The organism is uncultured Oscillibacter sp., from assembly GCF_910584465.1.
In the GTDB taxonomy this organism is placed as follows: Bacteria; Bacillota; Clostridia; order Oscillospirales; family Oscillospiraceae; genus Oscillibacter.
Window position 1 is genome coordinate 1 of record NZ_CAJUBK010000002.1, and the last position, 54653, is coordinate 54653.

Here is a 54653-nt window from a genome sequence, read left to right on the forward strand (position 1 = left end):
GCGGCGGCAAGGCTATGCCTTGCCGCCGCTGTGTTTCAGGACCGGATCACAAGAGCCCCTGGATCAGGATGATCAAGATCAGCACCGGCAGCACGAACTGGAAATAGGGCTTCAGCCAGCGGGGCATCTTCAGGCCCTCTCCGGCGTTGGCCTCCTCCAGATAGCGCTCATAGCCCCAGCCCTTCCGGCTGACGCAGAACAGCAGGTACACCAGAGAGCCCAGGGGCAGGAGGAGGTTGCTGACGATGAAGTCTTCGCTGTCCAGCACGTCCCGCCCGCCGATGAGGCTGACGTCCTTCCACAGGTTATAGCCCAGCACGCAGGGCAGGCTGGCGACGAAGATGAAGAGGCAGTTCAGCAGCGCGGCCTTCTTCCGGGACCAGCCGAAGTTGTCGATGCAGCTGGCCTGGAGGTTCTCGAAGACGGCGATCACCGTGGAGAAGCTGGCGAAGGTCATGAACAGGAAGAACAGCGCGCCCCAGAGACGGCCGCCGGACATGTTCAGGAAGACCCTGGGCAGGACGCAGAAGATCAGGGTGGGGCCCTGGTCCGGCTCCACGCCGAAGGCGAAGCAGGCGGGGAAGATGATCAGGCCCGCCATCAGGGCCACGAAGGTGTCCAGGATGCAGATGCGCACCGCCTCGCTGGTGAGGGTGTGCTCCCGGGTCATGTAGCTGCCGAAGACCTCCATGGCGGCGATGCCCAGGCTCAGGGTGAAGAACGCCTGGTTCATGGCGGCGGTGACCACGTGGCCCAGGCCCGCCTCCGACGCCCGCCGGAGATCGGGCTGGAGATAGAACTTGACGCCCTCCATCCCGCCGGGCAGGGTCAGGCTGTGGACCGCCAGCACGGCGATCAGGATCAGCAGGCCCAGCATCATCACCTTGGTGATGCGCTCCAGGCCCTTCTGGAGGCCGAAGCTGCAGATCAGGAACCCGCCGAACACGGTGATGCCCATGAAGACCGTCATCTCCAGCGGGTCGGCCAGCATGGCGAAGAAGACGCCGTCCACAGCGTCGGCGGCAAGGCCGCTGAAGGCCCCGCCGGCGAACTTGAAGAAGTACCCCAGCATCCAGCCGGAGACCGTGGTGTAGTACATCATCAAAAGGCAGCAGCCCGCCACGCAGAACCAGCCGTGGATATACCACTTGGTGCCCGGCCGCTCCAGGGCCTGATAGGCCTGGACCGCGCTCTTGCGGCTGGCCCGGCCCACCGCCAGCTCCATGGTCAGCACCGGCACGCCCATGATGGCCAGGAAGATCAGGTAGAACAGCACGAACACGCCGCCGCCGTTCTCTCCGGTGATATAGGGGAATTTCCACACGTTGCCGATGCCCACGGCACAGCCCGCGCTTACCAGCAGGAAGCCCAGGCGGGATCCAAAGCGCTCCCGTTTCATCGATCCTCTCCCTCTCTCGATCTGATATCGTCTAAAGTCCCGGGGGCGGGGAGGCCCGCCGCCGGACATTTCATCCATGATAAAGGGCACCGGCGGAAATGTCAATACTTTCGCCGGCGGAAGCGGGCGGAGGGGGCTTTTTTCTCCCGCCCTGCCGTGGTATACTGGTCTTGTGGAAGGGTCATCCCCGCCGGAAAGGAGCGCGCCATGACGGACTGCCGGACCCGATACCCCATCCTGCTGATCCACGGCCTGAACTGCCGGGACGACTGGATCTTCCCCTACTGGGGCCGCGTGGCGGACGTCCTGCGCCGGCACGGCGCCCGGGTCTATCTCAGCGGGCAGGACGCCTGGGGGAGCATCCCCGGCAACGCCGGGGCCCTCCGCCGCCGGGGGGAGGAGATCCTGGCGCAGACCGGGAGCGGGAAGCTGGACCTGATCGCCCACTCCAAGGGCGGGCTGGAGGCCCGGTACCTGATCTCCACCTTGGGCTTCGCGCCGAAGGCCGCCTCCCTCACCACCATCTGCACGCCCCACCGGGGCTCCAGGGCGGCGGCGGAGTGGCTGGAGCGGGAGCGGATCTGCCGGGCGGCGGGCCGCGCGATGGAGGGCTTCTGGCGGGCCAGGGGGGACCGGGACCCGGACTTCCGCGCCGCCGTGTCCGCCCTGACGCCGGAGGCCATGGAGCGGTTCAACCGGGAGAACCCGGACAGCCCCCTGGTCTATTATCAAAGCTGGGGAGCGCGGCTGGACGGAGGGGGCTGGGACCCCCTGGACCGGTTCCAGCTCTGGCTGACGAAGGCCGACGCGCCGACCGACGGCCTGGTCTCCCCGGAGTCCGCCGTCTGGGGGCACTGGCGGGGGACGCTGGAGGGCGTGTCCCACCAGGACGGCGCAGGCGGGCGGCGGCGCAGGCGTCCCGGCTTCGACGCCGGAGAGTTCTACGTCCGCCTGGTGCGGGGATTGGCGGAGATGGGTTTTTGAAGGAGGACGCGATGGAACGGTATATGCAGGCCGCCCCGGCGAAGATCAACCTGGCCCTGGACATCCTGGGCCTCCGCCCGGACGGCTATCACGAGATGCGCATGGTGATGCAGACGGTGGGCCTCTGCGACGAGGTGGCCCTGGAGGAGGCGGGGGAGGGCTTCTCCCTCTCCGCCCGGGGCATCGAGCTGCCGGAGGGGGAGCCGACCCTGGAGCAGCGGGCGGCGGAGGCGTTCTTCCGGGCGGCGGGGCGGCCCATGCCGGGCCTCCGCGTGACGCTGGAGAAGCGGACCCCGGCCTATGCCGGGCTGGGCGGCGGGAGCGCCGACGTGGCGGCGTTGCTGCGGCTGCTGCGGGAGCGGTACGCCCCGGGGATGCCCCGGGAGGCGCTGGAGGCCGTCGGGGCTTCGGTGGGCAGCGACATGCCCTTCTGCATCCGGGGCGGGACGGCCCTGGCGGAGGGGCGGGGGGAGGTGCTGACGGACCTGCCGCCCCTGCCGGAGTGCCGCTTCCTCATCTGCAAGCCGGAGTTCGACCTGCCCACGCCCCGGATGTTCGCCCGCCTCCGCTCCGGCGGGGGACGCCCCCGCCCCGACGTGGACGGCATGGTCCGGGCGCTGGCCCGGGGGGACCTGGAGGCCATAGCGGGACGGGTGGGCAACGTGTTCGAGGACGCGCTGGAGGCGGAGGAACGGCGGGAGATCGACGCCATCGAGGGGACGCTCCTCCGCCATGGGGCGCTGGCCTCCGCCATGTCCGGCTCCGGCCCGGCGGTGTTCGGGCTGTTCGGCCCGGGGGCGGAGACCGGCGGGGCGGAGGAGGAGCTGCGCCGCCGCTATGCCCAGGTCTTCCGGGCGGGGCCCGTGAGGCGGCTGCTCTGAGCCCGGCCCCGTCCCTGCGGGGGAGGGGGACGCGGGAGGGGGAGGGAGCGGATCTAGAGCCGGACGGGCACCTCCCGCCGGATCTCCAGGCTGTCCGGCGTGACGGCGCAGTCCCAGGCGCACACCCGCACGCCCGCGGCCGCCGCCTCCCGCAGGGCCGCGCCGAAGGCGGGGTGGGTCTCGTCGTTCGGGGCCACGCTCGCCATCCCCTCCATCTGCACCACGAAGAACAGCGCCGCGCCCAGGCCGGCCTCCGCCGCCTTCTGGAGCTCTCGGATGTGCTTCACGCCCCGCTCCGTGGGGGCGTCCGGGAACCGGGCCGCGCCGCCCTCCTCCAGGGTGACGCCCTTGACTTCGATCAGGTACGGCGGCTCCTGGGGCCGCTCCACGCAGAAATCCAGCCGGGACCCTCCGTAGACATACTCCCGGCGAAGGACCGCCCCCGGCGGCAGGAGGCCGGAGGCCCACTCGGCGAAGACCCGGTTCGGGGCCTGCGCGTCCATGTTGATCAGCAGCTCCCCCTTCCGGACCGCGATCAGGTCGAAGGCGGTCTTCCGGCGGGGAGCCGCGCACCGCTCCAGATAGACGGCCGCGCCGGGGACGAGCAGCTCCCGGCAGCGGCCGGTGTTTTTCACATGGACGGTCTGGACGGCCCCTTCCGCCTCCACCTGGGCGATGAAGCGGTTGGGGCGGGCCAGGAACCGGCCCGGGACGACGGCTTGGTAGCGCATGTCGGGCTCCTTTCCGGCGGGCGGACAAAATCTTTTCGCATCCTTAACGGGGGAGGATCGTGCGGATCTGCCCGCTTTTTTTTCGCAGTCAGCGGGATTATACCACGATCCCCGCCTTTCGTCGAGACCTCTAAAAAAAGCCGGAAAAAGCCTCGATGAAATTTCTGGAAAGTCATTGTTTTTTTGCGTGGAAGTTGGTACAATAACCCTGCATCTAATTTTTAGGAGGGAGCATATGCCAGCAGAGTATTCCAGCCTGTTCGTCTGCCTGATGGGCATGGGGACCGTGTTCTTCGGGCTCATCTGCCTCATCGTCCTGACGATGATCATGGGCAAGATCGTGGGAGGCCACGCGGCCCCCGCCGTCCCCGCCCCGGCCCCGGCCATGACGGCCCCCGCCGCCGCATCGGAGGGCGACCGCCAGGAGATCGCCGCCGCCGTCTCCGCCGCCATCGCGGAGGAGCTGGGCACCGGCATCACGGGCATCCGCATCGTATCCATGAAGAAACTGTGACCCAAGAACGTAAAGCGAAATAAGAAGGAGAGCGTATCATGAAAAAGTACAGAGTCACCGTCAACGGCACGGCCTATGAGATCGAACTGGAGGAGCTGACCGGCGCGGCCCCCGCCGCCGCTGCCGCCCCCGCCGCTCCCGCCCCGGCTCCCGCCGCCGCGGCCCCCGCCGGAGGCGAGCAGGTCACCAGCCCCATGCCCGGCACCATCCTGGACATCAAGGTCAGCCAGGGCTCCGCCGTGAAGAAGGGCGACGTGCTGATGATCCTGGAGGCCATGAAGATGGAGAACGAGATCATGTGCCCCTGCGACGGCAAGATCGCTTCCATCAACACCTCCAAGGGCGCGGCGGTGGAGTCCGGCGCTCTGCTGTGCGTGATCCAGTAAGCGGCTGGAGGGACACAAATGGAAGCTATTCTGGATTTTGTCAACAACTCAGGCTTTGCCCTGTTCGCCCAAGGGGACAACTGGAAATGCCTGATCATGCTGCTCATCGCCTGCGTGCTTTTGTACCTGGGCATCGTGAAGAAGTTCGAGCCCCTGCTGCTGGTGCCGATCGCCTTCGGCATGCTCATCACCAACCTCCCCGGCGCGGACATGTATCATGAGATCTTCTTCGCCGGCGGCCACATCCACTGGGACCTGATCGGCGGCGCGGAAGTCACCCAGGAGTTCATCACCGGGCTCCGGGAGGTGGGCGTGGCCGAGGCCGTGCTGGCCACCGCCCCCGTGGGTTCGTCCATCACGGCGGGCCTGATCGACATCCTGTATCTGGGCGTGAAGCTGGGCATCTATCCCTGCCTGATCTTCATGGGCGTGGGCGCCATGACCGACTTCGGCCCCCTGATCGCCAACCCCAAGAGCCTGCTCCTGGGCGCGGCCGCCCAGCTGGGCATCTTCATGACCTTCGTGGGCTGCCGCCTCTCCGGCATCTTCACCTCCGCCCAGGCCGGATCCATCGGCATCATCGGCGGCGCGGACGGCCCCACCGCCATCTACGGCGCGACGAAGCTGGCCCCTGAGCTGCTGGGCCCCATCGCCGTGGCGGCGTACAGCTACATGGCTCTGGTCCCCGTCATCCAGCCCCCCATCATGCGGGCCCTGACCACCGAGGCCGAGCGCAAGATCGTCATGAAGCCCCTGCGCCAGGTCTCCAAGACCGAGAAGATCGTCTTCCCCATCCTGGTGGCCGTGTTCGTCGCTTTGCTGGTGCCCTCCGCCGCCCCCCTGATCGCCTGCCTCATGCTGGGCAACCTCTTCCGTGAGTGCGGCGCGGTGGAGCGCCTGAGCAAGACCGCGCAGAACGAGCTCATCAACATCGTCACCATCTTCCTGGGCATCTCCGTGGGCGCCACCGCCACGGGCCGGACCTTCCTCAGCCTCCAGACCATCGCCATCATGGCCATGGGCATCGTGGCCTTCGGCTTCGGCACCGCCGGCGGCGTGGTCTTGGCCAAGATCATGAACCTGTTCCTCAAGGAGAAGATCAATCCCCTCATCGGCTCCGCCGGCGTGTCCGCCGTGCCCATGGCCGCCCGGGTCTCCCAGGTGGAGGGCCAGAAGGCCAACCCCGGCAACTTCCTCTTGATGCACGCCATGGGCCCCAACGTGGCCGGGGTCATCGGCTCCGCCATCGCGGCCGGCGTGATGATCTCCCTGTTCGGCTGAGTATAGGAGGTAATGGAAATGGCTATGGAATTTTTGTCTAAGAAGCCCCTGTATATCACCGACACCATCCTCCGGGACGCCCACCAGTCCCAGGCGGCCACCCGGATGCGGGTGGAGGATATGCTCCCCGCCTGCGAGGTCCTGGACTCCATCGGCTACTGGTCCCTGGAGTGCTGGGGCGGCGCGACCTTCGACTCCTGCATGCGCTTCCTCAACGAGGACCCCTGGGAGCGCCTGCGCAAGCTCCGCAAGGCCCTGCCCAACACGAAGCTCCAGATGCTCTTCCGGGGGCAGAACATCCTGGGCTATAAGCACTACGCCGACGACGTGGTGGACGCCTTCTGCCGCAAGTCCATCGAGAACGGCATCGACATCATCCGCATCTTCGACGCGCTGAACGATGTGCGCAACCTGGAACAGGCCATCAAGTCCACCAAGAAATACGGCGGCATGGTGGAGGCCACGCTGTCCTACACCATCTCCCCCATCCACAACGAGGAGTACTTCGTCAAGCTGGCCAAGGAGCTGGAGCAGATGGGCGCGGACGTGATCTGCGTCAAGGACATGGCGAACCTCCTGCTGCCCATGGACGCCTATTCCCTGGTGAAGAAGCTGAAGGAGACCGTGAAGATCCCCATCCACCTGCACACCCACAACACCACCGGCACCGGCGACATGGTGTATCTCATGGCCGCTTACGCCGGGGTGGACATCGTGGACACGGCCCTGAGCCCCCTGGCCAACGGCACGGCCCAGCCCGCCACGGAGTCCCTGGTCGCGACCCTCCAGGGCACCGTCCGGGACACGAAGCTGGATCTGGGCAAGATGAGCGAGGCCGCCGCCCACTTCCGCAAGGTCGCCCAGAAGCTCAAGGAGCAGGGGTCCCTGGACCCGAAGGTCCTGAACGTGGACACCAACACCCTGCTCTATCAGGTGCCCGGCGGCATGCTGTCCAACCTGATCTCCCAGCTCAAGCAGGCCAACAAGGAAGAGAAGTATTACGACGTGCTGGCGGAGATCCCCCGCGTCCGCAAGGACTTCGGCTATCCCCCGCTGGTCACGCCCACCAGCCAGATCGTGGGCACCCAGGCCGTCATGAACGTGGTGGTCGGCAAGTACAAGACCTTCCCCAAGGAGTCCAAGGGCCTCCTGCGGGGCGAGTACGGCCAGCTCCCCGGCGAGGTGAGCGAGGAGGTCCGGGCCCTGGCGGGCATCAAGCCGGAGGACGTCATCACCTGCCGTCCGGCGGACCTGCTCCAGCCCGAGGTGGAGAAGTACCGGGAGGAGTTCAAGGGCATCGCCAAGAGCGACGAGGACGTGCTGTCCCTGGCCCTGTTCCCCCAGGTGGCCCCCAAGTTCCTGGCCTGGCGCGACGGTCCCCACGACGAGCCCGCCGCCGCTCCGGCCCCGGCCCCGCAGAAGGCCGCCCCGGCGGATCCAAACGCCGTGCGGGAGCTGTTCGTGGAGTTCAAAGGATAAGGGACCGGTCTATCTTGCGCAGTGATCCGGCTAAAAGGAGGACGGTATCGAAAGATACCGTCCTCTTTTCGTCACGACCAGCTGCGGATCCCCTCCGTCGTCACCGAGCCCTCGAAGGTCCCCAGCGTTCCCCCCGACTCGTCGTACAGCGTCACGGTACAGGGGAGCTCTCGGTCCAGGATGGCATAGACGCCGGGATCCGCGCTGTGGATGGGCCTCCGATACCACAGGTTGGCGATCTCCGGCAGGGTCAGCTCCATGGGATCGAGGTCGTCCACATCCGCGTCCCTGCCGAGATAGCGCTCGTGCGCATCATAGGGGAAGACGAAGACCTGGTCTGCCAGACGGGTCCCCTCCAGGGCGAACTCCCGGGACAGCACCCTGCCGTTGGGCTCCGGCTCCTTCTCCGCCCGGACCACGGCGACGGCGGAGGCGGCTCCCTCGAAGGGGCCGGCCGCGTAGATCTTCCCGGCCCGGGCGACGCAGGCGGATCCCTCCCCAAAGACCGTGCTGAAACCGGCCGACCAGTCCCGGCGGCTCCCCAGGAGGCTGTCCCTGTAGCTGAAGAACAGGTAGGTATCCCCGCTCCGGGCCGCGACGTTGGTGAGATGGAGCGTGCTGGAGGAGAACAGGTGTATCCGGTCCCGCTGGACATACAGGGGCTCCACCTCCCCCAGGAGGTAGTCGTTCCGGACCTGGCGGCACATGCCCTTCACGGTGTAGGGCGGGAAGCCCTGGGAGGCGTAGATCAGGAAGGCCAGCAGCAGGGCCAGGAGCAGGTTCCGGACGGTCCTGCGCCCGCGGTTCCAATGCCTCATGCCGCTCCCTCCCATCCCGCGGTCAGGACGTTCCCGGTCCGGGGGATCGTCACCTCCACCTGGTGGGGCGGGCCGTCCAGGATCAGGAGGATCTGGTCCCGGTATCGGGTCCAGCCGTGCAGCCGGTCGTCGAACGCGTAGAGGACCCAATAGCCGCATTCCAGTCTGGGGCCGTCCTCGACATAGGACCCAAAGGGGATGGGCCGGCCGTCGACGGCGATCTCCAGATCCCAATAGTTGAACAAGTTCAGCATGTGGTCGTGGAACACGTCCCGGGTCTCCGCCCAGATGGTGAGGGGGACCTGGACGCGGGTCTCGCCGGGGAGAGGGGCCGCGTCCGAATAATAGGGCACGCGGAGGGGCTCCGGCTCTCCGGGGGCCAGCCAGAGGTCCAGGTAGTCCGTGGCGGTGTGGCTCGTGCCGTGAGACGGGACGCTCCAGGTGAGCTGGTCCCAGGTGAGCTCCGGCAGGGACTGGGTGTAGATGTCGTCCTGCCAGATCTTCCACACCAGCAGCAGCGCCAGGGCCAGGGCCAGGAAGCGGCTGAACTCCCACAGCCAGCCCAGCCAGGGCTTGTGTACCTTGTCCAGGGCCCAGCCCACCTCCTGGGGGTTCCCCATGGCCTCCAGGGCCCGCTCCTCCGCCAGCTCCCGGTCCCGGCCCAGGCGGATGAGGTCCTTCACGTGGTCCTCGTAATGGTCCCGGAGCTCGAATTCGATGCGCCTGTGGTCCGGGCGGAAGCGGACCTCCTGGCAGACGGCGTTCACCCAGATCTGAAAGCTGTTCCGCATGGCCGCCTCCTCACGCCGGGGCGGCGCTGTTGACCACAGCGTCCACCTGCTCCCGGAAGACCGCCCACTCCTCTTTCCGGGCGTCCAGGGCCTTCCGGCCCTTGCGGGTGATGCGGTAGTATTTCCGGCTCCGGCCCTCCTCCGACTTCCGCTCCCGGACGCTGACCAGCCCGTCGGCCTCCAGGCCGTGGAGGATGGGGTACAGCGTCCCCTCCTTCAAGTCGAAGATGTGGTTGGACCTCCGGGCCAGCTCGGTGATCATCTGGTAGCCGTACATCTCCTCCCCCGCCAGCAGGGAGAGGATCAGCAGGGTCGTGCTGCCGCTCATCAGGCTCTTGTCGATCTTCATACAGCGCCTCCTTCTCCAAATGCCTCGGTCATCTAGGCCTAGTATACATAGATGGCCGAGGTTTGTCAAGAGGGCGCCCAGGAGAGGGCGCGCAGGCCGTCGAAAGTCGTGAGGGGCTGAGCGGGGGAGGGGCGGAGCTGCGGAGAGGGGCCCTTTTTGACGGCCTGCCGAAAGACGCGGGGGAGCGGGATGACGGGAGGGATGGCGCGGGGGATCCGGGGAAGGGCCCCTGCGCCCTCCGGATCGAAAGGTCCTGAAAACTTGGCCCGGCGGCCGAAACTACGTTTCGACCGCCGGGCCGCTCTTCATGTGTAGGACCGCTCCACCCGGACCACGGCCTGATAGCCGCTGTCCAGGACCTGGACGGCATCCTTGATCTTCTCCTCCACCTGCCGGTCGGTGAGGCGGAAGTCGAAGGGAACCGCCGCGTCGAAGACCAGCTCCGTCCGCCCCTGCTTCGGGACCATCCGGAAATCGTGGATGGTGATGTCGCTGTCGATGCACCGCACCAGCTCCGCCACCTTCCGGTGGGTCTCCTGGGTGAGGGCGTCCGTCATCACCGGATCCATGTGGATCACCGCCTCGCAGCCCAGACGCTCCCGGAGCTCCCGCTCCACGTGGTCGATCTGGCTGTGGAGCTCCAGGATGTCCCGCTTGGCGGGGACCTCGGCATGGAGGGAGATCATCCGCCGTCCGGGGCCGTAGTCGTGGACGATGAGGTCGTGGACCCCGATGATGTGCGGGTGGGAGAGGACCAGGTCCTGGATCTGCTTGACGAACTCCGCCGAGGGCGGCGTGCCCAGCAGGGGGTCCATGGTGGTCTTGACGGCCTGGATCCCGGACCAGAAGATGAACAGCGCCACCAGCAGGCCGCACCAGCCGTCCAGGGGCAGGTCCGTGTACCGCTCCGCCAGGGAGGCGGCCAGGACCACCGCCGTGGCGGCGCAGTCGCTGAGGGAGTCCAGGGCGGCGGCTTCCATGGCGGTGGAGCGGATGCGCCTGCCGATGCGGCGGTTGTAAAAGGCCATGTAGAGCTTGACCAGGATGGCGGCGCACAGCGTCGCCGTCACCGCCCAGCCGGAGGCCACCGGGGCGGGGCGGAGGATCTTCTCCACGGAGGACTGGCCCAGCTCGAAGCCCATCAGCAAGATCAGCATCGCCACCAGCAGCCCGGAGAGGTATTCCATGCGCCCGTGGCCGAAGGGATGGTCGTGGTCCGGCTTCTGCTCCGCCAGCTGGAAGCCCAAGAGGGTGACGATGGAGGACCCGGCGTCGGAGAGGTTGTTGACGGCGTCGGCCACGACGGCGATGGACCCGGAGGCCAGCCCCGCCAGCAGCTTGCCGAGGAACAAGAGCAGGTTCAAGAACACGCCGGTCCCGCCGCAGAGGATGCCCCAGCCCTTGCGCAGCTGGGCTTCCGTCTTCCCCTCGGGCTTGAGGAAGATCTTGGACAGCAGGGCGATCATGCCGCGTCATCTCCTTTCGCCGGGCCCTCCCGTGATATCGCGATGCCGCCGGGAACGCCTCATCCCTTCCCCGGCAGGACCAGTTTCATGTGGCAGCAAAGATCGTCCAGGTCCCGGTCCGTGGCGGCGGGCACCCGGAGCTTGGCCCCGCAGTCCCGGCAGATGAGGTCCACGGCGGACCGGCGGATCTCCATGCCGTAACGGCGGCTGCCGCAGGCGCAGACGATCCCGTCGGGCCGGGAGGCGATGTCCTTCAGCTCGGACAGGACCTCGTACATGATCACGTTGTCCAGGAACGCCTCGCCGCCGTCCTGCTTCTGCTCCTTCTCCGCCAGGATCGCCAGCTCCCGGAGCTGCCGTTCCACAGTGCCCTCCGGACCGATGAAGCAGCAGAACTGCTTCGTCCCGGCGCAGGCCAGGGCCGTGGCCCCCTCCAGCACCCGCTCCGCCGGGCAGACGGCGGTGTGCGTCCCGCCGCACAGGCCGCAGGGCACCGTCAGCCGGTAGCGTTCCCCGTCAAAGGACACCGTCAGGGCGGAGCCGCCGCAGCTGCACTCCACCTCCGCACCGGACGCCTCCAGGGCGAACACGGAGCGGGCCTTCATGACGGTCTTCCCGCATTTGGGGCAGAGATAGCCAAAGGTGCGCATCTCCTCGCGCATGGCAAAGCGCCTCCCTCGATCCGCCCGGCGGGGCCGGGCGTTTTTTACAGACAGATAGTTGGAGTAAAAATTATACCATGGGAACGAGCGGCAGTCCAGCATTTTTCATGCCTGTCCCATATTTTATCCCGGAGAAAAAATTTTCTGTTGCCATTTGGGGAAGGATATAGTAAAATAGCAGGGTAAGTCTTCCGCGGGGAGCTGCGGAGCCGGTCTCGCGCAATGGATGCCCGCGAACCATGTCAGGCGGGGAACCGAGCAGCATTAAGCGGGACGTTCCATGTGCCGCGAGGCAACCGGCTCCGCAGCTTCGCACGGAAGACTTATTTTTCTTTTGAGGGACCAGCGGCCGGAACGGCCCCCGGCGGCCAAGCGGCTCCGGCGGGCGGCCTCGACCGCGTCTTATGGGGAGGTGAGGCGGTGTATCAGGCGCTCTACCGCAAGTGGCGGCCAAAGACCTTTGCCGACGTCATCGGCCAGGAGCATATCACGCAGACCCTCCGCCGCCAGGTGGCCGAGGGCCGGACGTCCCATGCCTACCTGTTCACCGGCACCCGGGGCACCGGCAAGACCACCTGCGCCAAGATCCTCGCCAGGGCCGTCAACTGTGAGTCCCCCGTGGACGGGGATCCCTGCGGGGAGTGCCCGTCCTGCCGGGGGCTGGACAGCGGCAGCTTCTTAGACGTGCTGGAGCTGGACGCCGCCTCCAACAACGGCGTGGAGCAGGTCCGGGCCCTGCGGGACGAGGCCGTCTACTCCCCCGCCAACGTCAGGAAGCGGGTCTACATCGTGGATGAGGTCCACATGCTCTCCACCGCCGCCTTCAACGCGCTGCTGAAGATCCTGGAGGAGCCGCCGGAGCACCTGATGTTCATCCTGGCAACGACGGAGCTCCATAAGGTCCCGGCGACCATCCTCTCCCGGTGCCAGCGGTTCTCCTTCCGGCGCATCCAGCCCAAGGACGTGGCCGCCCGGCTCTCCTATGTCGCGGACCGGGAGGGCATCGACCTCCGGCCCGACGGGGCGGAGCTCCTCAGCCGCCTGGCGGACGGGGCCCTGCGGGACGGGCTGAGCCTCCTGGACCAGTGCGCCGCCGCCGGCGGGACCATCGATGCCGCCGCCGTGCTGGACGTGCTGGGCTTGGCGGGGAACCTGCAGACCGCCCGGCTGATGGAGCGGATCTTGGACCGGGACGCCCAGGGGGCCCTCCTCCTGCTGGACGAGCTGTACAAGGGCGGCAAGGACATGGGGGCCGTGCTCTCGGAGCTGTCCACCCTCACCCGGGACCTGCTGCTCCGGAAGACCGCCCCGGAGGGCGGCGCGGCCCTGCTTTCCGGCGGCTTCGATGACGCCGCCCTGGACCGCCTGGGCGGGCACGTGCCCGCCGCCCGTTTCCTGCACCTGGCCTCCACGCTGCAAAAAGCCTCGGCGGAGCTGTATGCCAGCGTGGACCGCCGTTTGGACACGGAGCTGTGCCTCCTCCGCCTGTGCGACGAGAGCCTCTCCGGGGACCTGACGGCCCTGGAGGCCCGGATCTGCCGCCTGGAGGACAGCCGGTCTGCCCGGGGAGAGCTGGCCCGGCGGCCCGGTCCCGCCCCGTCTCCGGGCCCCGCCGCTCCCGCGCCAAGGGCGGAGGCGGCCCCTCCCCCGCGGGAGGAGCCGCCGGGAGGAGCCGCGGACGATGCGCCGCCCTGGGACGAGCCCCCCCTGCCGGAGGAGCCGCCGTGCCCGGACGAGCCCGGCCGGCGGGTCTATGACGTCCCGGAGGCCCCGCCGCCGGAGCCCCCCAAGGCGGCGCGGCCCGGCGCCTCCGCCCGGCAGGGGGCCGCGCCCCCTGCCAAGCCCGCCGGCGGCTGGTGGCGGACCCTGGCGGAGAACTGCAAGGGCCGCCTGCCGCCCATGTACCGCCCCTTCCTGGGCATGTGCTCCGGCAGGATGGAGGGCGATCTGCTGACGGTCTTCGCGCCGGACGACCTGACCCTCAGCCGTCTGGACAACGACCGGGTCCGGGAGGCCCTGTCCCAGGAGGCGGAGGCCCTCACCGGCGGCGCGGTGCGGCTGCTGCTGCGGACCGGGGAGCCGCCCCAGGCCTCGCCGGAGGAAAACTTCAAAAACCTGCTGCGCTTCAGCAGTCAGTTCGACAACATCGAGATCAAGTGAAGGAGGAGATCGTCATGGGGTACAGCGCCCGCCGCGGTTTCAGCAGCGGCAGCATGAAGGCCACCGGCGCCCAGCGCCAGGCCGAGGTCCAGCAGAAGATCGCCCAGATGCAGGAGGCGATGAACACCGTCCAGGAGGAAGTGGAGGCCCGTTCCTTCACCGCCAGCGTGGGCGGAGGCGCGGTGGAGGCCGTCGCCAACGGCAGGAAGGAGCTCGTCTCCCTGACCATCAAGCCGGAGGCCGTGGATCCCGAGGATGTGGAGATGCTCCAGGACCTGGTGGTCTCCGCCGTCAACGAGGCCCTGCGCCAGGCCGGGGAGGCCATGGACAAGGCCATGGACGGCATCACCGGCGGGCTGGGCCTGGGCGGCCTCGGCATCTGAACGAGGGACCGGCCTTGCGCCCCCGCGGGGCCGGAGACGATGCGCGATGCCTGCACAGCAAAAGACCGCCGTCCGATGGACGGCGGTCTCTTCGTTCAGATCCGGGGAACGGGGGATGCCTTCACAGCTGCTGTACGGTGTAGTACACCGCCAGGGCGAAGAACACGACGCCCAGGGCCCACATGGCGTAATACGCCATGGAGGCGCTGAACAGCGCCAGGACGATGGCCGCGGCGGACAGGCCGCTGGCCGCGTAGATGGGCATCAGGTCGGCCTTGGGGGGGAGGAGCCGGCCCAGCTTCCCGCCCTTCGCCAGCCAGCAAAGGCCGGCCAGCAGCAGGATATAGACGACGGACAGCACCTTCACGGGCACGCCCAGAGTCAGGTGGCTGAACAGGCGGCGGCTCACCCATAAAACGATCATGGAGGCGCTGAGCACCGTCAGCGCGATGGAGCACTCCCGGTCATAGAAGGCCCAGAGGACGCTGAGGACCATCAGCACCGGCACCACGATGCTGAGGAGCATCAGGGCGGGCTCCTGGTACGCGCGGATCAGGAGGCTGCCGCCGGCGAAGAAGGCGCCGATCCCGGCCAGGCACCAGCCGATGAGGCGCCTGCGCCCGTCCGCCTTCCACAGCACGCTCAGCACGACGCCCAGGACCAGCACCGCCGCCCCCAGGCCCGCGAAGACCGGCAGGCGGTCGTGCCACACCAGGGTCTGCGTCACCATATCGCCATGGATGTAGTATTTCCGGAGGACCATCAGGTACGCCTCCGCCAGGCAGGCCGCAAAAAAGAACAAGGTCGCGCCAAACAGGGAATCATCCCGCTTCATAGACTTTCCGTTCGGATCCTTTGCCATTTATCAAGACCTCCAAGGTAGTTTTTCTTGGCAAAAATGCCGGGTGGGAAATACTTCCGCCGACACGTTTTAATAGTATAACAGACTTTATCCCCTTTTGCAAGGCCAACCCGCCACCTTTTTTATTTTTTCGCCGAAAATACAGTTTTCGTTGAGAAGCGTCGCAGGCCGTGCTATACTATCCTATCATCACGCAGAGGACATGAGGTTTATTATGAGACGTTTTCCCGCATATGTTTGTTTGCTGGCCCTGCTGCTCACCGGCTGCGCCGCCCCGGCGGACCCGGACACGGCCCAGGAGAGCATCCAGGTCATCGCCATGGACACCGCCATGCTCATCACCACCTACGGCGAGCGTTCCCCCGCCGCCGCCTACGCCGCCGAGGACGTCATCCGGGACCTGGAGGCCAAGCTCTCCCGGACGGACCCGGACAGCGCCGTCTCCCGGCTCAACGCCGCCGGGACGCTGGAGGACCCGGAGGCGGATCTGCTCTCGGTCTTGCGCCAGGCCGGGCGGTATCACCGGGAGACGCAGGGGGCCTTCGACATCACCGTGGCCCCGGTGGTGGCCGCCTGGGGCTTCGCCGGGGGAGAGGAGGAGCGCGTCCCCGGCAAGGCGGAGCTTAGGGAGCTTTTGAAACGGGTGGACGGCTCCGCCGTGAAGGCGGAGGACGGCGCCGTCACCCTGGGCCCCGGCCAGTCCGTCGACCTGGGGGCCATCACCAAGGGCTACGCCGCCGACCGGCTGACCCAGGTGTTCAACGAGTACGAGGTCCCCAGGGCCCTGGCCGAGCTGGGGGGCAACGTCCTGGCCTGGGGGGACCGGCCCGACGGGACCCCCTGGCGGGTGGGCATCCAGGACCCGGCCCGTCCCGACGACCGGGACGCCCTGGTGGGCGTGCTGGAGCTGGTGGACTCCTTCGCCGTCACCTCCGGCAGCTACCAGCGGTATTTCGAGGAGGGCGGGGAGCGCTACCACCACATCATCGATCCCGCCACGGGCCGCCCGGCGGACAGCGGACTGACCTCGGTCACGGTGGTGGCGGGCACGGGGGCCGGGAACGGCGCCATGTGCGACGCCTACTCCACCGCCCTTTTCATCATGGGGGCGGAAAAGGCCCTGGAGTTCTGGAGGAGCCAGCTGGACGGCACGCTGTTCAGCCTGGTGCTGGTGACGGAGGACGGCCGGGTCATCGTGGCCGACGAGATCGGCCGGTTCGACTTCATCCCGGAAGAGGACAGCGGGTACACGTATGAGACCATCACCAAAACGGTCTCCTGAGCTGCGGCCCACGGCCCGGGACGCGGCGGTGGTCCTCTGCGTGGCGGCGCTGGCCCTGGGGACCGCCCTGTTCCAGTGGCGGGCCGGGAGCGCCGGGGCCCTGACGGCCGTGGTGTCCGTGGACGGGGAGGAGATCGACCGGGTCCCCCTGGACCGGGCCGCCGGGGAGAAGACCTATCAGGCCAGGGGCCATGCCCTGACGGTGAGCTATGCCGACGGGAGCGCCCGGGTCCTCTCCTCCGACTGTCCCACCCAGGACTGCGTCCGCAGCGGGCCTGTCACCCGGAGCGGACAGAGCATCATCTGCCTCCCCGCCCGGATCGTCATCCGCCTGGAGGGCGGCGCGGCGGATCCGGACGGCGTGGACGCGGTGCTGGGTTAGGAGGTGCGGGATGGATCTGACTGCCAAACAGCTGGCCCGCTGCGCCCTGCTGGCGGCGATGGCGCTGGCGCTGAGTTATCTGGAGGGGCTCTTCCCCCTGGCCCTGGCCATCCCCATCCCCGGCGTGAAGCTGGGCCTGGCCAACATCGTGACGGTCTTCGCCCTCTATGCCCTGGGGAGCGGGGCGGCGCTGGAGATCCTGCTGGCCCGGTGCTTCCTGGGCTCCCTGTTCGCCGGGAACATGAATGCGCTGATCTTCTCCCTGCTGGGGGGGCTGAGCGCCCTGGGGGCCATGGCCCTGCTCTCCCGCCGGCCGGGACTGTCCGTCTACGGCGTCTCCATCGGCGGCGCGGCGGCCCACAACTGCGGGCAGATCCTCGCCGCCCTGCTGACCCTGGGCAGTACCGCTCCCCTCTATTATTTGCCTGTTTTGCTGGCGGTATCCCTGCTCACCGGCGGTTTGACCGGGCTGGCCTCCGCCTGCCTCTTCCAGGGGCTGCGGCACACCGATCTGATGAAAGGCTGACACATGGACAAGAAGGACAAAAAGGACGAGATCATCCTCCAGCAGCTGGAGGTCATCCAGACCCTGACGGAGCACAACCTCCGCCGGATGGGCACGGATTTCTGGGGGCCGGCGCCGCAGGCCCCGAAGGCGCCGCCCGCGCCGGCGCCGCAGGCGGGAGGGACGCCGGGCGCGCCGGGATCGCCGAAAGCGGCGGGAGCCGCCCCCGGCGGCGAGGACGGCGCGGCGGAGGAGGCCCTCCCCCCGCCGGAGGCGCTGGAGGACCTGAAAAAGGAGCTGGACGGCTACGTCGGCCTGGCCGCCGTGAAGAAGGAGGTCCGGGACCTGATCGACCTGGTGAAGATCCACCAGCTCCGGGAGCGGAACGGCCTGCCGGTGGCGGAGCTGTCCCTCCACATGGTCTTCTCGGGCAGCCCCGGCACCGGCAAGACCACCATCGCCCGCCTCATGGCCCGGATCTACCGCTCCCTGGGCATCCTCTCCAAGGGCCAGCTCGTCGAGGTGGACCGGAGCGGCCTCGTGGCGGGCTACGTGGGCCAGACGGCCCTCAAGACCGGCAAGGCCATCGAGAAGGCCCTGGGCGGCGTGCTGTTCATCGACGAGGCTTACGCACTCAACGGCTCCTCCGGCAACGACTTCGGCCAGGAGGCCATCGACACCATCCTCAAGGCCATGGAGGACCACCGCCGCGATCTCGTGGTCATCGCCGCCGGGTACGACGATCTGATGGACCGCTTCATCCACTCCAACCCCGGCCTGGAGTCCCGGTTCAACCGCTTCCTCCATTTCGAGGACTACAGCCCGGAGGAGCTGCTGGCGATCTTCAAGATGCGCTGTGAGAAGGGCTGCTACGAGCTGGAGGAGGACGCCGCCGGACTGATGCGGGACTTCCTCCGGGAGGAGGGGCAAGATCCGGAGTCCTTCGGCAACGCGCGGGGCGTGCGGAACGTCTTCGAGCGCGTGCTGGTCTGCCAGGCGAACCGGCTGGCGGGCCTGGAGACCGTCACGCGGGAGGACCTGATGAAGCTGACGGCGGAGGACGTGCTGGCCGCCCGGGGCCGGGGGGCCCCCCGGCCGGAGGGGGACGGCGGGAGATGAGGACAGCGAAGCTCTTCCTCGCCGGGATGTATGTCCACCTGGTCCTCAGCGTCGCCGTCCCCATCGGCATCCTCTATCTCGGCTGGGGGATCGGCTGGAACGGCACGAACGCCGGCCTGCTGCTGTTTTATATCGCCGTGCTTGGCCTGGTCCTGCTCCTGGGCTGGGTCAGCGCCGGGGCGGCGGTCTCCGCCTATCGCCGGGACGATCTGCGGCGGCTCCTCTCCGGCTGGCGGACGCTGAAGCTGGGGGCCATCCCCTTCTACATCCTCAATTCCCTCTGGAGCTCCTTCGTCTGGGGCTCCATCGTGGCGGCGTCCCGGGGGATCTTCATCATCCTGGTCCCGATCCCCATCTGCGTCACCTGGCTGACGATCGTCCAAAGCGGGATCACCGGCTGGCTGGCGATCCGGACCCTCCGGGAGAGGGGGGAGGACGTCGCCGTCCTCCACAGCGTCTGCCAGTTCCTCCCGGTGCTGGACGTCCTCAGCACCCTGCTCCTGCTCCGGCGGGAGGGCGCGGGACGCGCGAAGACGGACGAACGCTGATATCCCCGGAGGTGTCCTATGCTGAAACGATCCCTTTGCCTGTTGCTGGCCCTGGCCCTGCTGTCCGGCCCGGCGGCGCTGGCGGTGAGGTGGGAGCGCCCCATATCGAGCTGTCCCGATACGGCTTACGCCGACATGCTCCCCGTCACCCCCTTCGAAGAGGACGGCCTCCAGGCCGCCCTGAAAGAGCTGGAGGGCATCTGCTCCCGCCACAGCCGCGGCCGGGGCGGCGAGCCGTCCCGCCGGCGGGCCGGCGTCCTCTACCAACAGATCTTGTCGGAGCTGGACGTGCTCATCACCAAGGCCAACCTCGCCGGCGTCCAATACGACGCCAGCGGCGGGGCCGAGGCGGAGGCGGCGCTGTACCGGGAGCTCTCCGCCCAGCAGACCCGGCTCTACGACCGGTGCTATCAGGTCCTGGCCGTCCTGGCCGCCTCCCCTTATGGGGACATCCTGGACGACGACGCCGGAGCCGGCGCGGCGGAGAGCCTTTTGGGCTACCGGGGCCTGACGGAGGAGGAAGCCGCCCTCTATGAGGAGGAGGATCTGCTGGTCCAGACCTACGATCAGATCATGAGCAAGGGCGTCCCCGTGCTGGCGGCGGGCGGTATTTGGACGGAGGACACCTTGCAGAGCGCCGACGTGGACGCGGAGACCTATCAGACCGTCCGGGAGGCCCTGGACAAGGAGCGGGCCCGCGCCGCCGGGGAGATCTTCCGCCAGCTGGTCCGGCTGCGGACGCAGTCCGCCGCTCAGGCCGGGTATGACAGCTACGCCGATCACGCCTACGAGGCCCTCTATACCCGGGACTACAGCCTGGAGGAAGTGGAGCCCCTGCGGGAGGCGGCGAAGCGGTATCTGCTCCCCCTCCAGCTGCGGCTGCTGGAGGACATCTCCGACCAGGATCTCCGGGCCCTCAGCGTCCGGAGCCGGAAGAGCGGCGAGGAGATCCTGGACGCGATCGCACCCTTCCTCGAAAGCTTCGACCGGGAGATGGCGGATACCTTCGCCTACATGCGGAGGAACCACCTCTACGACATCGAGTACGGCGAGGCGAAGCTCCCCACCGGGTACACCGTGGCCCTCCCGGCCTACGGCAGCGCCTTCATCTTCAACAGCCCTTACGGGGACTATCAGGACCTCAGCGACATGGTCCACGAGTTCGGCCATTTCCACGAGACGATCCACAGCACCCGGCACGACCTCTGGACAGACTTCAACATCGACGTGGGGGAGATCGACTCCCAGGCGCTGGAGCTGATGTTCACCGGCAGCGCCGATGAGCTCTTCGGCGAGCGGTACGGGGCGGTGTATGAGGAGGTCATCCTCTATAACATCCTGGACGCCGTCCTGGACGGCTGTCTCTACGACGAGTTCCAGGCAGCGGCCTACGACGATCCGGGGCTGAGCGTAGAGGAGCTGGACCGCATCTTCAAGGAGCTGTCGGAGGAGTACGGCTATTCCTACGACAGCGGCGTAGAGGCGGATCCGTCCTGGGTGGAGAACGCCCATACCTTCCAAAACCCCATGTATTTCATCAGCTACGCCACCTCCGCCCTGTCTGCCCTGGATCTGTGGTTCCTCTACCTGGACGCCCCCCGGCAGGGCCGGGAGACCTATCTGGAGCTGTCCGCCCTGTCCCTCTCCCTGCCGTACCGGGCGGCGGTGGAGGAGGTGGGGCTTCGGGACATCTTCGATCCGGAGACGATCCCGGCGCTGGCGGAGCAGCTGGAGGCCCATCTGGATGGGGAGGCCCCTGCCTCCCGGCGGGGCGCGCCCTATCGGGCGGCGTCCGCCGTCATGATCTTCGCCGCCGTGGTCTTCATCCTCCTTTGCGTGGCGGCGGTGGTCCGCTGCACCCGCTTCCTGAACAGGAACGATGGCTGGAAGGAACTTGCCAAGCCCCGGAAGGACCGGAGGGGAGAGGATCCGCCGGGGGAGCCCTGGGATGCCAGACAGGAAAGACCGCCCTGGGAATTTTGAGGAGAGCCGCCCGAACGGGCGGCTTTCAGCCTGTCGAAAAAGTAGAGAGAACTACATCGACGGGAAGGAAGAGAGTTACGAGAGGGACCCAGGAAGGGTCCCTTTCGTTTTTGATGAATAAGTTTTCAGAACTTTTTGAACGTTCTGAAAACTTGCTCAGGCTGTCGAAAAGACTTTTTCGACAGCCTGAGAGCCGCCCGAACGGGCGGCTTTTTCCCTGTCCCCTGAAGAAGATCGCCCTCCTTCCTCGTATCCTATAGCGGGGCTTGACTTTTGAGGGAGTCAGGTGTATCATTGTATTATTGCATTAGTTTAATGGAGGGAAGCACTATGAAACGTCTGAAGACCTTGGTCCGCCGGACCGCCGGGCTCTGCCTGGCCGTGCTCCTGACCGTCCCGGCCCTGGCGGCGGAGCCGCTGGACCCGGCGAAACGGCAGGAGGATCTGGATATCCTCTATGAGGAGGTCCTGATGAAGGGCCATCCCAATGCGTTTGCCAACGCCTCGGAAGCGGAGTTCCTGACGCTGAAGGCGGAGATCGAGGGGCGGCTGGAGACCGTGAGCGACACGGAGTTCCTGCTGGACCTGATGCGTCTGACGGCGCTGGTGGGAGACTCCCATACCTCGATCTCCGTGGGGAGCGCGGCGGCGTTCCGGGCCTATCCCTTCGCCCTGGTCCGGACGGGGACGGGCTATGGGGAGCGCTGGTATCTCTCCGCCGTGCCTTCGGAGCATGAGGCCCTGCTGTGCCAGGAGGTCACGGCGCTGGCGGGGGAGCCGGTGGGGGACGTGATCGACGCCTTCGGGACGCTGTTCTCCGCCGACAACCCGGTGCACCTCAAGCGGCAGTTCCGCCAGGCCTGCAACGTGGCGGATATCTACGAATACCTGGGGCTGGTGGAGGCCGGGGAGCCCCTGACCATCGCCCTGAAAAACGGGGAGTCCCTCACGCTGGAGCCCATGGGCATGGAGGAGATGGGGGAGCTGGGGGCCGCAAGGCTCTCCGACCGGGTCGAGGGCACGCCGGAGACGGCGGCGCAGGACGTCTGTTACTTCTCCAAGCCTCTTTCGGAGGAGGTGTACTACATCCAGTACAACGTCTGCCGGGAGGACGAGGACCTGCCCATGGAGGAGTTCGCCGCCCAGGTGGCCAAGGACCTGGAGGAGGGGGGCTATTGGCGGGTGCTGCTGGACCTCCGATACAACGGCGGCGGGTCCGACGGCGTGATTTGGCCCCTGCTCGAGGTCCTGCGGAAGGAGATGGACGACGAAGACGGCCTGGAGCTGGTGGGCCTGATCGGTGAGCGGACCTTCTCCTCGGCCCTCATCAACGCCGTGGAGATCCAGGAGATGGGCGGCGTGCTGGCGGGGGAGCCCACCGGGGGCAGCGTCTGCCACTTCGGCGCGGTGCGGACCTTCTCCCTGCCGAACTCCAAGGTCCGGGGACAGGTGTCCAGCAAGTACATCGACCTGAACACGCTGCTGGACGCGGCGGCGGGCCGGGGCGTGGTGTCCCTGGAGCCGGATGAGCCCCTCACCCAGCCGCTGGAGCATACGCTGAACGGAACGGACAGCGTGGTGGAACACATGCTGACCCGCAAGACCTATGTCCCCCGCCTCCCCATCGACGGCGCGCCCCTGACCCGGGGCCGGTTCATCGGCCAGCTCTACGAGGCGGCGGGGAGCCCGGACGTGGAGGTCGGGGAGGCGCTCCCCTTTGCCGACAGCTTCGGCATCGAGTGGTATCTCCCCGCCCTGGCCTGGGCCAAGGAGAACGGCATCGCCAAAGGATACGCGGACGGGACCTTCTCCGCCGCGAAGCCCCTCACCTGGCGGGAAGCGGCGGTGTTCCTGGGCCGGGCGGCGGGGGCGCTGGGCCTGTCGCCGGATCCGGCAGCGGACCGCTCCGGCCCCGTCCCGGCGGCGCTGGCCCAGGGCGGGGACCGGGACGCTGCGGCGGCGGCCTGGGATCTGGGCCTCCTGCCAGCGGAGGCCGGCTCCGATCAGGGCCTCACCAGGGCCCAGGGCGAGGCGCTGGCGGAGCGGCTGGGAAGCGCGATCGGGTAAGCGCTTGGGCCGGACGCGCCTCCCCGGATCTTGCCGCGAGGGAGCGTCCGCCGAGACGAAGGCTCCAGTGAAGGAAGGGCAGGAAAGCAAGGAAAACTTCCTGTCGAAAAAGGAGAGGAAACTACATCGACGGGAAGGAAGAGCGTTACGAGAGGGACCCAGGAAGGGTCCCTTTCGTTTTTGATAAAAAAGTTTTCCGAACTTTTTTGAACGTCCTGAAAACTTGCTCAGCCTGTCGAAAAGACGTTTTCGACAGGCTGAGGGCTCCCAGGCCGGCCTGGGAGCCCTTTTTTGCCGAACGATCCCCGCGGCCGATCCCTGCGCCGGTCATGGCGGGACGCGGGCGGGCCTGGACGCTCATACGCCGGCCGATCTGTCCGACAGCCGCACGGAGATCATGGACGCCGCGTTCTCCTCCACCGCGTTGAGGATGAACCCGGCCAGATCGCAGGCGTAGAAATCCCCCTCCGTCTCCAGGCCCTGCGCGTGGATGCAGCGCTCGAGGGCGGCATAACCGGCGGAGATGTCCCATCGTCCCCGGCAGCAGAGATACAGATACCTCCCGGCGGGCTTCTCCCTGTGATAGGGGAAGTCCGCCTCTTCTTTGATTCGGGTATAGAGATGGCTGATCGGGCCCGGTCCGCCCCGGTCCCCCGGCGGATGGATGGCCCCCAGCTGGAAGTCGGTCTGTATCCCATACTGCCCGCACAGCGCCCGGCACCGCTCCAGCACGGCGATCAGCCGCTCATCCTCGCCGGCCGCCGGGGCCATTAGTCCCTCCAGCTCCTCCGCGGGGACCGCCAGCAGGTGCTCTCGCTCGAACCAGGCGGCCTGAGGGACCATGTCGGGCACCGCCCCGGATCCCAGGCTGCGCAGGGCGCTGGAGAGCACGAACTCCATATGCTCCAGCTTCTTCCGCTCCGCGGTCAGGCGCGCCTCCTGTTCCCGCAGCAGCTCCAGGGTCTCGGCGGCGTCGTGCCCCCGCAGGCAGCGGCGGATCTCCTCCAGCGGCGTCCCCGTCTGGCGGAAGATGGAGATGGCGTAAAAATCGTAGAACTGCGCGACGTCGTAGTAAAAATAACGGTTGGCCCCCTGGTGGGCCGGGAGCAGGAGCCCCACGTCTTTATAGTGCCGCAGGGTCTCCTTGGTCGTGCCGCACAGAGCGGCGAAGGCCCCGGAGGTCAGCCAGCCGGTCCCCTGTTCCAAAAAACTCCGCCTCCTTTTTGAAAAATACCGCTTGACTGCGTGGCGGCCACACGGTCTATGATACCTCTTGCCGGGCATGATCGCAAGCGCCGGGCGCAAAATAAGGAAAAACAGGAGGCTGACAGGATGGATCTTGGATGCAGCAGCTTTTCATGGACGACGAAGGACGGACGGCACCTTTTGGGGCGGACCTATGACCAGTTCGGGGACCTGGCGGCGAACCGGGTGATCGGCGTCCCCCCGGGGATCCCCAGCTCCCCGAGCCTCCGCCCGGAGGGCGGCGGCGCGCCGGGCAGGTACGGCTATACCGGCATGGCGGTGCTGGGCTTCGGGGAGCCGATCCTGGTGGACGGCGTGAACGCCGCGGGCCTGATGGGGGCGCTCCTCCACTACCCGGAGTATGCGGCCTATCCCAAGGAGCCAAAGGCAGGGACGGCGGCGGTCCACCCGGGCCGTCTGCTGGCCTGGCTGCTCAGCCGGTGCGCCGGTGTGGAGGAGGCCGTCGAGGCGATGGGAGGCATCACCCTGGTGGACGAGCCGATCGAGGGCAAGCCCCTGCCCGCCCACTATATCCTCAGCGACAAGACCGGCGAGGCCGTCATCCTCGAGCCGGACGAGGGCGGCCTGTCCGTCCACCGGGACACCGTCGGGGTGCTGGCCAACAGCCCCGATTACCTGTGGCACCGGACCAACCTGCGGAACTTCGTGGGGGTCACCAACCTGCCCAAGGCCCCCCGGACCGTTGCCGGCCACGAGATCCGGGAGTTCGGCGAGCGGCTGGGGGGCGGCTCCGGCCTGCCGGGGGATTACTCCTCGCCCTCCCGCTTCGTGCGGCTGGCTTTCCTGAAGGAGTTCGCCGTCCGGGGGAGGGACGAGGTGGACGGGGTCTCCCGGATGTTCCGGGCCTTTGCGGCCGTGGACATCCCCGAGGGGCTCGCCAAGGCCGACCCGGACTACGACGTGTACGAGCAGACCCTCTGCACCAGCGTCATGTGCGCCGAGAGCGGCGTTTACTATTTCGCCCCCGCCTGGGACCGGCGCATCTCCGCGGTCCGGCTCCCGGCCCAGGGGCAGGAGATGCGGTACTTCAGCCTGGGGGACCGCCAGGATATCGACTACCGGAACTAGGAGGGCGGCATGACTACCAAACTGGACGCGTATCACCGGCCGGTCACCGGCCGGAACATCCTGCGCTTCGCCTTCCCCACCATCGTCATGACGGTGTTCAATACCTTCTACACCATGGTGGACGGGCTGTTCGTCTCCAACCTGATCGGGATGGAGGCCCTGTCCGCCATCAACCTCACCGCGCCCGCGATCGCCCTGATCACGGCGGTATCCGGGATGCTGGCCACCGGCGGCAGCGCCGTGGTGATGAAAAAGATGGGGGAACACCGGGAACAGGAGGCCCGGCAGGACTTCACCCTGCTGATCGTGACCAACGCCGTCGTGGGCGCGGCGATGATGGCCCTGGGCTATGGCCTGATGGACACCCTGCTGGGGTCCATGGGCCTCTCCCCGGCGGTGTCCGGCTACTGCCGCACCTATCTGAGCGATTATCTGCTCTTCACCATCCCTATCCTGCTCATGTATAACTTCTCCCTCTACCTGATCGCCGCCGACAAGTCCACCCTGTCCCTGATCTGCACCGTGGCGGGGGGCGTGAGCAACATCGTCCTGGACTACGTCCTGATCGCCCTGTTCGATTTGGGCATCCGGGGCGCGGCCATCGCCACCGGCCTGGGGTACTCCATCACTGCCGTGGTGGGCTTCCTGGTGTTCCGGAGACAGGACGGCCTGCTCCACTTTGAAAGGCCGGTCTTCCGCGGGAGCGTGCTGTTCCGCGCCTCCACCAACGGCCTGTCGGAGCTGGCCACCTCCCTGGTGTCCGGCATCACCACGCTGCTGTTCAACCTGGCGATGCTGAAGTATGTGGGGGAGGACGGCGTGGCGGCCATCACCATCATCATGTATGTACTTATGTTCGTCAGCGCCCTGTTCATCGGCTACTCCTACGGCGTGGCCCCCATGATCAGCTATTACCACGGGGAGCAGGACCACGGGAAGCTGAAAAAGCTGGTGGGGTTCAGCGTGCGCTTCATCATTGGGACCTCCGTCCTGTGTACGGCGGTCTCCATCCTGGCCGCCGTCCCCCTTGTGGGCATCTTCACCCGGCCGGACAGCCCGGTGTATGCGCTGGCGGTGACGGGGGACCGGCTGTGCTCCGTCGCGCTGCTGTTCGTGGGGCTGAACGTCTTTGCCAGCGGGATGTTCACCGCCCTGTCCAACGGGGTGGTGTCCGCGGTGCTGGCCTTCTCCCGGTCCTTCCTGTTCACCGCTGCCAGTATCCAGATCATGCCCGTCCTGCTGGGCGGCGTCACCGGCGTGTGGCTGGCGACGCCGGCGGCGGAGCTGCTGGGGGCGGTCATGGCGGCGGCGCTGCTGCTGAGATACCGGGGGCGGTATGGGTATTGAGCGGGACGCCCCAACGGCGGCGGGCCGTGCCGGTTTTCCGGACCGGCGGGGGCGTTTCGTGACCGGTTTGCGACATCCGGTTACGATCGCCCTTGCCGCTCCGCTTGGTGTATGATAATCTGACAGGGGGGAGCGTGGTGATGGACATGATCAGGTTCGCGGTCTGCGACGACGAGCCTTCGATGGCCCAGGAGCTTGCGGACCGTCTCGCGAGCTATATGGAGGAGCGGCGGATCGGGGCTTACTCCGTCAGCCGGTTCTCCGACGGCCGCGCCCTGCTGGAGTCCGGGGGCGGCTTCGATGTGGTCTTCCTGGACATCCGGATGGGAGAGCCGGACGGGATGGAGACGGCCAGAGAGCTGCGCCTGCGGGGCGAGCGCTGTCTGCTGGTCTTCGTGACGGTCCTGAAGGAGCTGGTGTTCGACGCCTTCGAGACCGAGGCGTACGACTACCTGCTCAAGCCCCTGGACGCCGCGCGCTTCCGCCGGACGATGGACCGGGTGCTCCGGACCCTGGGACCGAGGGACGGGGAGGGCATCGTGATCCGGCGGGGGAGCGGCTGTGAGGTCGTCCCGCTGCGCGACATCGTGTATGGCGAGGTGCTGGGCAGGAAGATCTATCTCCATAAGGAGGACGGGACGGTGGCCGACTATTACGGCAGGATGGAGGATCTGGAGCGCCGCGTGGACGGACGCTTTTTCAAATGCCACCGGAGCTATCTGGTGGGCCTGGACTATGTGCGCGGATGCCGGGACGGACAGGTCCTGCTGCCCCGGGGGGAGGTCATCCCGGTCTCCCGCCTGCGGGAGCGGGAGCTGACGCAGGCCCTTTTGCGCCATCTGAAGGAGAGCTGACATGGACTATATCACCCTGGTCCTGGACAGCCTCTGTCTCTTTGTGGGGCATGGCGTGATGCACTTGCTCTTTACCGGCCGCCTCAGCGGGAAGAAGCTGAAGGGATGGTACTTTGCCGCTTATTTCCTCCTCCTGAGCGCGATCCAGGTCATCTCGGACCGCTTCGCCCTTGACGGGATACTCCCCGTAGGCGCGGGCGTCTTGGCGCTCTATGCCCTCAGCCGCTTTGGGATGGGGGTTCAGCGGTCCGTGGCCTGGCTCTCCGCCGTGCTGTCCTACTACATCTCACAGCTTTCCTTCGGGATCGTCAACTCCGTGGAGGCGGCCTTCTTCCCCCGTTTCATCGGGAGCCCGCTGTTCTATCCGCTGCTTTTGGCGGCACAGCTCCTTTTCTTTGCGCTGTGCGCCGGCTGCTATCATGCTGTCTTGAAGCTCCTGGCCTGGACGGAGGTCATCCGGACGCCCTATATCGGACTCGTGCTGTTCCCCGGGCTCTTCTTCTTTGCCGCGGAGCTGTATATCCTCCAGACCGCCTACAGCTTTTTTGACCCCACCATTTCTCTGGAGGAGATCGGGAAGCACGGTACGCTGCTGCTCCTGCAAGTCATGGGGCTGGCGGCGCTGCTGTGCACCCTGTACGCCTACCGCCAGCTCTGCCGGGGCTTCCAGGCCCAGGCGGAGCTGCGGTCGCTGGCCCAGGCGGCCCACGCGCAGAAGGTCTATCTCGCCGAGGCCCAGGCGCGCTATGAGCAGACGAGATCCTTCCGCCACGACATCAAGGACCATTTGTCCGTGCTGGACGGCCTGCTCAAGGGCGGGAGGGCGGACGAGAGCAGGGCGTACCTGAAAAAGCTGGAGGCCGCCTCGGACGCGCTGTCCTTCCCCTGCCAGACCGGCGACCCGGTGGTGGACATCCTGCTGGGGGAGAAGCTGGGTCTGGCGAAGGGGATCGAGGCCGAGGTGTCCCTGGTCCTGCCCAAGCCCTGCGGGATCGACGAGCTGGATCTGTGCGTGCTCTTCGCCAACGCCCTGAACAACGCCATCGCCGCCTGCCGCGGGAGCGCCGGGGACAAGGTCATCCGCATCGGCGGGAAGCGGCAGGGGGAGCTCTATATGCTGACGTTCGAGAACACCTGCTCCGACGGGCCGCTGCCCCCGGCGGGGACCGGGCTTTCCAACATCAAGGCGGTGGCGGAAAAATATCATGGGGCGGTGCTGACGGAGAAGAGCGGAGGATGGTTCTATTTGAGCGTGCTGCTGGACATCGGAGCGCCGGAAGAGCAGTGAGGGCTTCACCGACGGGGAAGAGGAGGCGAAGGGGCCCTTCCCGGGCCCCTCTCGCAGCGCGATTCCTTCCCGCCGATGAAGGTCTCCTGCCTTTTTTGGCACTCCGAGACGAAAGGGGCCCCTCCCGGGCCCCTTTCGTCTTCGATATCGCGTCTCCGCGGCGGCGAGGGCTTGGCGGTCCGGCCCGTCATTCGAAGATGAAGAGCTCTTCGATCGGGGCCTCCACCGCCCGGGAGATGTCGATCGCCAGCTTCAGGGAGGGGTTGTACTGCGCCTTTTCCAGGCGCATGATCGTCTCCCTGCGGACCCCTACCTGCGCCGCCAGCTGCTCCTGGGTCAGGTCTTTCAGCTGCCGGTATTTTTTCAGCCTGCACTCGAATGCCGCCATGCCTCATCCCTCGCCTTCGTCCGTCCAATCGTCGTGGTCGTAACGGTACAGCAGATATCCCGGGAGGAACATGCCCAGGGCCAGGGTCAGGGAGAGCACGACGATCGCGGCGATCAGAGTATGCTCCAGACTGCCGAACAGCTTCCCCTGGCAGAGGACGGCCAGCGCGGTCAAGGTGAGGCCGAAGGTGGTCTTGTACGCGGCCAGCTGGGCGCGGGCGGCGTTCTCGCGGAAGCGTTCGTCCATGAAGGTCCCGGACATCTTCCCCTCGTAGAAAAAGGCGAAAAACCCGAAGAACAGGAAGAACGCGAAGGGGGCAACGACGCCGCTGGAGGAGTAGGTCCAAAAGCCGGTGAAGCCCAGGAAGCCCAGCAGGCCCAGGGCCCCCAGCCTGGGGTCGATCCTGCGGACCGTATCCGCCCCGGCGGATGCCTTCCGCCATCTCCAGGCGCGGAGGAGCAGGACGAGGGACAAAGAGCCGATATAAATGCAGGTGAGCGAGACGGATAGGATCATGGGCAGGTCCTTCGGGCGGAAGACGTAGCTCCCAAAGTCCATCGGGGCGACCAGGCGGGAGTCGTTGAACGTGACAGAATGCCAGACGGAGAGCAGCGTGGCGGCGAGGCAAAAGATCCCGCCGCCGACCCAGATCGTTGCATGGTGCTTTTTCATAGAGACCTCCAAATGATGAGATATATTTATCTCTTGATGGGATAAATATATCACTTCCGATCCTGGGTGTCAATAGGGGATGAGCGATATTTGCCGCTTTTTTCTTGGGAGCGTCCGCCGCCCCCTCCGGCGGGGAGCAGCCCGGCGGATGGGGCGCCCGCGGCGGCGGACGCGGGGCATCTCATGACATCCAGAGCGCAGTTCGATACAAAAGCCTTGAAGCGGCGCGTCCCCATCCGTAGACTGGTAGGAGACGGGACGATCAGTCCGGGATCTGCAAGAAGGAGGAGATACGAGCATGAACGTACAGATGATGGAAGGGCTCCTGGGCACGAGTTCGAACCTCAAGCTGGCCGGTACGCCGATGAGCGTCTATCGCCAGGCCAGCGCCGAGGGCGACACGGAGAAGATGAGACGGGCGCTGGGCTATACCGGCGAGTGCACGGAAAAGGCGGCCAAGTACCAGGAAGAGCTGGACGAGGGTATGGAGGCGGAGGCGCAGGCCGCGCGGGAAAAGGCGAAGCTGGAGCGGGAAGCCGCCATCGAAAGACGCCGGGAGGAGCGCGAGCGGGCGGAGAGCGCGGAGGAGCCGGAGCGCCCCTCGAAGACCGATCGGGTCCAGATCAGCGAGGAGGCGGAAGCGGCGCTGGAAAAGGAGCCCGTGGAGGCCGCGGTGCCGATCGGCGGCGGTCCGGTCATTTACACGCCGGACGGCGGGACCGCCGCCGCCCCGGCGGAGCCCGAGGCCGCGGTCTCGTTCACCGCATGAGATCTTGAGGAGGGATGACGTATGATGCCGATCGGCAGCGTAGGCATGAGCGCAGTACGGCCCGTGAAAACGGTGGAGGAGACGCAGGGAGCGGCCGGGATCCGGAGACCTGAGGAGGAGGCCCAGGGCCGTCCGCGGAGGCCCGCGATGGACGTGTATGCCCCGGAGGAAAAGCGGGAGCCCTGCGGCCGCTACTGGATGGGCAGGGATGAGGACGGCCAGCCCAAGGTCTGTTTCGACGATCCGGAGCGGGCGGGCGCGCCCCAAGGACCGGGAGCCGCCTCCGGCGCGAAGGAGCCGGACGCCCCCGGAGCGGGCGGGCCCGGGCAGGCGCAGGGGGCGAAGGGACCGAAGGGGAAACAGGGGAAGGAGGAGCGCTGCGTCGGCGACACCGGCAAGGTGGACCGTGAGATCGAGCGGCTGAAAAAGGAGCGGCGGGAACTGGAGGAGCGGCTCGGCACGGAGACCGACGAGGCCAGGATCGAGGATCTGGAACGGCGGCTGGCCCAGGTGGAGCGCGAGCTGAGCCGGAAGGACAACGACGCTTACCGGAAGCAGCATTCCACCTTCACGCAGCTCTCCTGACCCGATCGCCGGGCGGCGCTTGAAAACGCGGGGCCCTGAGCAGCCCCGGCGAAGCGGACGCAGGCACGGACAAAAACAAGGAGCCGCCCGGCATAGCCGGGCGGCTCTTTATCGTGCTCACAGATCCTTGAACAGTTCCCTGCTGGGTTCCAGGTATCCCAGGTCGTCCGGACGGCCGGTGAGCTGGCGGAGGTTCGCCGCCGCCGTGCGCTTCTTGCCCATCGCCGCCTTCTGGAGCTTCTCGAGCCCGCCTTCCATGGGCTCTTTGAACTCCAGGACGCCCTTCTCCCGGGCCAGGTCCAAAAGCCGCTGGCCCTTCTCGGAACGGACGATGATCTGGTTCCAGCCCTTGTCCACGTCCCAGCCGTCCGCGCTCCGCGCTCCGCCGACGGACAGATCCGCGAACTCCGCCGTCATATCCGCGCAGTACCGGCAGCCGGAGCGGACCAGCGGCGTCACTTCGTCCAGGTCCACGGAGACCGTCTCCCCCTCCTCCCGGAGCTCCAGGGAGTGATACTTGCTGGGGGGGATGTCCATGTGGGACACCTTCGCCGGGTCGGCGTGCGCCGCCGTCAGGGCGTTCAGCCCGTCCCAGTCCAGGCCCCATCCGCAGAACAGGCCGAAGACCATGCCGATGTTCCCGGATCGGTCCTCCTCCTCCGGCAGGGGGTATGCCTTCATCTTATAGACCGCCAGGGTCTTGCAGGGCGTGCCCACCACGCCGATGCTGTGATACCGGTCCTCCTTGAGGGCCCGGTTCAGCACCGCCAGCGTGGGCGGCACCTGGAAGCTGCTGCCGGAGCAGGAGCGGACCTCCTCCGCCGTCGCCGCCAGGACGCCCTCCGGGGCGAGCCCGCCCCGGGAGCGGGTCAGGACCGCCGCGTCGATGAAGCCCTCCACCAGGGCCAGCTCCACCAGGGCGGTCATGCTGCCGCCGTGCTGGGCGCTGGCGCGGATGCTCTCGTCCGCGGCGCGGGCCAGGTACAGCCCCCGGAAGGGACCGATCTGCGGCAGGATGGTCTCCGCCGGGAAGGACTGCCTGCGCAGCGCGTCCAGATCCGTGGGCATCCGGGGGCAGAAACGCTGGCAGCGCCCGTCCCGGCGCTCACAGTCGAAGAAGCAGACGGTCCGCCCGTCCACACTGCCCCAGTAAGGGCACAGGCCCTGACAGGCCCCGCAGCCGGTGCACAGGCCCGGGCGGAGGACCTGGGTGTCTAACGCGATCGTACTTAACATCGTCTCCTCCTCCTTACACCAGCACCTGGGAGAACCCGAAGAGGTCCAGCCGGATCTCCTCCGCGTCCTCCGGGACGTAGTCCCCCAGCGCGTGGTCCATGCCGCACAGGTGCTCCTGATAGAGACAGCGCCAGCCGGCCTTCCGCCGGTCCACGAACCCCCGCTCCTGGAGCAGCGCCGTCAGGGCGGAGAACCGGGTGTCGCGGGGGAGCTCCAGCGTCAGCTCCGCCTTGGTATCGGGATGGTGGAAATGCGCTTGGATCGTCTTCATCCGACAGCGCCCCCTTTCTTCGCGGCCTCGCGGCCCATGGCGAAGGCCCGCCGGTTCAGCTCCAGCACTGCGCCCTGGAAGCGCTGGGCCAGGATCTTCTCCAGGTCCCCGCCGCTCAGCGGGGCGGCGGGCAGTTCGCTGAACGCGCCCAGCAGGGCGATGTTGGCGGCCTTGGAGTCCCCGGCCTCCATGGCGATGTCCGCCGCCGGGACGGCCAGCGCCGCGCTGGACAGGGCGCGGATCTCCGCCTCCAGCTCCTCCAGCGGCGGATAGGTCTGGACGCCCTGGAGGACGCCCAGGGGATAGACGGGCCGGGGATCGTAGACGGTGACGGTATCCGCCCCGGCGTACTTCCGGGCGATGCGCAGGGTCTCCAGGGGCTCGAAGCCGATGATGATATGGGCCTCCCCGGCGGGGATCAGCACGCTGGGGTCCCACTTCTCGGACACCCGGACGTGGCTCATGACCGAGCCGCCCCGCTGGGACGCGCCGTAGGTCTCGCCCACGGCCACCTTGCAGCCCCGGTCGCACATGGCGCTGCCCAGGATCTCGGCGGCCAGCACGTTGCCCTGCCCGCCGATGCCGCAGACCACGATGTTCAGAGGGTCGTATTTCAGCTTCACGCCTCGTCACCTCTCTCCACTTTGATGGCCCCGCTGGGGCACAGCTTGGCGCACACGCCGCAGCCCACGCAGGTGACCGGGTCGATCAGCGCCTTGTTTTTTTGGAAGTCCCAGGTGTTGCCCGGGCAGCCCCAGACGCGGGAACAGTATTTGTCGCACCCGCAGCCGTCCCCCAGGCACACGTCCTGGTCCACGTAGACCCGGACGGGCTTCCGGCTCCGCTCCTTGGCCATCAGCGTGGCGCAGGGCTGGCGCATGATGAGGACGTTCATCCCCGGCTCGTCCAGCATCCGGCGGAGGACCTTCTCCGCCTCCGTCACGTCGAAGGGGTCCGCCACTTCCACTTTACAGCCCACGGCGTCCAGGATCTTCGGGATGTCCATGGCCTTCACCCGGTCCCCCATGGCGGTGAGGCCGGTGCCCGGATGGGGCTGGAAGCCGGTCATGGCCGTGGCGGAGTTGTCCAGGACGATGAGGAGCATGTTGGCGTTGTGATACGTGGCGTTCACCAGGCCGGGCAGGATGGTGTGGAAGAAGGTGGAGTCGCCGCACATGGTGACCACCTTCTGGTCCAGGCCGTAGTTGGTCAGTTGGCCCAGGCCCTCGGCCACGCTGACGCCGGAGCCCATGCAGTTGCAGGTCTGCCAGGCGTACTGCCCGGCGGACTGGCCCGCCATGAAGTAGCAGCCGATGTCGCCCACCACCACGCCGGGATGCTTCTCCTGCCGCATGGCCCGCTTGAGGAGGTGGAAGGTCGCCCGGTGGGGGCAGCCGGCGCAGAAGCTCATCTCCCGGACGGGCAGCTCCAGCCCGCTGGCGGGCCGCGCCTCCGGCGACGCCGCGCCGGTGAGGCGGCAGATGGCGCCGGTGACCACGTCCGGGTCCAGCTCGCCCACGGCGGGCAGGGCGCTGCCCCGGCCCAGGAACTCGATCCGCAGGCCCTCCCGGCCCGCCAGGGCCTGGACGGCCTGCTCCAGGAAGGGATCCACTTCCTCCAGGATCAGGACGGTCTCCGCCGTGCGGAGCCGCTGCGCTATGTACCGCTCCGGCAGGGGCCAGAGGGTCCCGAGGGACAAAAAGCCGGTCTCCTGCTCCTTCCCCAGGCGGCGGAGGGCCTCCTGCCCGTAGAGCCGCCCGGTGCCTCCGGCGATGATGAGCCGCTTCGGGTGCTCGGGGCCCTGGTAGTGGTTGCAGGGGCTGTCCTCGAAGCGCTCGCGGAGCGCCTCCAGCTTCTGCAGGGCCGGGCCGTGCATGTAGGAGACGCAGACCATCCGGTCCCATTCCCGCACCCGCTCCAGGGGGCGGGGGGCTTCCGGCAGGGGGCCCAGGACCACGTTGCCCCGGCCGTGGCACACCCGGGTGGTCACCCGGATCAGCACCAGCTGGCCCACCTCCTCGCTGAGCGCGAAGGCGTAGGGGATCATGTCCTTGGCCTCCTGCATCGTGGTGGGCTCCAGCAGGGGGATGCCGGCGGACATCGCCTGCCAGCGGGAATCGAACTCATTGGTGCTGGAGTGGGCGCTGGGGTCGTCGCTGGAGACGATCACCAGCCCGCCCTTCACGCCGGCCTGGGCGGCGCAGTGCAGCGCGTCCGCCACGCACAAAAGGCCGTTCTGCTTCACCACGCACAGCGCTCGGCCGTTGGCCAGGGAGGCGCCGGTGCAGGCCTGCAGGGCGCAGACCTCGTTGGTGGACCACTCCGCGTAGAAGCCCCGCTCCCGGGCGATCTTGCCCAGCATCCCCAGGACCTGGGAGGAGGGGGAGCCGGGATAGGAGGCGGCGAAGTTGATCCCGGCCTCCACCGCGCCCCGTACGATGGCCTCGTTGCCCTGCATCAGGCAGACCTGACCGGGAGCATTGGCCGTCATTGTCCATTCCATGTTGCTTGTGTCACCCTCTCTTAGAATATTTCGACAGGTTCAACAGGTTCTCTCCGCTGTTCATTGTAGCACTCCTATAAAGAATTGCAAGTAAAGAATTGCAGGGGCCGGACCGGGGAGGCCCGGCGGACCGCGCCGTAAAAGCGGTTGCGCGGAGGCCGGGATCGTGTTACACTCCAGATATCACCGAACCGACAAGAAAGAGGAGGATGCAGATGGATTTCAAGACGCTTTCCGCCGCGCGGTACTCCCTGCGCAAGTTCAGCTCCCGGCCCGTGGGGCAGGAGGAGCTGGACCTCATCCTGGAGGCCGGGCGCAACGCCCCCACCGCCCACAACTACCAGCCCCAGAGGATCTTCGTCCTCCGGTCTCCCGAGGCCCTGGAGAAGATCGACGCCTGCACCGGCTCCCGGTTCCATCCCCCGGTGATGCTGGTGGTGGCCTACGACGCCTCCGTCTCCTGGAAGCGGGAGACCGACGGCAAGGACCACGGCGAGATCGACGCGGCGATCGCCGCCGCTCAGATGATGCTCCAGGCCGCCGACCTGGGGCTGGGCACCACGTATGTCGGCATGTTCGAGCCGGACAAGGTCCTGGCCGCCTTCCCGGAGATGGCGGGGACCGTCCCCATCGCCCTGCTGCCCCTGGGATACCCGGCGGAGGGCGCGCATCCCGCCCGGCTCCACACGGACCGCAGGCCCATCGGGGAGCTGGTGCAGTATCTGTGACCCCCGCGGGAAGGGAAAACGGAGACCGCCAAAAGGCGGTCTCCGCTTTTCGTTTTTCACCGTCTCTTCCGTCCGCCCCGGTAGCTCCCGCGGCTCCGCCCGGCGCCGACGCTGCGGCCGTAGCGGTAGCGGCGGCGTCCCATGATCAGCTTCCAGCCGCCCGCGGCCGCGGCCAGGACGGCGGCCGCGATCAGGCCCACCCTGGCGGCGGTGGTGGAGAAGAACTCCTTCACGTCCCGCCAGAGGATGCGCAGGCGGGACGCCTCCACGCCGGTGAAGGCCAGCAGGTCCACCTGGGCCAGCTCCTCCCCGTCCAGGCGGATGGTCAGGGTGCCCAGCACGTCCCCCTCCTCGATGGGGGCCTCCACCGGGTCGGACTTCAGCACGATCTCCTTCTCCAGCTCCTCCAGGTCCACGCCCTTGGGCAGGAGGAGCTCCACCGCCTGGGCGGGGCGGAGGGTCACATGGTCCACGGCGGAGAGGGACACCGGGGCCTCCCCGGCCACGTCGTCCTCCTTCAAAAGCGTCTGATAGGCGAAGTTGCCGAAGGCCCAGTCGTAGAGCCGGTTCGTCTCCGTGAAGCTGTAGGTCCACCAGATGCCGTTCTCGTCCTGGACCCGTTCCGCCCCCAGGATCACGCACAGCAGGTCCATGCTGGCGTGCTGGGCGGTGGTGACCAGGCAGTTCCCCGCCATGGAGTGGGACCCGGTCTTCACGCCGTGGACGTCGGCGTTGTAATACTCCCGGGTGCTCCGGATGAGGAAGTTCGTGTTGTTGAGCTGGCGCTCCTCGGCCATGTTGGTGGCGGGGACGACGTGGGAGCTGGTGTCGCAGACGGTCATGAACATGGGGTGCTCCAGCGCCGCCTTGGTGATGAGGTACAGGTCCCAGGCGGAGGTGTAGTGCTGGGAGTCGTGGTAGCCGTGGGGGTTCATGAAGTGCGTGTCCTCGCAGCCCAGCGCCTGGGCCTCGTCGTTCATCCGGTCCACGAAGCCCTCCACGGTGCCGGAGATCTTCTCCGCCAGGATGGCGCCCGCCTCGTTGGCGGAGACCACCATCAGGCAGTAGAGGAGCTCCTCCACCGTCAGGACCTCCCCCGCCTTGATGCCGGCGGTGCTGCCGTCCTCGGCCAGGCCCTCCAGCGCCGTGGGGGTGGCCGTGATCTCCTGGTTCAGGCTCAGCCGGCCCTCGTCGATGGCCTCCAGCACCAGCAGGCAGGTCATGATCTTGGTGAGGCTGGCGGGATAGAGCTCGTCATGCTCGTTCAGGCTGTAAAGGACGGCCCCGGTCTTCCGGTCCACCAGGAGGGCGGCCTTGGCCTGGACGTCGGGGTCGGGCACCTTCGCCGCCTGGGCGGGGACGCTCAGCTGCCCCGCCAGCAGGAGGGCCAGGAAAAAAATCGAGAAGAAACGTTTCGTTTTCATGTCCATCCCCCAAAATATGTGATATAATCCCTTCGGACCCGTTTTCAAAACGACGGCCCTGCGCCGCCGTTCGATGGACCGGCCCCCATTATACCAAAAAAAACGGAGGAACGCAACCATGGACACGCGGAGGATGACGGAGCGCTGCGAGTGGGCGCTGCTGGGCCTGACGGCGCTGTTCCTGGGCCTGCTCCTGGCGCTGTCCTGCCGCGACCGGGCGGAGATGGCGGCGCCGGGCTATGTGGAGACGAGGGTGACGGTCCCCGTGGAGGCGGTCCGGCCGGACCCGTCTCCCCTGGACCTCAACGCCGCCTCGGAGGAGGAGCTGACCGCCCTCCCGGGCATCGGCGAGGCGCTGGCCCGGCGGATCGTGGAGCACCGGGAGGCCCACGGGCCGTTCGAGACGGTGGAGGGATTGACGGACGTGTCCGGCATCGGGCCGGCGAAGCTGGCGGCGCTGGAGGGACTGATAACGGTGGAGGATGCTGAATGAAGATACTGGTGGTAGACGACGAGCGGACCCTGGTGAAGGGGATCAAGTTCAACCTGGAGAACGAGGGCTATGAGGTGGAGTGCGCCTACGACGGGGCCGCCGCCGTGGAGATCGCCCGGGAGGGCAAGCTGGACCTCATCATCCTGGATCTGATGATGCCGGAGCTGGACGGGCTGGAGGCGTGCATGCGCATCCGGGAGTTCTCCAACGTGCCGGTGATCATGCTGACGGCCAAGAGCGAGGACGCGGACAAGCTGATGGGCTTCGAGTGCGGAGCGGACGACTATCTGACCAAGCCCTTCAACATCCTGGAGCTGAAGGCCCGGGTGCGGGCCCTGCTCCGCCGGGCGGCGGGGGTCCAGCGCAGCCGGGGGAGCGTGCTGGCGGCGGGGGGCATCACCCTGAACACCGAGGAGCGCAGCGCCGCCCGGGGGGACCGGAGCGTGGACCTCACGGCCAAGGAGTACGACCTGATCGAGCTGCTGATGCGCAACCCCCGGCGGGTCTACAGCCGGGAGAACCTGATGAACGTGGTGTGGGGCTACAGCTACGCCGGGGATTACCGGACCGTGGACGTACACATCCGCCGCCTCCGGGAGAAGCTGGAGGAGAACCCGGCGGAGCCGGACCACATCTGCACGAAGTGGGGGGTGGGGTACTATTTCAAGGAATGAACGCCCCGTTTGGGGGAGCCTCCAGTTCCGTTTCGGACTGAGCTACATCCTGGTGATCCTGGGGGTGCTGCTGCTGCTGAACTCCTACCCCCTGATGGTGTCCGAGGATCTGGTCTTCCGGTCCAAGGCCGCCAACCTTCAAAACGGCGTCTCCGTCATGGTGAACTCCCTCTCGGGCCTGGCCCGGCTGACGGAGGAGAACGTCACCGACGCCATGAGCGTGGCGGAGGAGTCGGGGCTGAGCCGCATCCTGGTCACCGACGCCGCCGGGCGGGTGCTCTACGACACCCGGGAGACCGGCTCCGCCGTGGGGAACCTGGCCCTCTATACCGAGATCGTCCAGGCCCTGCTGGGCTATGACGCGTTCAGCTGCACCTTCCAGCGGGGGGCCTTCCGGAGCCGGGCCTCCTCGCCGGTGATGTACCAGAGCCAGATCATCGGCGCGGTCTACGCCTATGAGTACGACACCGAGCAGGCCGCCCTGCTCCTGGGGCTCCAGGATACGCTTTTGCGCCTCTCCGCCGTGGTGGGGGCGCTGGTGCTGGTGCTGAGCCTGGTCCTCTCCAAGGCGCTGACCCGCAAGATCGGCCTGCTCCTCAACGCCATCCGCCAGGTGCGGGAGGGCGCTTACAGCCACCGGGCGGACATCCGGGGGCGGGACGAGATCGCCCAGATCGGCCATGAGTTCAACAGCCTGACGGACCGGCTCCAGACCACGGAGAACGCCCGCCGCCGCTTCGTCTCCGACGCGTCCCATGAGCTCAAGACCCCCCTGGCGGCCATCCGGCTGCTGTCGGACTCCATCCTCCAGACGGACGGCATCGACCCCGAGATCACGAAGGAGTTCGTCACCGACATCGGCCGGGAGGCGGAGCGCCTCTCCCGCATCACGGAGGACCTCCTGCGCCTCACCCGGCTGGACAGCGGGGTGCTGGACCCTCCGGCGGAGGTGGACATCCTGCCCGTGCTGGAGCAGGTCATGCGGATGATGAACCTGGTGGCCCAGGAGAAGGGCGTGGACCTCACCTACTCCGCCGGGGAGGACTGCGTGGTCCTGGCGACCAAGGACGAGATCCACCAGGTCATCTACAACCTGGTGGACAACGCCGTGAAATACTCCGCCATCGGCGGCGCGGTCCAGGTCTCCCTGGGCCTGGAGGGCGGGCAGGTGGTCCTGGCCGTGGCGGACAACGGCGCGGGCATCCCCGAGGCGGACCTGCCCCGGATCTTCGAGCGGTTCTACCGGGTGGACAAGGCCCGGTCCAGGGCCGCGGGCGGGACCGGCCTGGGCCTGGCCATCGTCAGCGACACGGTGAAGCGCCGGGGCGGGGCCGTGGAGGCGGCGAACCGCCCGGGCGGCGGCGCGGTGTTCACCGTCCGCTGGCCCCGGACCGAAAGGAGGGAGGGGGCATGAAACGATGGGCCTGCTGGTCCCTGGTCCTCCTGCTGGTCCTGACGGGCTGCCGGAGGGAGGAGCCGCAGCGGACCGCCTACCTCCTGTATTTCCAGGAGGCCGATCTGACCTACTCCGCCGGGGACGGGGCCTTCCGCACGGAGGAGGTCTACCTGTTCGACGAGGAGACCGAGACCTCCGGCGAGCTGGCGCAGACACTGATGGAAGAGCTCTTGAAGGGCCCCGCCGACGAGACGCTGAAAAGCCCCTTCCCCGCGGGGACCACCCTGCTCTCCCTGGACCTCACCGGGAGCCGGGCCAGGGTGGATCTGTCCGCGTCCTACAGGAGCCTGTCCGGCGTGGCCCTGACCCTGGCGGACAGCGCCATCGCCATGACGCTGTCCCAGGTGCCGGAGATCTCCTCGGTCCAGATCACCGTCCGCGGCCGGGAGCTGGCCTACCGGGAGCGGCAGGTGCTGAACATCCGGGAGGTCCTGCTCACCCCGGAGGAGGACGTGATCAGCACCGTGGACGTCCGGCTCTACTTCCTGGATCAGGCGGGCTCTCTCACGCCGGAGGAGCGGACGCTGGATCTCTACGAGGGCGATACCCAGGTCTCCGCCGTGGCCAGGGCCCTGGAGGACGGACCGGAGGACCGGGAGCTGCTCAGCCCCCTGCCGGAGGGCTTCCAGGTGAAGTCCGTCTGGCTGGAGGAGGACATCTGCTACGTGAACCTCTCCTCCGCCCTGTTGGAGGGGCTGGAGGAGGCGGCGGTGCGGACGGCCCTCCGGGCCCTGGAGGACTCCCTGTGCTCCCTGGAGGGGGTGCGGGCGGCCCGGTTCCTGGTGGACGGCGAGTTCAGCCGGGACCTGGGGACGGCGGACAGGGCGGCGGATCCGGGCTGAATATCCCTTGACATCCTCCCTCCCATCCGGTAGACTAAAGGTGGACCTTTCCGGGCCCCGCGAGTACGCACTACAGAAACAGGAAGGAGAACCCCGCCATGAGAACCCCCTCTGACCAGCAGACGCTGTTCCAGATCCGAGGCATCCCACCCCTGGGCTCCGCAGTCTCCCTGTCGCTCCAGCATCTCGTCGCCATGATCGTGGGCTGCGTCACGCCGCCCATCATCATCGCCGGGGCCATCGGCCTCAGCCAGGCGGACCGGGTCCTGCTGATCCAGGCATCCCTGGTCATGTCCGCCGTCTGCACGCTGATCCAGCTCTATCCCGTCAACAAATACTTCGGCTCCGGCCTGCCGGTGATCATGGGCGTCAGCTTCGCCTACGTCCCCAGTATGCAGGCCATCGCCTCCTCCGGCGGGGGCGTGGGGGCCATCGCCGGCGCGATGATCGTGGGCGGCGTCGTGGCGGTGGTCGTGGGCGTGTTCGTGAAGAAGATCCGCCTGCTCTTCCCGCCGGTGATCACCGGCACGGTGGTGTTCACCATCGGGCTGTCCCTCTACCCCACGGCCATCAACTACATGGCCGGCGGCACGGCCAATACGTATGAACTGGTGGTGGAGACCAAGCACCAGACCGCGGCGCTGGTCTACGGCTCCTGGCAGAACTGGCTGGTGGCCATCCTGACCCTGGCGGTCGTCATGCTGCTGAACAACCACGGTAAGGGCATCTGCAAGCTGGCCTCCATCCTGATCGGGATGCTCTGCGGCTATGTCACCTCCATGGCCTTCGGCATGGTCTCCTTTGCCGAGGTGGGCTCCGCCGCCTGGTTCTCCCTGCCCCGGGTGATGCACTTCGGCGTCACCTTCGATGTGCCCTCCTGCGTGGCGATCGGCCTGCTGTTCGCCATCAACTCCATCCAGGCCATCGGCGACTTCACCGCCACCACCGTGGGCGGGCTGGACCGCGATCCCACCGACCAGGAGCTCCAGGGCGGCATCATCGCCTACGGCGCCAGCAACATCCTGACGGCCTTCTTCAGCGGCCTGCCCACGGCGACCTACTCCCAGAACGTGGGCATCGTCACCACGAACAAAGTCGTCAACCGGATCGTCTTCGCCATGACCGGCGGCTTCCTGCTGCTGGCCGGGCTGTCCCCGAAGTTCGCGGCGGTGCTGACCACGATCCCCCAGTGCGTGCTGGGCGGGGCGACGATCACCGTCTTCTCCACCATCGCCATGACGGGCATGAAGCTCATCGCCTCCCAGGACCTGACGGCCCGGAACACCACCATCGTGGGGCTCTCCGCCGCCCTGGGCGTGGGCGTGTCCCAGGCCAGCGGGGCGCTGAGCCAGTTCCCCGAGGGCTTCACCATGATCTTCGGCAAGTCCCCCGTGGTCATCGCCACGCTGATGGCGGTGCTGCTGAACCTGATCCTCCCGAAAGAGAAGCATTGAGGGCGCCATGGAGATCGAGATCTTACATTTCCACTGTCCCGGCCTGGAAGACGGCGGGACCTTCCCCCGGGAGAACACCGGGTGGGGGAAAGACCTGTCCCCGGAGATCGTCCTGGAGGACTTGTCCCCCCGGGCCAGGACCCTGGCCGTCACGCTGGAGGACATGAGCCACCCGGTGAAGGGCTTCACCCACTGGGTGATGTGGAACTTCCCCGCCCGGAAGGTCATCCCCGGCGGACTGCCCAAGCACGAGCGGCTGGAGAACGGCATCACCCAGGGCGTCGCTTACGGCATCCACCGCTACGCGGGGCCGAAGCCGCCGGTCTGGAGCCACCACCGCTACCGTCTGACGGTCTACGCCCTGGACTGCGTCCTGGGCATCAGCTCCAATTCCCGGAAGCGGCAGTTCCTCAAGGCGGCGGAAGGGCATATCCTGCAAAAGGGCAGCCTGACGGCGGGATATGGCGGATGAAGGTCCTCCCCGGAGCATCGGAAAAGCGGCGGAGGCTCCATCGATGGGGAGGGAGAACATCACGAGAGGGACCCGGGAAGGGTCCCTCTCGTTTCTTCGATCCACGAGACGCCGTTTTGCGGGCGCCCCGGCCCGCCGGGGCCGCGTCAGCCGATCCCGAACTCTTTCGCGTATCGCATGACGCCGTGGAGGCTGGGGGCGTTTTCCTTCAGCTTGCGGGCCATGAAGTTTTCGCGCGGCACGTCGAACGGCGGCTTTATGCCGGATCGGTCCGCCGGCAGATATCCTGCCCTCGAGTAGTATCCCCCGTCGCCCAATACGACCGAATACGCGTGCCCCGATCCGGCGGCGATCTTGTGCCCCTCCTCGATCAAAGCGGTGCCGATCCCCTTCCCCTGGTATCCGGGGAGGACGGCCAGGGGCGCCAGGGCCAGGACCGGGACATCCCCGACGCTTGCCGCTGTGAACAGGATGTGCCCCACGATCTTCCCGTCCATCTCGGCGACCAGGGACAGATCGGGGATGAACGCGTCCCCGGCCCTCAGGGCATCCACCAGGTCCTGCTCGGTCCCGTCGGAATGCTCCGCCTGGCTGAACGCGGCCTTTATCAGGGCGTATACCGCTCCGTGGTCCTTCGCTTCTTCTTTCCTTATGACGAGCATATCACACCTCACGATCTTGATCGGACGGTCCGATCGTGACACAGATCCCGGTCCGAGCCAAGCTTTTTTGCGGGGACGCCGGGCCCGGGAGCGGCCCCGCCCCTCCCGGAGCGGGATCTTGGAGGCCCTCTTTTCAGATCGGCGCCGTTCGACGGCTTTTGACAAAATGATCCGTCAAAATATCGAAAGCGCACCGTTCCCCGATACCGGCGTGTGACTGCCCGAGAGATCGGGATCTCCCGATCTGGGTATTCACGATAAGATGCTTGCGATAATAGCGATCGTGCAGACGGATGATACTCCCGCACTGAATATGACGATCACTTTTTTGACCGCTTTATCCCCATTTACCGCCATATCTATTTTGCCTGAAAACAAAGCGCAGACGATGGCGGCGATCATTAACGATATAGACATTGACAATATAGAAAGTTTCCCCATATCTCCCTCCACGGCTTCCGGTCTGCTGAGCCGATCATAGCACACCGTTGCTGCTGCGTCAACCGGGTTTTGTAGAAACTGCCGAAGTGATGCCTTGGCAGCACGTTCCTCAAGGGGGATCCTGGAAATTCCCGCTTTATTATTGGCGCGGATCGTGCTATACTGACGATGTATCGACAAAATTTGCTCGAAGTCCCCGGGACTTCGTCCATGCAGGAAAGGAGCGCCTATGGACGAGCGCAGATCCCCCCCCCTGGAAGCCGACGGCATCATCGAGGGGCGCAACGCCGTCATCGAGGCCCTGCGGGCCGGGACGGCCATCGACAAGATCTACCTCCAGAAGGGCGAGACGGACCGGACCCTGGGCCACATCGCCTCCAAGGCGAGGGCCGCCGGGACGGTGGTGGTGGAGGCGGACAGGCGGAAGCTGGACGCCATGAGCCGCACCCACGCCCACCAGGGCGTCATCGCGCTGGCCTCCGTCCGGGAATATGCCAGCGTGGAGGACATCCTCCGGGCGGCGGCGGACAAGGGCGAGCCGCCCCTGCTGGTGGTCTGCGACGAGCTCTCGGACCCCCACAACCTGGGGGCCGTGATCCGCACGGCGGAGTGCGCCGGGGCCCACGGCGTCATCATCCCCAAGCGCCGGAGCGCCGGGCTGACGGCGGTGGTGGCCAAGACCTCCGCCGGAGCCGTGGCCCACGTCCCCGTGGCCCGGGTGCCCAACCTCCCGGCGCTGCTGAAAGAGCTGAAGGGCCGGGGCGTCTGGGTCTTCGGCACGGCGGCGGACGGGGCCGTGCCCCTCTACGACGCCGACCTCAAGGGCCCCGCCGCCATCGTCATCGGCAGCGAGGGGGACGGCATGGGCCGTCTGGTGGCGGAGAGCTGCGACTTCCTGGTCCGCATCCCCATGCGGGGGAAGCTGAACTCCCTGAACGCTTCCGCCGCCGCCGCGATCATGCTCTATGAAGCCGTCCGGCAGAGACTGTGACGAAGACCCGCATCCCTTTTGAAGGAGGGGATCCCATGACCCCGATGGATGACAACCATATCGATGCCCCGGTCCCCCCGGAGGAGGATTACTCCCTGGAGGAGATCCTGGCCGAGTACGGCGGGAGCCTGGAGGACCACCTCCTCCACTCGGCGGAGCCGGCCCCGGGCGATGCGGCGCAGGCCCCCTCCCCGGAGGGACCTCCCTCCCCGGAGGGGCCGGGAGGAGGGCCCGCCCCGGGAGCGGCGGGAGCGCCCCCCGCTCCGGAGCCCCCGGCGGCGTCCCCGCCGCCCCCCGCCCCGGAGCCGCCGGGGACGCCGGTCCCGCCGCCCAAGACGCCCGATCCCATCCAGGAGGCGGAACGGGCGGCCCGGGCGGATGTGGAGAAGCTGAAGATCCCCCGCCCCCGGCCCATCTCCCTGGAGGATGTGGTGGGCAGTACGGTGGACGCGGTGATGGAGGAGGCGCGGGAGCCCATCCTGCCGCCGCGCCGCGGGGGCCTGTTCTCCCGGAAGCCCGCCGAGGACACGGAGTCCCTGCCCCCGCCTCCGCCGCCGGAGCCCGAGCCGGATCCGGAGCCCATCGGCCCCGAGCCGGAGCTCTGGGAGGCGGCCCACGACGCCCGGCAGCTCTATATCCGCCGGAAGCACACGGTGGTCCTTCCCCTGATCCCGGCGCTGCTGCCCACCCTGGCCCTGATCCTGGAGCGGTATCAGATCAAGCTGCCCTATGTGTCCGGGAGCCTGGGGTCCCAGTGCGTGTTCCTGCTGGTCTGCCTGGGGCTGACGGCGGTCCTTTGCCGCCACGTGTTCATCAAGGGGGTGGGGATGCTCCTGCGCCGCCGGTTCGTGGCGGAGCTGCTGGCCTCCCTCTCGGCCCTGGTGTCGGCGGCGGACTGCGCCGCCCGGCTGCTGGGGGACCGGCCCAGCGAGGTGACGCCCTACGCCGCCGTCTCCTGCATGGTCCTGGTCTTCGCCCAGTGGGGCGTCCGCCGGGAGAGCAAGGGGAATCATGACATGCTCCGGGCCGCGTCCGTGGACGACGACCCGCCCTACCTCATCACCGACACCCCCCAGGGGGCCTGCAAGCAGCGGGGGGCGGTCCCGGGCTTTTTCACCACCGCCGCCCGCAGCGACATCTCCACGCTCTGGCAGACGGCGCTGCTGCCGGTGTTCCTGGCGGCGGCCGTGGTGTTCGCGGGGCTCGGCGCCGCGGAGCGGGAGGGGACCTTCCTGCTGAACCTCTCGGCCATCCTGCCGGCGGCGGCCACGTGCTCCCTGCCGCTGTGCTGGGCCCTGCCCTGGTCCAAGCTGTCGGAGCACCTGCAAAAGACCGGCTGCGCCGTGGCGGGCTGGTCCGGGGCCCAGAAGATCAGCGCCCGGCGGCGGATGATCGTCACCGACGGGGACCTCTTCCCCCCCGGGGCCGTCCAGCTCAACGGCCGGAAGCTCTACGACGAGACGCAGGAGCGGGCCGTCTCCCTGGCCGCGTCCATGGCGCGGGCCGCCGGGTCCGGGCTGGAGCGGCTCTTCAACAACCTGGTCCGAAGCGAGGGCGGACGCTATGAGAAGGTGGATGATTTCAGCTTCTACGAGGAGGGCGGCTGGTCCGGCATCATCCGGGGGGAGTCCGTGCTGATGGGCAGCGCCTCCTTCATGCGCAAGATGAACGTGGACCTGCCGGCGGACGTGACCCTCCGGACCGGCGTCTTCCTGGCGGTGGACAAGGAGCTTGCCGCCGTCTTCGCCGTGAAATACAACCCGGCGGAGAACGTGGACTTCGCCCTGCAGATGACGCGGCGCAGCCGGATCCAGCCGATCCTGGCCTCCCGGGATCCCAACATCACCCCGGCCCTCATCCGGCGGAAGTTCAGCCGGAACATCGGGCTGGAGTATCCCGGCCTCACGGAGCGCGTCGCCCTCAGCGAGGCGGAGAAGGACCGGGGGATACCCCGCGCCCTGCTGTTCCGGGAGGGGCTGCTGCCCTACGCGGAGACGGTGGCAGGGAGCCTTCGGCTGTGCAAGGCGGTCCGCCGGGCGGCGGCGATCTCCCTGCTGGGCAGCTGGGCGGGGACGCTGCTGACCTTCTACCTCACCAACCTGGGGGCCTATGAGCTGCTGGACCCCCTGGCGCTGGAGCTCTTCCTGCTGCTGTGGACCCTGCCGGTGCTGCTGATGGCGGACTGGACGGGGCGGTACTGAGATCTTATCTTGAAGAGAGGAGCTGGACTTGATCATGGGGAGATTCGATGGCGTGCTGCTGGCCAGCGACTTCGACAACACGCTGCTCTATACGGAGGACGCCCTCCGTTCCGGGGGCCCGGTGCCGGATCTGCCGGAGCGGAACCGGCAGGCGCTGGAGTACTTCATAGCGGAGGGGGGCCGCTTCGCCGTCGCGACGGGACGGGCCCTGGCGGCCTTCATCCGCTATGCGGACATGGTGCCCATGAACGCCCCCGGCGTGGTGTGCAACGGCGCGGCGATCTATGATTTCGCCAAGGGCGAGTACCTGGAGACCGCCATGCTGGACGCCGCCGCCCGGGAGCGGGGGCAGGCCGTGCTGGACCGCTTCCCCGGCGTGGCGGCGGAGGCGTACCACATCGACAACGTGATCCACGCCGTCCACATCAACGACATCTGCCGCCAGCACGAGCACATCACGAAGGCCGCCCTCACGGAGATGCCCTCCCTGCTGGACGTGCCCCTGCCGCTGGGGAAGATCCTCTTCGAGGCGGAGCATGGGCTGCTGGAGGAGGTCCTGGCCTTCCTCCAGGCCCAGGGCTGGGCGGAGGATTACGAGCTGATCTTCTCCGTGTCCCACCTGCTGGAGATGACCACCAGGGGCGCCAACAAGGGCGGCATGGTCCGCCGCCTGGCGGCCCGGCTGGGGATCCCCATGGAGCGGGTCTACTGCGCCGGGGACGAGGCCAACGACATCTCCATGCTCACCGCCGCCGCCGAGGGCTTCGCCCCCTGCAACTGCTCCGAGGCCGTCCGGGCCTGCGGGGCCACGATCGTGGGCCACGCCAGGGAGGGGGCCGTGGCGGATATCGTCGAACGGCTGGGCGAGCGGTATCCCTGAGATCCGATATATGACCAAAGCCCGGCGGGGGATCCCGCCGGGCTTTGAAATAAAAGGTGACAAGCGGCAAAAACTTTGGTATACTAAGGACACGATAGACGGATGAGGCGCCGCCCTCATCATCTGAAAAACGAAGGAGGACTCGTATGAATATCGTATGTCTTGACATGGAGGGCGTCCTCGTCCCCGAGATCTGGATCGCTTTTTCCGAGGCCAGCGGCATCCCCGAGCTGCGCCGCACCACAAGGGACGAGCCCGACTATGACAAGCTGATGAAGTTCCGCCTGGGCATCCTGGAGGAGCACGGCCTGGGCCTGAAGGAGATCCAGGCCACCATCGCCAAGATCGATCCCCTCCCCGGGGCGAAGGAGTTCCTGGACGAGCTCCGGACCAAGACCCAGGTGCTTATCCTCAGCGACACCTTCGAGCAGTTCGCCAAGCCCCTGATGGAGAAGCTGGGCTGGCCCACCATCTTCTGCAACACCCTGGAGGTGGGCGCGGGCGGCAAGATCGCCGGCTATAAGATGCGCTGTGAGAAGTCCAAGCTCACCACCGTCAAGGCCCTCCAGTCCATCGGCTACGAGACCATCGCCGCCGGGGACAGCTTCAACGACCTGGCCATGATCCAGGCCAGCAAGGCGGGCTTCCTCTTCAAGAGCACCGAGCAGATCAAGAAGGACCATCCGGAGCTCCCCGCCTACGAGGAGTTCGGCGACCTGCTGGCGGCGATCGAAGCGGCGCTGTGAGGCGGGCATGGATCTGAGCGTTTTCCGGGGGGCCCTGTGGGAGATCTCCCGGGTGCCCCTGACGATCCTGGCCGCTCCGGCCCTGCCGCTGGCGGCGGTCTGCCTGGGGACCATCGCGGTCATGGTCTGCCGGGAGCTGCGGAAAAAATAAGTAGGAAGGGAGATCCCGCATGGATCCCAAATTTGAAAAGCTGGGCTTCTATCCCGCCGACATCCTCTTGCCCAGGGAGGGCACGGATATGACGAAATGGGCCGTGGTGGCCTGCGACCAGTTCACCTCTCAGCCCGAGTACTGGCAGGCGGTGGAGGACACCGTGGGCGGTGCGCCGTCCAGCCTCCGCCTCATCCTGCCGGAGGCGGCGCTGAGCGCTCCGGACGTGGAGGAGCGCATCTCCGGCGTCAACGCCGCCATGGGGAGGTACCTCTCCGAGGGCCTCTTCCGGGAGCTGCCGGACAGCCTCCTTTATATCGAGCGGGTCCAGTCCGACGGGAAGATCCGCCACGGCCTCGTCGGCATGGTGGACCTGGAACAGTACGACTTCACCCCCGGCTCCGGGGCCCTCATCCGGGCCACGGAGGGCACTGTCCTCTCCCGCATCCCCCCTCGGGTCAAGGTGCGCAGGAACGCCCCCATCGAACTGCCCCACGTCATGCTTTTGATCGACGATCCTAACAAGACCGTCATCGAGCCCCTGACCAGGGCCTCCGGCGAGATGGAGCAGCTGTACAGCTTCGACCTCCAGCAGGGCGGCGGGCACATCACCGGATGGAAGCTCACCGCCGCCCAGATGGACGGCGCGGCGGACGCCCTGGCGGCGCTGTGCACCCCGGAGGAACAGGCGTGGAAGTACGGCGTGAAGGACGCCGCGCCGCTGCTGTTCGCCGTGGGCGACGGGAACCATTCCCTGGCGACGGCCAAGCAGTGCTATGAGGATCTGAAAAAGACCACCCCCGAGAGCGAGTGGGCCGGGCTCCCCGCCCGGTACGCCCTGGTGGAGGTGGTGAACAATCACGACGACGCCCTCCAGTTCGAGCCGATCCACCGTGTGGTCTTCGGCGTGGAGCCGGAGGCGGTGCTGGAGGCGCTGAAAGCCTATTGCCCCGGCGCTTACGAGGGCAGGGGCGAGGGGCACACCATCGCCTATACCCACGCGGGCGGGACGGGCTGGATCACCGTGCCCAAGCCCCGGGTGCAGCTGGCGGTGGGGACGCTCCAGGCGTTCCTGGACAGCTACGTCAAGGACCACGGCGGGGAAGTGGACTATATCCACGGCGACAGCGTGACGGACCGCCTGGGGGAGCAGCCGGGGAGCATCGGCTTCAAGCTCCCCGCCATGGGGAAGCAGCAGCTCTTCAAGACCGTCATGGCCGACGGCGTGCTGCCCCGGAAGACCTTCTCCATGGGCCACGCGGAGGACAAACGGTACTATGTGGAGGCCAGGAAGATCCGCTGATCTCCGTACGATGCTGCGATAGAAGGACCGGGAACGCGGTGCGTTCCCGGTCCTTTTTCGGATGCGCGGCCCTTTTCGGGAAGGATCGACAAAATACGATCCGGACCCTATAATGGCGGAAGGAGAGCGTTGCTGCATACAGACGGTTGGTCCACCGTTATGACCCCTGCGCGAATACCAAACAGGGGGAGGTGGTGCTGATGTGGAAAGGATGGCGTTTTGCCGCCCTGCGCTTCCTGGTGTTTTTCACCGGGGCGCTGTGGATACTTACCACGAAAGCGTGCTAGCCGTCCGGCTGTCCCCGAACGGCTAGCGGTTTACCCGTTTAGCTGATCCTATGGGCCAACCGTCTTGCGGCAGCGCCCTTCTATGTTGATTGTACGCTAATACTAGCGGCTTGTCAAGCGGAGGATAGAAGGGAGCCGGTCCTTTTTCACGTCTGGTCTCCCTCGTCTTCCTCCAGGCTTGCCAGAGCGACCCGGACGGCTTCGACCACGAAGGCTGAGAAGGTACATTCCTTCCCTTGGATGGCGGATTCTACCGCCTCGATCAGGTCGTTGGGGAATCGGATGGATTTGTTCGTAGTTGGGGGGATGTTAGGAATTTTGAAACTGCCCATAATACACCTCGCAATACAATTGAAATTCATAGCGTAATATAAATTGTATTGCAAAATTTGTAGATTATGCGCATTTCATTTGCTACGCAATTGCGCTACAATTGCGGCGAGGTGATATACATGGAAAAACTTCCGCGCTATTATCTGCGTCTTTTCAATTCCGTCACGGACGCGGTCGCACTGATCGGTGAAATGAACTTTGGCGCCGCCAGGGATACCCTGATAAAAGGACAGCTCTGGGCGGAGGAGCTGTATGTTTTAGAGATGGAAGGGGACCTGACGAGCGAGAAAGAGCTTGAGATATGGCTGCGCCTGGAAGAGGAGAGGACGAGGGAACGGATCCTGGCGGAGCAGGAAGACCCCTTAAGGCTGGATCGAAGCGTCAAGGCGATCGTGGAGACGCTCCAGGAGGGAACGGTATCGGCGGAGGATCTGGAAAGGAAGATAAGGGCCGCCCTTGCCCAGGTGGTCGAATAAACCTGCAAAGGGGAGGCTGGAGGGACGTCATGCCCCATAAAGCGCGGATATATATGATCATATAAAAGGCGGGGCCGTCAGGCCCCGCCTCTTTCAGTTCCCCTCCTGCTTGTTCATATCGATATAGGAGTACAGGGTATATTTGGAGATGCCGAAGTATTTGGCGACCTTATCGCCGGACTTGGTGATGAGGAACGCGCCGTTCTGGCTGAGGAACTGGATGGCCCGGACCTTGTCGTCCTTGTTCATGACGGCGGCGGGCTTGCCCACCAGGGCCACGGACTGCTGGATCAGCTCGTCCAGCAGGTCGCTGACATTGGTGATCTTCTCCGGCTCGGCGGGGGCCGTCTCTCCGGTGGAGACCAGATCGTGGAGGGCCTCCTCCATCAGGATGAGGCGGGAGATGTCATAGTTGATGGCCAGGATGGCGGAGACCTTCCCCTTCCGGTCCCGGATGTAGACGGTGGAGGACTTCAGGATCTTCCCGTCCGGCGTCTTGGTGAGGTAGCAGAGATGGTCCTTGGGCTCCGGGTCCTGGGTGCGGAGCTGTTCCATGACCACGTTGGACGCGCCGTCCCCGACCTTGCGCCCGGAGACGTGGCCGTTGGCGATGAAGACGATGGAGCGGTCCGGATCCCGGCTGAGATCGTGGATGGCGACCTCGCAGCTGCTGCCGAACTGGGCGGCGATGCCGGAGGCCACTTGGCGCAGCAGGTCTAATTTGCTGTTTTCCGTGGTGATACCCCCTTTTTGGGCCGATCTTCGTGGAAAGACACGGATCCATGCTGTCATCATACCACGGTCTTTTGAAGAAAGCAACCGGTTTTCAAAAATTTTTTTAGGTTTTCAAAAATTTTGTTTGACAACCGGGGATATTGTGATATGATAAGGCTGTAAGGAACAGACGGCCGGGGAGACCGGGCCGCCGGCGATAAAATTCAAATGGAGGTCTGCATCATGGATTTCGAGAAGATCAAGTCTGCGGCGGAGGGGTACAAGGCGGAGATGTCCCGGTTCCTGCGGGACATGATCTCCCATCCCAGCGAGAGCTGCGAGGAGAAGGAAGTGGTCCTTTGCATCAAGGCCGAGATGGAGCGGCTGGGCTTCGACAAGGTCGAGATCGACGGCCTGGGCAACGTCATCGGCTGGATGGGCCAGGGCGAGAAGATCATCGCCATCGACTCCCACATCGACACCGTGGGCGTGGGCAACATCGACAACTGGGAAGCGGACCCGTATACGGGCTATGAGACCGACGAGATCATCTTCGGCCGGGGCGGGAGCGACCAGGAGGGCGGCATGGCCTCCGCCGTGTACGGCGCCAAGATCATGAAGGACCTGGGGCTGATCCCCGCGGGATACAAGATCATGGTGGTCGGCTCCGTCCAGGAAGAGGACTGCGACGGCATGTGCTGGCAGTACATCGTCAACAAATACTTCGCCGGCCCCGAGGACGCCCGGAGCAAGATCGAGTTCGTCATCTCCACCGAGCCCACCGACGGCGGCATCTACCGGGGCCACCGGGGCCGCATGGAGATCCGGGTGGACGTGAAGGGCGTCTGCTGCCACGGCTCCGCCCCGGAGCGGGGCGACAACGCCATCTACAAGATGGCCGACATCCTCCAGGACGTCCGGGCCCTGAACGAGAACGGCGACGGCCCCTCCAACGAGGTCAAGGGCCTGGTCAAGATGCTGAACCCGGCGTTCAACCCCGCGCATTACGAGGACGCCCAGTTCCTGGGCCGGGGCACCTGCACCACCTCTCAGATCTTCTACACCTCCCCCAGCCGCTGCGCCGTGGCGGACAGCTGCTCGATCTCCATCGACCGGCGCATGACCGCCGGCGAGACCTGGGACTCCTGCCTGGAGGAGATCCGCCAGCTCCCCAGCGTGAAGAAGTACGGCGACGACGTGAAGGTCTCCATGTACATGTACGACCGCCCCGCCTGGACCGGCACCGTGTATGAGACCGAGTGCTTCTTCCCCACCTGGATCAACAAGGCCGGCGCCGCCCACGTCCAGGCCGTGGTGGACGCCCATCACGCCCTCTGGGGCGAGGAGCGCATCGGCCACGCCGACGCCGACCCGTCCAAGGACGCCATGCACCTGCGCACCGGCCGCCCCCTGACGGACAAGTGGACCTTCTCCACCAACTGCGTCTCCATCCAGGGCCGGTACGGCATCCCCTGCGTGGGCTTCGGCCCCGGCGCGGAGAGCCAGGCCCACGCCCCCAACGAGATCACCTGGAAGCAGGATCTGGTGACCTGCGCCGCGCTGTACGCCGCCGTCCCCGGCCTCTACAAGCCCGAGAACAAGACCGGCGACGTGACGGAGTTCCGCCAGAGCCTGACGGACAACGATATCCGGTGACCGCACCGGACGGAAGAGCTCCGCATCCTGCATCATAATATCATACATAATAAAGGGGTATCAGATCATGTCTAAGACCATCGAGCTGGCGCAGCACCTGGAAAAGCTGCACATCAACAACATGTACAAGTCCGACTTCTACTGGACCTGGGACAAGACCGACGAGGAGCTGGACGCCATCTTCACCGTGGCCGACGCCCTCCGGGATCTCCGGGAGCGGAACAAGTCCACCCGCATCTTCGACTCGGGCCTGGGCATCTCCATCTTCCGCGACAACTCCACCCGGACCCGGTTCTCCTTCGCCTCCGCCTGCGACCTGCTGGGCCTGACCGTCCAGGACCTGGATGAGAAGAAGTCCCAGATCGCCCACGGCGAGACCGTCCGGGAGACCGCCAACATGGTGTCCTTCATGGCCGACGTGATCGGCATCCGGGACGACATGTTCATCGGCGAGGGCCACAAGTACCAGAAGACCTTCATGGACGCCGTGAAGGAGGGCTACCGGGACGGCATCCTGGAGCAGCAGCCCACCCTGGTCAACCTCCAGTGCGACGTGGACCACCCCACCCAGTGCATGGCCGACATGCTGCACATCATCCATCAGTTCGGCGGCGTGGAGAACCTGAAGGGCAAGAAGATCGCCATGACCTGGGCCTACTCCCCCAGCTACGGCAAGCCCCTGTCCGTGCCCCAGGGCGTCATCGGCCTGATGACCCGCTTCGGCATGGACGTGGTGCTGGCCCATCCCGAGGGCTATGACGTGATGCCCGAGGTGGAGGAGATCGCCCGGAAGAACGCCGCCGCCACCGGCGGGAGCTATCGGAAGGCCGCCTCCATGGAGGAGGCGTTCCAGGACGCCGACATCGTGTATCCCAAGAGCTGGGCCCCCTTCGCCGCCATGGAGGAGCGGACGAAGCTCTACCAGGCCGGCGACCAGGCGGGCATCGACGCCCTGGAGCAGCGGCTCCTGGCGCAGAACGCCCAGCACAA

58 protein-coding genes and 1 other RNA gene (1 of these 59 running past the window's edge) are annotated in these 54653 nt (G+C 66.9%); 39 read left to right on the forward strand and 20 right to left on the reverse strand.

From position 1 onward, the window contains the following. Nucleotides 1-46 precede the first annotated feature (46 nt). A complete protein-coding gene (locus QZ332_RS01195) occupies nt 47-1399 on the reverse strand; it encodes a sodium-dependent transporter (protein WP_295761266.1) in 1353 nt (450 codons plus the stop codon). Between the two features lie 207 nt (nt 1400-1606). Between QZ332_RS01195 and QZ332_RS01200 the strand changes: the two genes are divergently transcribed. Next, on the forward strand, nt 1607-2383 hold the full coding sequence (locus tag QZ332_RS01200; protein ID WP_295761268.1) for a triacylglycerol lipase: 777 nt from the start codon (nt 1607-1609) through the stop codon (nt 2381-2383). Nucleotides 2384-2394: 11 nt separating this feature from the next. Continuing rightward, nucleotides 2395-3264 carry a 4-(cytidine 5'-diphospho)-2-C-methyl-D-erythritol kinase gene (ispE, locus tag QZ332_RS01205; protein ID WP_295761271.1) on the forward strand — a complete coding sequence of 290 codons (870 nt, stop codon included), beginning with the start codon at nt 2395-2397 and terminating at the stop codon, nt 3262-3264. Nucleotides 3265-3317: 53 nt separating this feature from the next. Here the strand turns inward: ispE and sfsA are convergent, their stop codons facing one another. Next, complete coding sequence (sfsA, locus tag QZ332_RS01210; RefSeq protein ID WP_295761273.1) at nt 3318-3995, reverse strand: DNA/RNA nuclease SfsA; 678 nt, start codon at nt 3993-3995, stop codon at nt 3318-3320. A 235-nt stretch (nt 3996-4230) separates the two neighbouring features. On the opposite strand from sfsA, the gene QZ332_RS01215 reads away from it, so the two are divergent. The 4 genes from QZ332_RS01215 to QZ332_RS01230 are packed head-to-tail and all read left to right on the forward strand — an operon-like array spanning nt 4231 to nt 7655. Continuing rightward, nucleotides 4231-4509 (forward strand): OadG family protein, encoded by a 279-nt coding sequence (locus tag QZ332_RS01215; protein WP_295761275.1) that lies wholly within the window; start codon nt 4231-4233, stop codon nt 4507-4509. Nucleotides 4510-4547: 38 nt separating this feature from the next. After that, nucleotides 4548-4895 (forward strand): biotin/lipoyl-containing protein, encoded by a 348-nt coding sequence (locus QZ332_RS01220; protein WP_295761277.1) that lies wholly within the window; start codon nt 4548-4550, stop codon nt 4893-4895. A gap of 18 nt (nt 4896-4913) precedes the next feature. Then, on the forward strand, nt 4914-6176 hold the full coding sequence (locus QZ332_RS01225) for a sodium ion-translocating decarboxylase subunit beta (RefSeq protein ID WP_295761279.1): 1263 nt from the start codon (nt 4914-4916) through the stop codon (nt 6174-6176). A gap of 18 nt (nt 6177-6194) precedes the next feature. Next, complete coding sequence (locus tag QZ332_RS01230; RefSeq protein WP_295761281.1) at nt 6195-7655, forward strand: pyruvate carboxylase subunit B; 1461 nt, start codon at nt 6195-6197, stop codon at nt 7653-7655. Between the two features lie 71 nt (nt 7656-7726). Here the strand turns inward: QZ332_RS01230 and QZ332_RS01235 are convergent, their stop codons facing one another. The 5 genes from QZ332_RS01235 to QZ332_RS01255 all read right to left on the reverse strand — a co-directional run bounded on the left by QZ332_RS01235 (nt 7727) and on the right by QZ332_RS01255 (nt 11741). After that, nucleotides 7727-8473, reverse strand: a complete 747-nt coding sequence (locus QZ332_RS01235) for a hypothetical protein (protein ID WP_295761283.1) — start codon at nt 8471-8473, stop codon at nt 7727-7729. Then, nucleotides 8470-9264 (reverse strand): permease prefix domain 1-containing protein, encoded by a 795-nt coding sequence (locus tag QZ332_RS01240; RefSeq protein ID WP_295761286.1) that lies wholly within the window; start codon nt 9262-9264, stop codon nt 8470-8472. Before QZ332_RS01240 ends, QZ332_RS01235 begins: the two co-directional genes overlap by 4 nt. A gap of 10 nt (nt 9265-9274) precedes the next feature. Next, nucleotides 9275-9613 carry a PadR family transcriptional regulator gene (locus QZ332_RS01245; RefSeq protein ID WP_295761288.1) on the reverse strand — a complete coding sequence of 113 codons (339 nt, stop codon included), beginning with the start codon at nt 9611-9613 and terminating at the stop codon, nt 9275-9277. Between the two features lie 305 nt (nt 9614-9918). After that, nucleotides 9919-11079 carry a cation diffusion facilitator family transporter gene (locus QZ332_RS01250; RefSeq protein ID WP_295761290.1) on the reverse strand — a complete coding sequence of 387 codons (1161 nt, stop codon included), beginning with the start codon at nt 11077-11079 and terminating at the stop codon, nt 9919-9921. A 59-nt stretch (nt 11080-11138) separates the two neighbouring features. After that, nucleotides 11139-11741, reverse strand: coding sequence for a hypothetical protein (locus tag QZ332_RS01255; protein WP_295761292.1), 603 nt, complete (start codon nt 11739-11741; stop codon nt 11139-11141). A 206-nt stretch (nt 11742-11947) separates the two neighbouring features. Between QZ332_RS01255 and ffs the strand changes: the two genes are divergently transcribed. From ffs to QZ332_RS01270, 3 genes are all read left to right on the forward strand, one after another. Then, an RNA gene (gene ffs / locus QZ332_RS01260) (signal recognition particle sRNA small type) lies at nt 11948-12047 on the forward strand. A 114-nt stretch (nt 12048-12161) separates the two neighbouring features. Next, nucleotides 12162-13901 carry a DNA polymerase III subunit gamma/tau gene (gene dnaX / locus QZ332_RS01265; RefSeq protein ID WP_295761294.1) on the forward strand — a complete coding sequence of 580 codons (1740 nt, stop codon included), beginning with the start codon at nt 12162-12164 and terminating at the stop codon, nt 13899-13901. Between the two features lie 14 nt (nt 13902-13915). Beyond that, entirely contained in the window at nt 13916-14284 is a 369-nt protein-coding gene (locus tag QZ332_RS01270) for a YbaB/EbfC family nucleoid-associated protein (RefSeq protein WP_295761296.1), read from the forward strand. A gap of 121 nt (nt 14285-14405) precedes the next feature. Here the strand turns inward: QZ332_RS01270 and QZ332_RS01275 are convergent, their stop codons facing one another. After that, on the reverse strand, nt 14406-15086 hold the full coding sequence (locus tag QZ332_RS01275; RefSeq protein ID WP_295761299.1) for a hypothetical protein: 681 nt from the start codon (nt 15084-15086) through the stop codon (nt 14406-14408). Between the two features lie 274 nt (nt 15087-15360). Here QZ332_RS01275 and QZ332_RS01280 point away from each other — a divergent pair, with 274 nt between their 5' ends. The 7 genes from QZ332_RS01280 to QZ332_RS01310 all read left to right on the forward strand — a co-directional run bounded on the left by QZ332_RS01280 (nt 15361) and on the right by QZ332_RS01310 (nt 23032). Next, on the forward strand, nt 15361-16428 hold the full coding sequence (locus QZ332_RS01280) for an FAD:protein FMN transferase (RefSeq protein WP_295761302.1): 1068 nt from the start codon (nt 15361-15363) through the stop codon (nt 16426-16428). After that, nucleotides 16400-16810 (forward strand): NusG domain II-containing protein, encoded by a 411-nt coding sequence (locus QZ332_RS01285; RefSeq protein ID WP_295761306.1) that lies wholly within the window; start codon nt 16400-16402, stop codon nt 16808-16810. The genes QZ332_RS01280 and QZ332_RS01285 overlap by 29 nt, the downstream gene beginning before the upstream one ends. Before the next feature lie 10 nt (nt 16811-16820). Continuing rightward, nucleotides 16821-17336: a Gx transporter family protein gene (locus QZ332_RS01290; protein WP_295761310.1), complete on the forward strand. Its 516-nt coding sequence runs from the start codon at nt 16821-16823 to the stop codon at nt 17334-17336. 3 nt (nt 17337-17339) lie between these two features. Beyond that, nucleotides 17340-18434 (forward strand): AAA family ATPase, encoded by a 1095-nt coding sequence (locus QZ332_RS01295; RefSeq protein WP_295761313.1) that lies wholly within the window; start codon nt 17340-17342, stop codon nt 18432-18434. Then, nucleotides 18431-18982 (forward strand): DUF6652 family protein, encoded by a 552-nt coding sequence (locus QZ332_RS01300; protein ID WP_295761316.1) that lies wholly within the window; start codon nt 18431-18433, stop codon nt 18980-18982. Before QZ332_RS01295 ends, QZ332_RS01300 begins: the two co-directional genes overlap by 4 nt. Before the next feature lie 18 nt (nt 18983-19000). Then, nucleotides 19001-20965, forward strand: coding sequence for a hypothetical protein (locus QZ332_RS01305; RefSeq protein ID WP_295761319.1), 1965 nt, complete (start codon nt 19001-19003; stop codon nt 20963-20965). 330 nt (nt 20966-21295) lie between these two features. Continuing rightward, entirely contained in the window at nt 21296-23032 is a 1737-nt protein-coding gene (locus tag QZ332_RS01310) for an S-layer homology domain-containing protein (protein WP_295761322.1), read from the forward strand. Nucleotides 23033-23389: 357 nt separating this feature from the next. On the opposite strand, the gene QZ332_RS01315 is transcribed toward QZ332_RS01310, so the two are convergent. Further along, complete coding sequence (locus QZ332_RS01315) at nt 23390-24238, reverse strand: MerR family transcriptional regulator (protein WP_295761325.1); 849 nt, start codon at nt 24236-24238, stop codon at nt 23390-23392. A gap of 126 nt (nt 24239-24364) precedes the next feature. Here QZ332_RS01315 and QZ332_RS01320 point away from each other — a divergent pair, with 126 nt between their 5' ends. The 4 genes from QZ332_RS01320 (at nt 24365) to QZ332_RS01335 (ending at nt 28855) form a co-directional block, all read left to right on the forward strand. Continuing rightward, nucleotides 24365-25366, forward strand: a complete 1002-nt coding sequence (locus QZ332_RS01320; protein ID WP_295761328.1) for a linear amide C-N hydrolase — start codon at nt 24365-24367, stop codon at nt 25364-25366. Nucleotides 25367-25375: 9 nt separating this feature from the next. After that, on the forward strand, nt 25376-26713 hold the full coding sequence (locus tag QZ332_RS01325) for an MATE family efflux transporter (RefSeq protein WP_295761331.1): 1338 nt from the start codon (nt 25376-25378) through the stop codon (nt 26711-26713). A gap of 140 nt (nt 26714-26853) precedes the next feature. Further along, nucleotides 26854-27567 carry a LytTR family DNA-binding domain-containing protein gene (locus QZ332_RS01330; RefSeq protein WP_295761334.1) on the forward strand — a complete coding sequence of 238 codons (714 nt, stop codon included), beginning with the start codon at nt 26854-26856 and terminating at the stop codon, nt 27565-27567. Nucleotide 27568: 1 nt separating this feature from the next. Beyond that, nucleotides 27569-28855, forward strand: coding sequence for a GHKL domain-containing protein (locus QZ332_RS01335; protein WP_295761337.1), 1287 nt, complete (start codon nt 27569-27571; stop codon nt 28853-28855). Between the two features lie 187 nt (nt 28856-29042). Here QZ332_RS01335 and QZ332_RS01340 read toward each other — a convergent pair whose 3' ends face one another. After that, nucleotides 29043-29243 carry a helix-turn-helix transcriptional regulator gene (locus tag QZ332_RS01340; RefSeq protein ID WP_295761340.1) on the reverse strand — a complete coding sequence of 67 codons (201 nt, stop codon included), beginning with the start codon at nt 29241-29243 and terminating at the stop codon, nt 29043-29045. Between the two features lie 3 nt (nt 29244-29246). Then, the gene (locus tag QZ332_RS01345) at nt 29247-29915 is read right to left on the reverse strand and encodes a DUF3796 domain-containing protein (RefSeq protein ID WP_295761343.1); all 669 of its coding nucleotides are present in this window, start codon (nt 29913-29915) and stop codon (nt 29247-29249) included. A gap of 298 nt (nt 29916-30213) precedes the next feature. On the opposite strand from QZ332_RS01345, the gene QZ332_RS01350 reads away from it, so the two are divergent. Together QZ332_RS01350 and QZ332_RS01355 are read left to right on the forward strand one after the other, a co-directional pair. After that, nucleotides 30214-30684 (forward strand): hypothetical protein, encoded by a 471-nt coding sequence (locus QZ332_RS01350; protein ID WP_295761345.1) that lies wholly within the window; start codon nt 30214-30216, stop codon nt 30682-30684. Between the two features lie 21 nt (nt 30685-30705). Beyond that, nucleotides 30706-31269, forward strand: coding sequence for a hypothetical protein (locus tag QZ332_RS01355; RefSeq protein ID WP_295761348.1), 564 nt, complete (start codon nt 30706-30708; stop codon nt 31267-31269). 117 nt (nt 31270-31386) lie between these two features. Here QZ332_RS01355 and QZ332_RS01360 read toward each other — a convergent pair whose 3' ends face one another. The 4 genes from QZ332_RS01360 to QZ332_RS01375 are packed head-to-tail and all read right to left on the reverse strand — an operon-like array spanning nt 31387 to nt 35279. Further along, nucleotides 31387-32505 carry a Coenzyme F420 hydrogenase/dehydrogenase, beta subunit C-terminal domain gene (locus QZ332_RS01360; protein WP_295761351.1) on the reverse strand — a complete coding sequence of 373 codons (1119 nt, stop codon included), beginning with the start codon at nt 32503-32505 and terminating at the stop codon, nt 31387-31389. A 13-nt stretch (nt 32506-32518) separates the two neighbouring features. Further along, the gene (locus tag QZ332_RS01365) at nt 32519-32776 is read right to left on the reverse strand and encodes a hypothetical protein (RefSeq protein WP_295761355.1); all 258 of its coding nucleotides are present in this window, start codon (nt 32774-32776) and stop codon (nt 32519-32521) included. Beyond that, a complete protein-coding gene (locus QZ332_RS01370) occupies nt 32773-33399 on the reverse strand; it encodes an indolepyruvate oxidoreductase subunit beta (RefSeq protein WP_295761358.1) in 627 nt (208 codons plus the stop codon). The genes QZ332_RS01365 and QZ332_RS01370 overlap by 4 nt, the downstream gene beginning before the upstream one ends. Then, entirely contained in the window at nt 33396-35279 is a 1884-nt protein-coding gene (locus tag QZ332_RS01375) for a thiamine pyrophosphate-dependent enzyme (protein WP_295761361.1), read from the reverse strand. Before QZ332_RS01375 ends, QZ332_RS01370 begins: the two co-directional genes overlap by 4 nt. Nucleotides 35280-35494: 215 nt before the next feature. Here QZ332_RS01375 and QZ332_RS01380 point away from each other — a divergent pair, with 215 nt between their 5' ends. Further along, complete coding sequence (locus QZ332_RS01380; protein WP_295761364.1) at nt 35495-36007, forward strand: nitroreductase family protein; 513 nt, start codon at nt 35495-35497, stop codon at nt 36005-36007. Between the two features lie 56 nt (nt 36008-36063). Here the strand turns inward: QZ332_RS01380 and QZ332_RS01385 are convergent, their stop codons facing one another. Next, a complete protein-coding gene (locus tag QZ332_RS01385) occupies nt 36064-37431 on the reverse strand; it encodes a D-alanyl-D-alanine carboxypeptidase family protein (RefSeq protein WP_295761367.1) in 1368 nt (455 codons plus the stop codon). A 118-nt stretch (nt 37432-37549) separates the two neighbouring features. On the opposite strand from QZ332_RS01385, the gene QZ332_RS01390 reads away from it, so the two are divergent. From QZ332_RS01390 to QZ332_RS01415, 6 genes are all read left to right on the forward strand, one after another. After that, a complete protein-coding gene (locus QZ332_RS01390) occupies nt 37550-37924 on the forward strand; it encodes a helix-hairpin-helix domain-containing protein (protein WP_295761370.1) in 375 nt (124 codons plus the stop codon). Beyond that, nucleotides 37921-38598, forward strand: coding sequence for a response regulator transcription factor (locus QZ332_RS01395; RefSeq protein WP_295761373.1), 678 nt, complete (start codon nt 37921-37923; stop codon nt 38596-38598). The genes QZ332_RS01390 and QZ332_RS01395 overlap by 4 nt, the downstream gene beginning before the upstream one ends. Before the next feature lie 52 nt (nt 38599-38650). Beyond that, on the forward strand, nt 38651-40012 hold the full coding sequence (locus tag QZ332_RS01400; RefSeq protein WP_295761376.1) for a cell wall metabolism sensor histidine kinase WalK: 1362 nt from the start codon (nt 38651-38653) through the stop codon (nt 40010-40012). Next, on the forward strand, nt 40009-40896 hold the full coding sequence (locus QZ332_RS01405; RefSeq protein WP_295761379.1) for a GerMN domain-containing protein: 888 nt from the start codon (nt 40009-40011) through the stop codon (nt 40894-40896). Before QZ332_RS01400 ends, QZ332_RS01405 begins: the two co-directional genes overlap by 4 nt. Nucleotides 40897-40994: 98 nt before the next feature. Next, nucleotides 40995-42350 carry a uracil-xanthine permease family protein gene (locus QZ332_RS01410; RefSeq protein WP_295761382.1) on the forward strand — a complete coding sequence of 452 codons (1356 nt, stop codon included), beginning with the start codon at nt 40995-40997 and terminating at the stop codon, nt 42348-42350. Nucleotides 42351-42357: 7 nt separating this feature from the next. Then, complete coding sequence (locus QZ332_RS01415) at nt 42358-42822, forward strand: YbhB/YbcL family Raf kinase inhibitor-like protein (RefSeq protein ID WP_295761386.1); 465 nt, start codon at nt 42358-42360, stop codon at nt 42820-42822. Nucleotides 42823-42968: 146 nt separating this feature from the next. Here QZ332_RS01415 and QZ332_RS01420 read toward each other — a convergent pair whose 3' ends face one another. After that, a complete protein-coding gene (locus tag QZ332_RS01420; RefSeq protein ID WP_295761389.1) occupies nt 42969-43484 on the reverse strand; it encodes a GNAT family N-acetyltransferase in 516 nt (171 codons plus the stop codon). A gap of 252 nt (nt 43485-43736) precedes the next feature. Further along, the gene (locus QZ332_RS01425) at nt 43737-44105 is read right to left on the reverse strand and encodes a hypothetical protein (RefSeq protein ID WP_295761392.1); all 369 of its coding nucleotides are present in this window, start codon (nt 44103-44105) and stop codon (nt 43737-43739) included. Between the two features lie 49 nt (nt 44106-44154). Between QZ332_RS01425 and rlmB the strand changes: the two genes are divergently transcribed. The 7 genes from rlmB to QZ332_RS01460 all read left to right on the forward strand — a co-directional run bounded on the left by rlmB (nt 44155) and on the right by QZ332_RS01460 (nt 50484). Further along, complete coding sequence (rlmB, locus tag QZ332_RS01430; RefSeq protein ID WP_295761395.1) at nt 44155-44916, forward strand: 23S rRNA (guanosine(2251)-2'-O)-methyltransferase RlmB; 762 nt, start codon at nt 44155-44157, stop codon at nt 44914-44916. A 35-nt stretch (nt 44917-44951) separates the two neighbouring features. Beyond that, nucleotides 44952-47117 (forward strand): hypothetical protein, encoded by a 2166-nt coding sequence (locus QZ332_RS01435; RefSeq protein ID WP_295761397.1) that lies wholly within the window; start codon nt 44952-44954, stop codon nt 47115-47117. 34 nt (nt 47118-47151) lie between these two features. After that, complete coding sequence (locus tag QZ332_RS01440) at nt 47152-47997, forward strand: HAD-IIB family hydrolase (protein WP_295761400.1); 846 nt, start codon at nt 47152-47154, stop codon at nt 47995-47997. Between the two features lie 146 nt (nt 47998-48143). Further along, nucleotides 48144-48743 (forward strand): bifunctional phosphoserine phosphatase/homoserine phosphotransferase ThrH, encoded by a 600-nt coding sequence (gene thrH, locus QZ332_RS01445; RefSeq protein WP_295761403.1) that lies wholly within the window; start codon nt 48144-48146, stop codon nt 48741-48743. Nucleotides 48744-48750: 7 nt separating this feature from the next. Beyond that, nucleotides 48751-48894, forward strand: coding sequence for a hypothetical protein (locus QZ332_RS01450; RefSeq protein WP_295761406.1), 144 nt, complete (start codon nt 48751-48753; stop codon nt 48892-48894). 19 nt (nt 48895-48913) lie between these two features. Further along, the gene (locus QZ332_RS01455) at nt 48914-50197 is read left to right on the forward strand and encodes a DUF1015 domain-containing protein (protein WP_295761409.1); all 1284 of its coding nucleotides are present in this window, start codon (nt 48914-48916) and stop codon (nt 50195-50197) included. A 146-nt stretch (nt 50198-50343) separates the two neighbouring features. Next, nucleotides 50344-50484, forward strand: a complete 141-nt coding sequence (locus QZ332_RS01460) for a hypothetical protein (protein WP_295761411.1) — start codon at nt 50344-50346, stop codon at nt 50482-50484. Between the two features lie 146 nt (nt 50485-50630). Here the strand turns inward: QZ332_RS01460 and QZ332_RS01465 are convergent, their stop codons facing one another. Next, on the reverse strand, nt 50631-50816 hold the full coding sequence (locus tag QZ332_RS01465; protein WP_295761414.1) for a YlcI/YnfO family protein: 186 nt from the start codon (nt 50814-50816) through the stop codon (nt 50631-50633). A gap of 120 nt (nt 50817-50936) precedes the next feature. Here QZ332_RS01465 and QZ332_RS01470 point away from each other — a divergent pair, with 120 nt between their 5' ends. Further along, a complete protein-coding gene (locus QZ332_RS01470; protein ID WP_295761416.1) occupies nt 50937-51293 on the forward strand; it encodes a hypothetical protein in 357 nt (118 codons plus the stop codon). Between the two features lie 93 nt (nt 51294-51386). Here QZ332_RS01470 and QZ332_RS01475 read toward each other — a convergent pair whose 3' ends face one another. Continuing rightward, nucleotides 51387-52085 (reverse strand): transcriptional regulator, encoded by a 699-nt coding sequence (locus QZ332_RS01475; protein WP_295761418.1) that lies wholly within the window; start codon nt 52083-52085, stop codon nt 51387-51389. A 165-nt stretch (nt 52086-52250) separates the two neighbouring features. On the opposite strand from QZ332_RS01475, the gene QZ332_RS01480 reads away from it, so the two are divergent. Together QZ332_RS01480 and ygeW are read left to right on the forward strand one after the other, a co-directional pair. After that, complete coding sequence (locus QZ332_RS01480) at nt 52251-53663, forward strand: YgeY family selenium metabolism-linked hydrolase (RefSeq protein WP_295761420.1); 1413 nt, start codon at nt 52251-52253, stop codon at nt 53661-53663. Nucleotides 53664-53730: 67 nt separating this feature from the next. Next, a protein-coding gene (ygeW, locus tag QZ332_RS01485; RefSeq protein WP_295761422.1) for a knotted carbamoyltransferase YgeW crosses the window boundary here: on the forward strand, nt 53731-54653 show its 5' portion. It continues 268 nt past the right edge of the window; the window shows 923 of its 1191 coding nt (coding positions 1-923); the start codon lies at nt 53731-53733; its stop codon lies off the right edge, out of view.

Bases quoted from the DNA above. Each gene is read 5' to 3' on its own strand.
- QZ332_RS01195 (WP_295761266.1), bottom strand. From the start codon at position 1,399: ATGAAACGGGAGCGCTTTGGATCCCGCCTGGGCTTCCTGCTGGTAAGC.
- QZ332_RS01200 (WP_295761268.1), top strand. From the start codon at position 1,607: ATGACGGACTGCCGGACCCGATACCCCATCCTGCTGATCCACGGCCTG.
- ispE (WP_295761271.1), top strand. From the start codon at position 2,395: ATGGAACGGTATATGCAGGCCGCCCCGGCGAAGATCAACCTGGCCCTG.
- sfsA (WP_295761273.1), bottom strand. From the start codon at position 3,995: ATGCGCTACCAAGCCGTCGTCCCGGGCCGGTTCCTGGCCCGCCCCAAC.
- QZ332_RS01215 (WP_295761275.1), top strand. From the start codon at position 4,231: ATGCCAGCAGAGTATTCCAGCCTGTTCGTCTGCCTGATGGGCATGGGG.
- QZ332_RS01220 (WP_295761277.1), top strand. From the start codon at position 4,548: ATGAAAAAGTACAGAGTCACCGTCAACGGCACGGCCTATGAGATCGAA.
- QZ332_RS01225 (WP_295761279.1), top strand. From the start codon at position 4,914: ATGGAAGCTATTCTGGATTTTGTCAACAACTCAGGCTTTGCCCTGTTC.
- QZ332_RS01230 (WP_295761281.1), top strand. From the start codon at position 6,195: ATGGCTATGGAATTTTTGTCTAAGAAGCCCCTGTATATCACCGACACC.
- QZ332_RS01235 (WP_295761283.1), bottom strand. From the start codon at position 8,473: ATGAGGCATTGGAACCGCGGGCGCAGGACCGTCCGGAACCTGCTCCTG.
- QZ332_RS01240 (WP_295761286.1), bottom strand. From the start codon at position 9,264: ATGCGGAACAGCTTTCAGATCTGGGTGAACGCCGTCTGCCAGGAGGTC.
- QZ332_RS01245 (WP_295761288.1), bottom strand. From the start codon at position 9,613: ATGAAGATCGACAAGAGCCTGATGAGCGGCAGCACGACCCTGCTGATC.
- QZ332_RS01250 (WP_295761290.1), bottom strand. From the start codon at position 11,079: ATGATCGCCCTGCTGTCCAAGATCTTCCTCAAGCCCGAGGGGAAGACG.
- QZ332_RS01255 (WP_295761292.1), bottom strand. From the start codon at position 11,741: ATGCGCGAGGAGATGCGCACCTTTGGCTATCTCTGCCCCAAATGCGGG.
- QZ332_RS01270 (WP_295761296.1), top strand. From the start codon at position 13,916: ATGGGGTACAGCGCCCGCCGCGGTTTCAGCAGCGGCAGCATGAAGGCC.
- QZ332_RS01280 (WP_295761302.1), top strand. From the start codon at position 15,361: ATGAGACGTTTTCCCGCATATGTTTGTTTGCTGGCCCTGCTGCTCACC.
- QZ332_RS01285 (WP_295761306.1), top strand. From the start codon at position 16,400: ATGAGACCATCACCAAAACGGTCTCCTGAGCTGCGGCCCACGGCCCGG.
- QZ332_RS01290 (WP_295761310.1), top strand. From the start codon at position 16,821: ATGGATCTGACTGCCAAACAGCTGGCCCGCTGCGCCCTGCTGGCGGCG.
- QZ332_RS01295 (WP_295761313.1), top strand. From the start codon at position 17,340: ATGGACAAGAAGGACAAAAAGGACGAGATCATCCTCCAGCAGCTGGAG.
- QZ332_RS01300 (WP_295761316.1), top strand. From the start codon at position 18,431: ATGAGGACAGCGAAGCTCTTCCTCGCCGGGATGTATGTCCACCTGGTC.
- QZ332_RS01305 (WP_295761319.1), top strand. From the start codon at position 19,001: ATGCTGAAACGATCCCTTTGCCTGTTGCTGGCCCTGGCCCTGCTGTCC.
- QZ332_RS01310 (WP_295761322.1), top strand. From the start codon at position 21,296: ATGAAACGTCTGAAGACCTTGGTCCGCCGGACCGCCGGGCTCTGCCTG.
- QZ332_RS01320 (WP_295761328.1), top strand. From the start codon at position 24,365: ATGGATCTTGGATGCAGCAGCTTTTCATGGACGACGAAGGACGGACGG.
- QZ332_RS01325 (WP_295761331.1), top strand. From the start codon at position 25,376: ATGACTACCAAACTGGACGCGTATCACCGGCCGGTCACCGGCCGGAAC.
- QZ332_RS01330 (WP_295761334.1), top strand. From the start codon at position 26,854: ATGGACATGATCAGGTTCGCGGTCTGCGACGACGAGCCTTCGATGGCC.
- QZ332_RS01335 (WP_295761337.1), top strand. From the start codon at position 27,569: ATGGACTATATCACCCTGGTCCTGGACAGCCTCTGTCTCTTTGTGGGG.
- QZ332_RS01340 (WP_295761340.1), bottom strand. From the start codon at position 29,243: ATGGCGGCATTCGAGTGCAGGCTGAAAAAATACCGGCAGCTGAAAGAC.
- QZ332_RS01345 (WP_295761343.1), bottom strand. From the start codon at position 29,915: ATGAAAAAGCACCATGCAACGATCTGGGTCGGCGGCGGGATCTTTTGC.
- QZ332_RS01350 (WP_295761345.1), top strand. From the start codon at position 30,214: ATGAACGTACAGATGATGGAAGGGCTCCTGGGCACGAGTTCGAACCTC.
- QZ332_RS01355 (WP_295761348.1), top strand. From the start codon at position 30,706: ATGATGCCGATCGGCAGCGTAGGCATGAGCGCAGTACGGCCCGTGAAA.
- QZ332_RS01360 (WP_295761351.1), bottom strand. From the start codon at position 32,505: ATGTTAAGTACGATCGCGTTAGACACCCAGGTCCTCCGCCCGGGCCTG.
- QZ332_RS01365 (WP_295761355.1), bottom strand. From the start codon at position 32,776: ATGAAGACGATCCAAGCGCATTTCCACCATCCCGATACCAAGGCGGAG.
- QZ332_RS01375 (WP_295761361.1), bottom strand. From the start codon at position 35,279: ATGGAATGGACAATGACGGCCAATGCTCCCGGTCAGGTCTGCCTGATG.
- QZ332_RS01380 (WP_295761364.1), top strand. From the start codon at position 35,495: ATGGATTTCAAGACGCTTTCCGCCGCGCGGTACTCCCTGCGCAAGTTC.
- QZ332_RS01385 (WP_295761367.1), bottom strand. From the start codon at position 37,431: ATGAAAACGAAACGTTTCTTCTCGATTTTTTTCCTGGCCCTCCTGCTG.
- QZ332_RS01390 (WP_295761370.1), top strand. From the start codon at position 37,550: ATGGACACGCGGAGGATGACGGAGCGCTGCGAGTGGGCGCTGCTGGGC.
- QZ332_RS01395 (WP_295761373.1), top strand. From the start codon at position 37,921: ATGAAGATACTGGTGGTAGACGACGAGCGGACCCTGGTGAAGGGGATC.
- QZ332_RS01405 (WP_295761379.1), top strand. From the start codon at position 40,009: ATGAAACGATGGGCCTGCTGGTCCCTGGTCCTCCTGCTGGTCCTGACG.
- QZ332_RS01410 (WP_295761382.1), top strand. From the start codon at position 40,995: ATGAGAACCCCCTCTGACCAGCAGACGCTGTTCCAGATCCGAGGCATC.
- QZ332_RS01415 (WP_295761386.1), top strand. From the start codon at position 42,358: ATGGAGATCGAGATCTTACATTTCCACTGTCCCGGCCTGGAAGACGGC.
- QZ332_RS01420 (WP_295761389.1), bottom strand. From the start codon at position 43,484: ATGCTCGTCATAAGGAAAGAAGAAGCGAAGGACCACGGAGCGGTATAC.
- rlmB (WP_295761395.1), top strand. From the start codon at position 44,155: ATGGACGAGCGCAGATCCCCCCCCCTGGAAGCCGACGGCATCATCGAG.
- QZ332_RS01435 (WP_295761397.1), top strand. From the start codon at position 44,952: ATGACCCCGATGGATGACAACCATATCGATGCCCCGGTCCCCCCGGAG.
- QZ332_RS01440 (WP_295761400.1), top strand. From the start codon at position 47,152: ATGGGGAGATTCGATGGCGTGCTGCTGGCCAGCGACTTCGACAACACG.
- thrH (WP_295761403.1), top strand. From the start codon at position 48,144: ATGAATATCGTATGTCTTGACATGGAGGGCGTCCTCGTCCCCGAGATC.
- QZ332_RS01450 (WP_295761406.1), top strand. From the start codon at position 48,751: ATGGATCTGAGCGTTTTCCGGGGGGCCCTGTGGGAGATCTCCCGGGTG.
- QZ332_RS01455 (WP_295761409.1), top strand. From the start codon at position 48,914: ATGGATCCCAAATTTGAAAAGCTGGGCTTCTATCCCGCCGACATCCTC.
- QZ332_RS01465 (WP_295761414.1), bottom strand. From the start codon at position 50,816: ATGGGCAGTTTCAAAATTCCTAACATCCCCCCAACTACGAACAAATCC.
- QZ332_RS01470 (WP_295761416.1), top strand. From the start codon at position 50,937: ATGGAAAAACTTCCGCGCTATTATCTGCGTCTTTTCAATTCCGTCACG.
- QZ332_RS01475 (WP_295761418.1), bottom strand. From the start codon at position 52,085: ATGACAGCATGGATCCGTGTCTTTCCACGAAGATCGGCCCAAAAAGGG.
- QZ332_RS01480 (WP_295761420.1), top strand. From the start codon at position 52,251: ATGGATTTCGAGAAGATCAAGTCTGCGGCGGAGGGGTACAAGGCGGAG.